This is a genomic window from Hymenobacter aquaticus (assembly GCF_004765605.1).
In the GTDB taxonomy this organism is placed as follows: domain Bacteria; phylum Bacteroidota; class Bacteroidia; order Cytophagales; family Hymenobacteraceae; genus Hymenobacter; species Hymenobacter aquaticus.
Window position 1 is genome coordinate 1606980 of the sequence record NZ_SRLC01000002.1, and the last position, 57671, is coordinate 1664650.

44 protein-coding genes (1 of these 44 only partly in view) are annotated in these 57671 nt (G+C 64.2%); 19 read left to right on the plus strand and 25 right to left on the minus strand.

The features are described from left to right. Positions 1–99 precede the first annotated feature (99 nt). Positions 100–558 (plus strand): hypothetical protein, encoded by a 459-nt coding sequence (locus tag E5K00_RS19465; protein WP_135464936.1) that lies wholly within the window; start codon positions 100–102, stop codon positions 556–558. An 80-nt stretch (positions 559–638) separates the two neighbouring features. Here the strand turns inward: E5K00_RS19465 and E5K00_RS19470 are convergent, their stop codons facing one another. Next, the gene (locus E5K00_RS19470) at positions 639–3632 is read right to left on the minus strand and encodes a TIM-barrel domain-containing protein (protein WP_135464937.1); all 2994 of its coding nucleotides are present in this window, start codon (positions 3630–3632) and stop codon (positions 639–641) included. Between the two features lie 134 nt (positions 3633–3766). Here E5K00_RS19470 and E5K00_RS19475 point away from each other — a divergent pair, with 134 nt between their 5' ends. Further along, positions 3767–4150, plus strand: a complete 384-nt coding sequence (locus E5K00_RS19475) for a hypothetical protein (RefSeq protein WP_135464938.1) — start codon at positions 3767–3769, stop codon at positions 4148–4150. A gap of 406 nt (positions 4151–4556) precedes the next feature. Here the strand turns inward: E5K00_RS19475 and ggt are convergent, their stop codons facing one another. Continuing rightward, positions 4557–6308 (minus strand): gamma-glutamyltransferase, encoded by a 1752-nt coding sequence (gene ggt, locus E5K00_RS19480; protein WP_245328352.1) that lies wholly within the window; start codon positions 6306–6308, stop codon positions 4557–4559. A gap of 326 nt (positions 6309–6634) precedes the next feature. On the opposite strand from ggt, the gene E5K00_RS19485 reads away from it, so the two are divergent. Next, a complete protein-coding gene (locus E5K00_RS19485; protein WP_135464939.1) occupies positions 6635–8677 on the plus strand; it encodes an alpha-amylase family glycosyl hydrolase in 2043 nt (680 codons plus the stop codon). An 83-nt stretch (positions 8678–8760) separates the two neighbouring features. Here E5K00_RS19485 and E5K00_RS19490 read toward each other — a convergent pair whose 3' ends face one another. Genes E5K00_RS19490 through E5K00_RS19500 form a run of 3 tightly spaced genes read right to left on the minus strand, consistent with a single transcriptional unit; the run spans position 8761 to position 10776 of the window. Next, on the minus strand, positions 8761–9222 hold the full coding sequence (locus E5K00_RS19490) for a hypothetical protein (RefSeq protein WP_135464940.1): 462 nt from the start codon (positions 9220–9222) through the stop codon (positions 8761–8763). Between the two features lie 6 nt (positions 9223–9228). Next, positions 9229–9702 carry a YdeI/OmpD-associated family protein gene (locus E5K00_RS19495; protein ID WP_135464941.1) on the minus strand — a complete coding sequence of 158 codons (474 nt, stop codon included), beginning with the start codon at positions 9700–9702 and terminating at the stop codon, positions 9229–9231. A 30-nt stretch (positions 9703–9732) separates the two neighbouring features. Next, complete coding sequence (locus tag E5K00_RS19500; RefSeq protein ID WP_135464942.1) at positions 9733–10776, minus strand: glycosyltransferase; 1044 nt, start codon at positions 10774–10776, stop codon at positions 9733–9735. A gap of 190 nt (positions 10777–10966) precedes the next feature. On the opposite strand from E5K00_RS19500, the gene E5K00_RS19505 reads away from it, so the two are divergent. Both E5K00_RS19505 and E5K00_RS19510 read left to right on the plus strand, forming a co-directional pair. Beyond that, on the plus strand, positions 10967–13417 hold the full coding sequence (locus E5K00_RS19505; protein ID WP_245328353.1) for a glycoside hydrolase family 31 protein: 2451 nt from the start codon (positions 10967–10969) through the stop codon (positions 13415–13417). A 315-nt stretch (positions 13418–13732) separates the two neighbouring features. After that, positions 13733–14713 (plus strand): hypothetical protein, encoded by a 981-nt coding sequence (locus tag E5K00_RS19510; protein WP_135464943.1) that lies wholly within the window; start codon positions 13733–13735, stop codon positions 14711–14713. An 800-nt stretch (positions 14714–15513) separates the two neighbouring features. Here E5K00_RS19510 and E5K00_RS19515 read toward each other — a convergent pair. From E5K00_RS19515 to E5K00_RS19530, 4 genes are all read right to left on the minus strand, one after another. Continuing rightward, positions 15514–16590 carry a lipase family alpha/beta hydrolase gene (locus E5K00_RS19515; RefSeq protein ID WP_135464944.1) on the minus strand — a complete coding sequence of 359 codons (1077 nt, stop codon included), beginning with the start codon at positions 16588–16590 and terminating at the stop codon, positions 15514–15516. Beyond that, positions 16587–17513: a T9SS type A sorting domain-containing protein gene (locus tag E5K00_RS19520; RefSeq protein WP_135464945.1), complete on the minus strand. Its 927-nt coding sequence runs from the start codon at positions 17511–17513 to the stop codon at positions 16587–16589. Before E5K00_RS19520 ends, E5K00_RS19515 begins: the two co-directional genes overlap by 4 nt. A 111-nt stretch (positions 17514–17624) precedes the next feature. After that, positions 17625–18479 carry a rhomboid family intramembrane serine protease gene (locus E5K00_RS19525; RefSeq protein WP_135464946.1) on the minus strand — a complete coding sequence of 285 codons (855 nt, stop codon included), beginning with the start codon at positions 18477–18479 and terminating at the stop codon, positions 17625–17627. Positions 18480–18550: 71 nt separating this feature from the next. Further along, positions 18551–19420 (minus strand): hypothetical protein, encoded by an 870-nt coding sequence (locus E5K00_RS19530; RefSeq protein WP_135464947.1) that lies wholly within the window; start codon positions 19418–19420, stop codon positions 18551–18553. A gap of 161 nt (positions 19421–19581) precedes the next feature. Here E5K00_RS19530 and E5K00_RS19535 point away from each other — a divergent pair, with 161 nt between their 5' ends. The 4 genes from E5K00_RS19535 (at position 19582) to E5K00_RS19550 (ending at position 23164) form a co-directional block, all read left to right on the plus strand. Then, positions 19582–19890: a hypothetical protein gene (locus E5K00_RS19535; RefSeq protein ID WP_135464948.1), complete on the plus strand. Its 309-nt coding sequence runs from the start codon at positions 19582–19584 to the stop codon at positions 19888–19890. 105 nt (positions 19891–19995) lie between these two features. Then, on the plus strand, positions 19996–20274 hold the full coding sequence (locus tag E5K00_RS19540) for a hypothetical protein (RefSeq protein ID WP_135464949.1): 279 nt from the start codon (positions 19996–19998) through the stop codon (positions 20272–20274). Between the two features lie 194 nt (positions 20275–20468). Continuing rightward, positions 20469–21215: an arylamine N-acetyltransferase family protein gene (locus E5K00_RS19545; protein ID WP_135464950.1), complete on the plus strand. Its 747-nt coding sequence runs from the start codon at positions 20469–20471 to the stop codon at positions 21213–21215. Positions 21216–21388: 173 nt separating this feature from the next. Then, on the plus strand, positions 21389–23164 hold the full coding sequence (locus E5K00_RS19550; protein WP_135464951.1) for a glycoside hydrolase family 10 protein: 1776 nt from the start codon (positions 21389–21391) through the stop codon (positions 23162–23164). Between the two features lie 74 nt (positions 23165–23238). On the opposite strand, the gene E5K00_RS19555 is transcribed toward E5K00_RS19550, so the two are convergent. The 3 genes from E5K00_RS19555 to E5K00_RS19565 form a co-directional block, all read right to left on the minus strand. Next, positions 23239–24525 (minus strand): hypothetical protein, encoded by a 1287-nt coding sequence (locus E5K00_RS19555; RefSeq protein ID WP_135464952.1) that lies wholly within the window; start codon positions 24523–24525, stop codon positions 23239–23241. 53 nt (positions 24526–24578) lie between these two features. Further along, positions 24579–26111 carry a SusD/RagB family nutrient-binding outer membrane lipoprotein gene (locus E5K00_RS19560; protein ID WP_135464953.1) on the minus strand — a complete coding sequence of 511 codons (1533 nt, stop codon included), beginning with the start codon at positions 26109–26111 and terminating at the stop codon, positions 24579–24581. Positions 26112–26182: 71 nt separating this feature from the next. After that, positions 26183–29329 carry a SusC/RagA family TonB-linked outer membrane protein gene (locus E5K00_RS19565; RefSeq protein WP_135464954.1) on the minus strand — a complete coding sequence of 1049 codons (3147 nt, stop codon included), beginning with the start codon at positions 29327–29329 and terminating at the stop codon, positions 26183–26185. A 376-nt stretch (positions 29330–29705) separates the two neighbouring features. Here E5K00_RS19565 and nagB point away from each other — a divergent pair, with 376 nt between their 5' ends. From nagB to E5K00_RS19580, 3 genes are all read left to right on the plus strand, one after another. After that, positions 29706–31619 carry a glucosamine-6-phosphate deaminase gene (gene nagB, locus E5K00_RS19570; RefSeq protein WP_135464955.1) on the plus strand — a complete coding sequence of 638 codons (1914 nt, stop codon included), beginning with the start codon at positions 29706–29708 and terminating at the stop codon, positions 31617–31619. A 376-nt stretch (positions 31620–31995) separates the two neighbouring features. Further along, entirely contained in the window at positions 31996–34962 is a 2967-nt protein-coding gene (locus E5K00_RS19575; protein WP_135464956.1) for a SusC/RagA family TonB-linked outer membrane protein, read from the plus strand. A 148-nt stretch (positions 34963–35110) separates the two neighbouring features. Then, positions 35111–36778, plus strand: a complete 1668-nt coding sequence (locus E5K00_RS19580) for a RagB/SusD family nutrient uptake outer membrane protein (RefSeq protein ID WP_135464957.1) — start codon at positions 35111–35113, stop codon at positions 36776–36778. A gap of 259 nt (positions 36779–37037) precedes the next feature. Here the strand turns inward: E5K00_RS19580 and E5K00_RS19585 are convergent, their stop codons facing one another. After that, the gene (locus tag E5K00_RS19585) at positions 37038–37466 is read right to left on the minus strand and encodes a Fur family transcriptional regulator (protein ID WP_135464958.1); all 429 of its coding nucleotides are present in this window, start codon (positions 37464–37466) and stop codon (positions 37038–37040) included. 156 nt (positions 37467–37622) lie between these two features. Between E5K00_RS19585 and E5K00_RS19590 the strand changes: the two genes are divergently transcribed. Beyond that, entirely contained in the window at positions 37623–38789 is a 1167-nt protein-coding gene (locus E5K00_RS19590; protein ID WP_135464959.1) for an acyltransferase family protein, read from the plus strand. A 137-nt stretch (positions 38790–38926) separates the two neighbouring features. Here the strand turns inward: E5K00_RS19590 and msrA are convergent, their stop codons facing one another. From msrA to msrB, 6 genes are all read right to left on the minus strand, one after another. Then, complete coding sequence (gene msrA, locus E5K00_RS19595; RefSeq protein ID WP_135464960.1) at positions 38927–39592, minus strand: peptide-methionine (S)-S-oxide reductase MsrA; 666 nt, start codon at positions 39590–39592, stop codon at positions 38927–38929. 109 nt (positions 39593–39701) lie between these two features. Next, complete coding sequence (locus E5K00_RS22985; RefSeq protein ID WP_210114338.1) at positions 39702–39962, minus strand: anti-sigma factor family protein; 261 nt, start codon at positions 39960–39962, stop codon at positions 39702–39704. A 5-nt stretch (positions 39963–39967) separates the two neighbouring features. Further along, positions 39968–40582 (minus strand): sigma-70 family RNA polymerase sigma factor, encoded by a 615-nt coding sequence (locus tag E5K00_RS19605; protein WP_167856955.1) that lies wholly within the window; start codon positions 40580–40582, stop codon positions 39968–39970. A gap of 308 nt (positions 40583–40890) precedes the next feature. Continuing rightward, positions 40891–41706 carry a molybdopterin-dependent oxidoreductase gene (locus E5K00_RS19610; RefSeq protein ID WP_135464962.1) on the minus strand — a complete coding sequence of 272 codons (816 nt, stop codon included), beginning with the start codon at positions 41704–41706 and terminating at the stop codon, positions 40891–40893. Between the two features lie 11 nt (positions 41707–41717). Next, the gene (locus tag E5K00_RS19615) at positions 41718–42425 is read right to left on the minus strand and encodes a cytochrome b/b6 domain-containing protein (RefSeq protein WP_135464963.1); all 708 of its coding nucleotides are present in this window, start codon (positions 42423–42425) and stop codon (positions 41718–41720) included. A gap of 68 nt (positions 42426–42493) precedes the next feature. After that, entirely contained in the window at positions 42494–43033 is a 540-nt protein-coding gene (gene msrB / locus E5K00_RS19620; RefSeq protein WP_135464964.1) for a peptide-methionine (R)-S-oxide reductase MsrB, read from the minus strand. A gap of 455 nt (positions 43034–43488) precedes the next feature. On the opposite strand from msrB, the gene E5K00_RS19625 reads away from it, so the two are divergent. After that, entirely contained in the window at positions 43489–44049 is a 561-nt protein-coding gene (locus E5K00_RS19625; RefSeq protein WP_135464965.1) for a hypothetical protein, read from the plus strand. 359 nt (positions 44050–44408) lie between these two features. Here the strand turns inward: E5K00_RS19625 and E5K00_RS19630 are convergent, their stop codons facing one another. The 3 genes from E5K00_RS19630 to E5K00_RS19640 form a co-directional block, all read right to left on the minus strand. After that, positions 44409–46043, minus strand: coding sequence for a 3-(methylthio)propionyl-CoA ligase (locus E5K00_RS19630; protein WP_210114339.1), 1635 nt, complete (start codon positions 46041–46043; stop codon positions 44409–44411). Between the two features lie 66 nt (positions 46044–46109). Continuing rightward, the gene (locus tag E5K00_RS19635) at positions 46110–46487 is read right to left on the minus strand and encodes a GxxExxY protein (protein ID WP_135464966.1); all 378 of its coding nucleotides are present in this window, start codon (positions 46485–46487) and stop codon (positions 46110–46112) included. An 84-nt stretch (positions 46488–46571) separates the two neighbouring features. Continuing rightward, positions 46572–49856 carry a glycoside hydrolase family 3 N-terminal domain-containing protein gene (locus E5K00_RS19640; protein ID WP_262710097.1) on the minus strand — a complete coding sequence of 1095 codons (3285 nt, stop codon included), beginning with the start codon at positions 49854–49856 and terminating at the stop codon, positions 46572–46574. A gap of 335 nt (positions 49857–50191) precedes the next feature. Here E5K00_RS19640 and E5K00_RS19645 point away from each other — a divergent pair, with 335 nt between their 5' ends. Further along, a complete protein-coding gene (locus tag E5K00_RS19645) occupies positions 50192–51490 on the plus strand; it encodes a carboxypeptidase-like regulatory domain-containing protein (RefSeq protein ID WP_167856956.1) in 1299 nt (432 codons plus the stop codon). 217 nt (positions 51491–51707) lie between these two features. On the opposite strand, the gene E5K00_RS19650 is transcribed toward E5K00_RS19645, so the two are convergent. Next, the gene (locus E5K00_RS19650; protein ID WP_135464968.1) at positions 51708–52424 is read right to left on the minus strand and encodes a 3-ketoacyl-ACP reductase; all 717 of its coding nucleotides are present in this window, start codon (positions 52422–52424) and stop codon (positions 51708–51710) included. Positions 52425–52717: 293 nt separating this feature from the next. Here E5K00_RS19650 and E5K00_RS19655 point away from each other — a divergent pair, with 293 nt between their 5' ends. From E5K00_RS19655 to E5K00_RS19665, 3 genes are all read left to right on the plus strand, one after another. Then, positions 52718–54598, plus strand: coding sequence for a DUF885 domain-containing protein (locus E5K00_RS19655; protein ID WP_135464969.1), 1881 nt, complete (start codon positions 52718–52720; stop codon positions 54596–54598). Positions 54599–54815: 217 nt separating this feature from the next. Continuing rightward, on the plus strand, positions 54816–55472 hold the full coding sequence (locus E5K00_RS19660; protein ID WP_245328354.1) for a flavin reductase family protein: 657 nt from the start codon (positions 54816–54818) through the stop codon (positions 55470–55472). Between the two features lie 85 nt (positions 55473–55557). Beyond that, the gene (locus tag E5K00_RS19665; protein ID WP_167856957.1) at positions 55558–56121 is read left to right on the plus strand and encodes a DUF4126 family protein; all 564 of its coding nucleotides are present in this window, start codon (positions 55558–55560) and stop codon (positions 56119–56121) included. 97 nt (positions 56122–56218) lie between these two features. On the opposite strand, the gene E5K00_RS19670 is transcribed toward E5K00_RS19665, so the two are convergent. Next, the gene (locus tag E5K00_RS19670) at positions 56219–56551 is read right to left on the minus strand and encodes a hypothetical protein (protein WP_135464972.1); all 333 of its coding nucleotides are present in this window, start codon (positions 56549–56551) and stop codon (positions 56219–56221) included. Positions 56552–56706: 155 nt separating this feature from the next. Here E5K00_RS19670 and E5K00_RS19675 point away from each other — a divergent pair, with 155 nt between their 5' ends. After that, a complete protein-coding gene (locus tag E5K00_RS19675; RefSeq protein ID WP_245328355.1) occupies positions 56707–57405 on the plus strand; it encodes a Dph6-related ATP pyrophosphatase in 699 nt (232 codons plus the stop codon). Positions 57406–57560: 155 nt separating this feature from the next. Here the strand turns inward: E5K00_RS19675 and E5K00_RS19680 are convergent, their stop codons facing one another. Next, a protein-coding gene (locus E5K00_RS19680; RefSeq protein ID WP_135464973.1) for an MBL fold metallo-hydrolase crosses the window boundary here: on the minus strand, positions 57561–57671 show its end. It continues 906 nt past the right edge of the window; the window shows 111 of its 1017 coding nt (coding positions 907–1017); its start codon lies beyond the right edge, outside the window; its stop codon occupies positions 57561–57563.

A 57671-nucleotide genomic window follows, 5' to 3' on the forward strand; every position in this document is an offset into this window, starting at 1 on the left:
CGTCCCGTTGTCCGTACCCGGTACGCGGCCGGGTCAGCCCGGGCTTTGTCGGGTGGCGGGTAGCCTAATCCCGCCCCCGGAATATCAGCTTGCAGGCTAATGAAATGGAACGTCAGGGAATGGCTAAAGCGCTACGGTCCGGCCGAGCTGCTGTCGGTGGGGGCCACGCTGGCGGCGGCTGGGCTGGGCTTTGAACTGACCGGCAGCTACGTGGCGGCGGCGCTAGCCGGTACCTGGGCCGGCAACGTGGCGTACTTCGGCTATATTCTGGCCCTGGATATCCGCCAGACCCGGCGGCGGCGCCGCGCCGCCGGCCAGCCCTACACCGGCCGGGTACTGCTGCGCAACCTGCGGGCCCTGGTCGTGGAATTTGGCCTGGCCGAGCTGTTCGACAGCCTGCTGATCCGGCCGGCCCTGATGTATTACCTGCCCAAAGCCCTGGGCAGCCTGAGCGGGGGCATCCTGTTGGCCAAGCTCCTGGCCGACGTGACCTTCTACGTGCCGGCCATCATCAGCTACGAGCTCAGCAAAAAGCGCCTGCGCCGGTTCGAGGAGTAGTTTTTAGTTGTTAGTTGTCAGTTGTCAGTTGTCAGGTCGCTTTTGCACTAACAACTAACAACTGACAACCGACAACTAACTTATTCACGCAGCAGGACCAGGCGCTGGTGCTGCTCCTGCATTTCAGCTACGTAGACGCCATGCGGCAGCTGGCGGCCCTGGGTATCGGTACCGTCCCAGGTGGTGGAGTAGGAGCCGGCCGGTTGCGCCCGCACCGGAAACGTGCGCACGATTTCCCCCCGCGCGTTGCGAATCAGCAGGGGAAAGCGGCCGGACTGGTGCTGGGTGTAGCGCAGCGTGGTGCTGGTGCTGAACCGTTGCGGACTGGGTGCCTCCAACGTCAAAGCTTCCGGAGCCGCACTACCCACTGGGGCCAGTTGCAGGCCGCGCACCGAGAAGCGGAGGGCTTTATCCTGGAGCAGGGCGTGCAGGTGCAGGGTCTGGCGGGCGGCATCGTACTCCCAATCGGTGGCCGGCACGGCTTGCCCATCAAGCAGCACGGCCGTGGGCGGGCTGATAACGCGCGGCACGTCCAGATTGAGCGTGCGCCACACCGGGCTGCCGGGGTAGCTGCCACTGGTGCGCACCTGAACATCAGCCTGCCCGTTGCGCAGCTTGCCGGTAAAGACTAGCAGGCTGAACTGGTGTTGCGCCTCCGCCTGGGCCGAGTGGCCATCGTCGTCGTAGAGCGTGAAGCTCGATTCGGGCACGGTGGTATCGGCGTAGTAGCGCACGTTCAGCGTGTCGGTGCGGTAGCGGGCGGTGGTGGGCACGTAGGGCGTCATCGGCAGAAAGGCCCCGGCCCGCACCAGCAAGGGCAGCTGGGCCAGGGGCGCGGCCACGCCCACGGTCTGGCTGCCGGCAAAGGCCTGGTGGGAATAGAAATCAATCCAGCGGCCGGGGGGCAGCACCACGTTGCGCCGCCGCTGCCCGGGCTGTAGCACCGGGGCCACGAGCAAGCTGGAGCCCAGCAGAAACTGGTCGTTGACGTTGGCCAGGGCTGGCGCGTTATTCGCCGCCAACTCCCGGGCTCGCCGGGCCGTCAGCCTTGCCGCGCCCCAGGTTGTCGAGGCGGCCGTGCTCCAGTTCCAGGTGGGGGCGGGGCTGGTGGCTTCGGCGGGGGCCTGCGCTTCCTCTTCCGGCGAGAGCAGGGCAAACACGGATTGCGGGTCGAGGCTGGTTTCGCCGTAGTTCAGGGGCCGGGCCAGGGGCGTGCCGGTCCGGGAGTTTTCCCAGGCCAGCGTGTAGAGGTAGGGCAGCAACTCGTAGCGCAGGCGGGCGTAGCGGCGCACGATGCTCTGGTAAGGCTCGGGGTAGTGGTAGGGCTCGGGCGCGACTACGCCGTGGGGCCGCATGATGGGGCCGAAGCTGGCCATCTGCAGCCAACGGGTGTACAGCTCGGCGTCCATGTTGGAGCCGGCAAAGCCCCCGGCGTCGGAGTGCATGTAGCCCACGCCGCCCAGGCCCATGCTGAGCATGATGGCCACCTGCGCCTGTAGCCCCGACCAGGACCGGCTCACGTCGCCCGACCACGGAAACACGCTGTGGCGCTGCATGCCCGCCCAGCCCGAGCGGGCCAGGTTGAACAGCCGCTCCTGCGGGTACTGCCGGGCGTAGCCGGCGCTCAGAATGCTGGTCCAGGCCTGGCCGTAAGCATTGTGGATGCGGCGCGTCGGGCCCGGGTCGTACACCATGTCGGCGGGCTGATTTTCCGGCTCGCCCAGGTCGCTCCACCAGCCGCCCACGCCGTCCTGCTTCAGCCTATCGTACTGCTGCCAAAGCCACTGGCGCGCCGTGGGCCGAAACATGTCCAGCAGCGTGGCCGGCCCGGCCCAGAACGACTCAACGGTGTAAGGCCGGCCCCGCGCGTCGCGCCCCACCAGGTTCTGGCCGCGCACCAGCGCATCGTTTAGGGAGGTGCGCATCACGTAGGGCTCCGAAATCAGGATGGTCTTGACGCCGGCCGAGTCGAGGCGGCGCATCAGGCGCTTCGGGTCGGGAAACTGCTGGGGCTGCCAGTGGAAGTCGCCCTGCCGGGTGGTGCCCCCAAACCAGTAGAGGTCCAGCACCAGGGCATCGAGCGGAAACCCGGCTTGGCGCATGCGGGTAGCCGTTTGCTGCATTTCCAGCTCGGTTTTGTAGCCAAAGCGGCTCTGAATCAGCCCCAGGCCCCAGCGCGGCGGCAGCGGCTGCCGGCCGGTAAGGGCGGTGTAGCGGGCCAGGATTTCGGCGTAGGAGGTGCCCGCAATGAGGAAGTACGCCAGCTGGTTTAGCCCTTCGCCGCGGTAGTCGAGCGTGTTTTTCTCCGTCGCGCCCAGGTCGAGGGTGCCGGGGGCGTGGTTGTCGAAAAACAGCATGTAGCCCCGGCTGCTCAGCACCGTGGGTAGGGTCACGTTCAGGGTTGGTTCCCCGTTCTGGTAGCCGTAGTGGGCCTCGTTGTAGAGCGTGAGCTGGCGGCCGCGCCGGTCGAGGGGCAGGGCCCGGGAGCCGGTGCCGTAGAGGTGCTCGTCGGGAGCCAAACGGAAGGAAACGCCCACGCCCGCCGCCGCGCTGCCGCCCGCGCCCTGCTGAAACGCCCCCGCCGCTTCCGCCGCCAACGGCTCGGCGCCCTGCCGGTAGCTGAGGCGCAGCGGCTTTTTCTGAATGACGATGGTCAGGTTTGAGTCGCGGCGGTAGGGCTGCCATTCGATGCGGTAGCCCAGATCCTGGTACAGATTGGTGGCGGGCCCCGGCCAGTAGGAGCCCCGCTCCAGCCCTGGGTAAGGCGACTCCTGCACTACGCTCACCGACGAATCGGGGCGCACCGGCTGCCCGGCCGGGTAGTACTCCACGCGCACGACACCGGCCGCGTAGGGCCGGACGCGCAGCGTGCCGCCCGTGGTGGTGCGAATGGTCAGGATGCCGGCCAGGTAGCGCAGGCTCTGGAAGTCGCCGAGGCCGGTGGTGGGGGCCGCCGGCCGCGCAAACGGGTCCCGTGGGGGCCGCCCGGGGCCGGCCTGTTGCGCCCAGCCGGGCAAAGAACTCAGGAAAAGGCCCAGCAGGACCCCGGCGCGACGAAAAAAGCAGCAGGACATGGCAGCAAAGCAAATGAGGCCGCCAAGATACGCCGTTGGCTAACGCCCGCCCAACCCGCCGCAGCAACGACCCGCGCACCCCGGCCGTAGAAAGTAGCTCAACCCCAACTCCCAACTCCCAACTCCCTACTGTCATGGCCCTTTCCTCCGACAACCTCAACGACCACCTCTATTCCACCAACCTGGCCCTGGGCGACCTGTTCAACAACCACACCTTCGCCCACGACCCCAGCGGCCTGATTCCGATTCTGGACAGCTGGGGCCCGCAGCTGCAAAACTCCCACAGCGCGGTGCTACAGGCGGCCGCCGACGAGCTGGGCCAGCTGAAAGGCTACCTGCAAAACGGCGACCGGCCCGGGGCCGCGGCCCTGATGCAGCGCTTGGGCGAGCAAGCCTCGCGGGCGGCCAGCAACACGCACGAAGTAGCCGGTGCCCACCTGCACAACGGCCTCGGCGACCAGCTGCGCCACCTGGGTCAGTTGCTGATTATGGCCTCCGGCAACCTGAAGTCAATGTAATTCCGCCACTTTCTTTCCGCCTCCTCTCACCAAAAAACCATCGGATGGCCACGCCAACCGACAACCAAGTGAAGTGGCGAATGAGTGAATGAGTGAATGAGTGAAGTGGGGTCGTTGCGAGGCACGAAGCAATTCGTCCTCTGCTAGCGACAAATGACTTTTCCCCGAAAAGCCCTTTCTCGTTGCGACGGGAAAGGGCTTTTGCTTGCACCGCGACGTTGCACTTCGCGAGTCATTAGAACAAGCTGTACGACCGTCGTTCAATGACTAGCGAAGTGCAACGTCGCGCTACGCAGTTCAGGCATCGGGGCTTTTTACAGTAGAAGGCTCGGCACATTTCAGAGGACGGATTGCTTCGTGCCTCGTAACAACCCCACTTCACTCATTCACTCATTCGCCCATTCACCTAATACCCCAGCGCCGTATCGTCGCCGCGGGGGTCGGCGCCGCCTTCGAGGCGGCCGTTGGGCAGCACCCGGATGGCGTCGACGCGGCCCCAGCGCCCCCGCGGGTTAATGGTGTAGCCGCGCTGCCGTAGCGAGTCGGCCGTGGCCTCGGTCAGGGCTGTCGGCTCGGCGTCAATCTGGTCGGGGAGCCACTGGTGGTGCAGGCGCGGCGCGGCCACAGCCTGCTGCATGCTCATGTCGTAGTCGACGACGTGCAGGATGGTCTGGAGTACGCTAGTAATAATAGTGCTGCCGCCGGGCGTGCCCACCACGAGTTGCAGCTTGCCGTTGCGGGTCAGAATGGCGGGCGTCATCGAGGACAGCATCCGCTTGCCGGGCGCAATGGCATTGGCCGTGCCGCCTACCAGCCCGTAGGAGTTGGGCACGCCGGCCTTGGCGCTGAAGTCGTCCATTTCATTATTGAGCAGAAAGCCCGCCCCGGCCACCACCACCTTGCTGCCGTAGGCCCCGTTGAGCGTGGTGGTGCAGCTCACGGCGTTGCCCTGGGCATCCACGATGCTGTAGTGGGTGGTCTGGTCACTCTCGTACGCGGGCAGGCCCGGGCCCGCCGTGACGCTTTTGCTCGGCGTGGCGCGGTGGGGCTGGGTGGAAGCCATGCGCTGCTGGTTGTAGTTGTGGTCGAGCAGCTGCGTCACGGGCACGCGGCCGAAGTCCGGGTCGCCGAGGTAGGTGGCGCGGTCGGCGTACACGCGCCGCTCGGCCTCCGTTATCAGGTGGACGCCGGTGGGCGAGTGCCAGCCGGTTTTGCGCAGGTCGAAGGGCTCCAGCATTTGCAGCATCTGGAGCAGCGCCACGCCGCCCGAGCTGGGCGGCGGAAACGTCAGCACGTCGTGGCCCCGATACTGGCCGTGGAGCGGAATACGCCACTTAGGCTGGTAGCTTTTCAGATCCTGCTGCGTAATCAGGCCCCGGCCGCGCTGCATTTCGCTGGTGAGCAGCTCGGCGGTGCGGCCCTCGTAAAAGCCGGCCCGGCCCTGGTCCCGGATGCGGGCCAGCGTCTGGGCCAGCTCGGGGTAGCGGATGGTGTCGCCGGCGTGCCAGGTGCCGTTGTCGGCGGCCAGGTAAGCCAGGGTTTTCCCGGGGTTATACTTCCGGAAAATGTCCCGGTAGGAGTTCAGTCCGCTGGCTTCCTTGGCCGTGAGCGGCAGACCGTGGGCCGCCAAATCGACGGCGGGCTGCACCACTTCAACCCAGCTGAGCTGGCCCAGCTTCTGGTGCAGGGCCACCATGCCGGCCACGGTGCCGGGCACGCCCACGGCCAGGTGGCCCGCCGTGCTCAAATCGTTTATCACGTTGCCCTGCTTATCCAGGTACATGTCGCGCGAGGCAGCCGCCGGGGCGGTTTCCCGGAAATCCAGGGCGCCTTCCTGCCCGTCATGGCCCCGGTAGAGCAGAAAACCCCCGCCCCCGATATTTCCCGCCACGGGCAACGCCACGGCCAGGGCAAACTGCACCGCCACGGCCGCGTCGTAGGCGTTGCCACCCTTTTGCAGAATCTCCAACCCGATGCGCGAAGCCGCCGGGTGGGCCGACACGACCATCGCCTTGGCCGCCGTAGCGCCCAGCGCCGGCGCAACGCTGGTAGCAGGGGCTGCGGCCGGCGCGGCCGGCGTAGAAGCGGTAGTGAGTGGGGTGGTGCGGGTGCAGGCCAGCAAGGCCGCCAGGGCCAGCAAGGAAAGGCGAGGGTTCATGCGGTGAAGATAGGCGAAGTAGCCAGGGCCGCGCACCCGCGTAAGTAAAAACGCCTTCGGGCAGCCGGGGCAGCCGGCTGGGTAGTAAACAAATAAAAATAATTTCTTTTACTACCAGAACAGTGGGTGTCGGGTGGTAGTAAAGAATTAAAAATATTTTTTTTTACTACCACCCGGCAGTCCGCCCGCTGGGACAAAAAGCGTCAATCAGGGCGAAGTCTTGGCAAACCCAGGCGTTGAGGTCGGCCGCGCGGCGTGCTACCTTGCGCCGGTCCGGCCGCTGTGCGCCGGGAATCGTAGATTGAGCTTCAACCTCTCCCGTTGCTATGGAAACTTCTTCCCTGACTGCCGCCGCTGAGCCCTCGTTGCCCCTGGTGCAAAACGACCCCTGGCTGGCACCCTACGAACCCGTTCTGCAAGCCCGCCAGCAGCGCCTGGAGCAGCGTCTGGCCGAAATTGTGGCCCAATACGGCTCCCTGGCCAAATTTGCCACCGCCCACCAGCGCCTGGGCCTCACCTACGACGGGCGCCGCCGGGGCTACTGGTTCCGGGAGTGGGCCCCGGCCGCCACCTACCTGTCGCTCACCGGCGACTTCAACGGCTGGGACCGGGGCGCCACGCCCTTGCAAAAAGGCCCGGATGGCGTCTGGGAAGTGTTTCTGGCTGATAAAGACTACGCCGGCCGCCTTACCCACGGCAGCCGCTACAAGGTGCACGTGGGCGCGGCCAACGGCGGCAAGGACCGCCTGCCGGCCACTCTGCGCCGGGCCGTGCAGGACGAAGACACCAAGGACTTCGCCGCTCAGGTGTGGCGCCCGGAGGCCCCGTTTACCTGGACCGACCAGAAGTTCCGCATTCAGAACTACGTCCGGGAGCCGTTCATCTACGAGGCCCACGTGGGCATGGCCACCGAGGAATACCGCCTGGGTACCTACCGCGAGTTTGCCGAAAAAGTCCTGCCCCGAGTGCAGAGCCTGGGCTACAACTGCATTCAGCTGATGGCCGTGATGGAGCACCCGTACTACGGCTCGTTTGGCTACCACGTGGCCAATTTCTTTGCCGCCTCTTCCCGCTTCGGCACCCCTGAAGACCTCAAATTCCTGATTAATGAGGCCCACAGCCGCGGCATTGCGGTATTGCTCGATGTGGTGCACTCCCACGCCGTGAAAAACGAAGCCGAGGGCCTCAGCAACTTCGACGGCTCGGGCGGGCAGTATTTCCACGAGGGCGAGCGAGGCAACCACCCCGGCTGGGACTCCAAGCTCTTCAACTACGCCAAGCCCGAAGTGCAGCAGTTTTTGCTGAGCAATCTGCGCTACTGGCTCGAGGAGTTTCACTTCGACGGTTTCCGCTTCGACGGCGTGACCAGCATGCTTTACCATCACCACGGCGAGGGGGTGGCCTTCGGCAGCTACGACCAGTACTTCGGCCCCGAGGTCGACGAGGACGCGGTGCTCTACCTGCAGCTGGCTACCACGCTGGTCCACGAGCTTAAGAAGGGCGCCCTGCTCATTGCCGAAGACATGAGCGGCATGCCCGGCCTCTGCCGCCCGATTCAGGAAGGCGGCATCGGCTTCGACTACCGCCTGGGCATGGGTATTCCCGACTACTGGATCAAGCTGCTCAAGCACAAGCGCGACGAAGACTGGAGCCTGGGCGAGCTGTGGTACACGCTCACCAACCGCCGCCTGGGCGAAAAAACCGTGGCCTACGCCGAAAGCCACGACCAGGCCCTGGTGGGCGACAAAACCCTGGCCCACTGGCTGATGGATGCGGCCGTGTACCACAACATGCACCGCGACGACCCCAGTGACGTGGTGGCCCGGGGCCTGGCCCTGCACAAGATGATTCGGCTGCTGACTTTGGCCCTGGGTGGCGAAGCGTATCTGAACTTTATCGGCAACGAGTTCGGCCACCCCGAGTGGGTCGACTTCCCGCGCGAGGGCAACCACTGGAGCTACCAGCACGCCCGCCGCCAATGGTCCCTGGCCGACAACCCCGACCTGAAGTACCAGTTCTTCCAGGCCTTCGACCAGGCGATGGTGACGACGGCCCGGCAGCGCCGGCTCTTGTCGGCCCCGCCGGCCAAGGAGCTCAACCAGGACAATACCAACCAGGTGCTCATTTTCGAGCGGGCCGGCCTGATCTTTATCTTCAACTTCCACGTCACGGCCAGCATTCCTGATTACCGCTTCTTCGTGCCCGAGCCCGGCCGCTACCGCATCATCCTGACTTCGGACGCGGCCGAGTTCGGTGGCTTCCAGCGCGTGGACGACTCCTTGATTTATGAGACCTTCGAGGAAGACGAGGTCAACAAGCTGAGTTTGTACGTCACCAACCGCACGGCTTTGGTATTAGCCCGGGTGTAGAATAAGGTGCGACAATACCAACAAAGCCGCCCCGGCCGCAGCCCGCGTTAGGACTGTTGCCGGGGCGGCTTTGTTGGCAAGTACTACTTCCGGGCACTGCTATTCTCAGAGGACTTGCTGGGTGCTATCATTGCCAACGGCAGGTAAAAGGTATTGCCGCGCAGGGTGTACGCCCGAGCCTGGTACTGCATCCCGTAATAGGTAAACAATGCGTCAGCCTCAGCGTACGGCTTAGGGCCTAGCTTCTTGTTCTTGTTCAACTTGCTGTAAAGGACGTGCTCGGTGTTGGTAGGTTCGAAGTAGTCGAGTAGTTTTCTGTACACCAAGAAATTGCGAATCGGCCAGATGATGAGGAAATACGCAATGCCGGGCATAACAATCAGATAGATAGGCAACCGCAGAATACCCCCGACCCCGTCCCGTAGCCGGAGCAGCTCATAGGCAGCTATAGCAGTGAAAACGATACTGCCCAGCAGTAGAATTTTTACGCCTTCCCAGTTTTGCTTGGTAAGCGCCGTGCGCAGCGCCTCGGGTATTTGGGGCATAGCTGATTAGCTCAGCTTTTTGCCGGCGCTAATCAATTCCACCGACTCCTTGATGCGGCGCATGCGGGTTTCGGGCTTTTTGGCGCGCTCGATCCACTGCACGTACTCGCGGCGGTAGGGGTAGGGCAGCTGGTCGAACTTGGTGCGCCAGCCCGACTGCGCCAGGGCCCGCTCCAGGTCTTCGGGCAGCTCGAACGAGGCTTCCTCGGTGTCGAGCTGCAGCACCACGTCGACCGGCAGGCCCCAGGTTTTGTCGATGGCCCGGCGGATTTGCTTGCCCACGGGCAGCATGTACTCGCCGTCCTTGTTCTGCACCAGCGTCAGGCGAAACGGAAACCCGTCGATGGTGCCGCGCACGTGAAACGGGGGCTTTTGCTGGAATGCCTCGCCGGGGGCAAACGGAATCAGAACCTGGACGCCGCCGTCGGTGTCATCCAGTTCCAGGGTGGCTGCAAAGCGTTGTTCGAAAGAATCGGACATGAAAAAGGGAATGCTGTGGGTCGCGCCGGCTCAGGCGCGGGGAGTCACATGGGTCAGTGCGTCGTTGATGGCCGCCGTGTCGTTGGCATCAATCACCCGAATCCGGGTTGCGGGAAGGTTGTAAAAGGACGTCAGGCGCTGGGCCAGCTCGTCGGTATTGGCCAGCACTAGGTCGGCCCGGCGCAAAGCTAAGCGTTCCAGCTCCAGAATCCAGCCCCGGTCGGCCGGCGAGTCCCGGTCGGCGGCCAGGGTCTGCACGTGCAGCACCAGGGGGCGGCCCGTGAGCTGCCGGATTTCCAGGGCCGCCAGCCAGGCGTGCCAGTCGGCGGCGTAGACCACCCCAAACGGCTGACTCACGGCCAGGGGCGTGGCAAACCGGGCGTACTGAATGACCCGGAAATTGAGGTCGGCGGCGTTGTCGGCGTTGTCCAGCGCCTTGAGGGCCTGCACGAACGAAGCCCGCGCGGCCGTCTGCTCGGCGGCGGGCGTGGCAGCCACCGGCTGACTGCTAGCCGCCGTTACGGGCGCCGCAGCCTCCTCCGGCGTCAGCGTCAGGTCGTCGGCGGCCTGGGTGAGGGCGGCGGCTTCTTCGGCCCCCAGCTCGTGGGTAGCCTCGGCAAAGATATCCTCGTTGAGCAGGTCCGGGCGGGAAGCCGGGGCCGCGCTGGCCGCCGGAGACGCGGGGCTCGGCAGCGCCGTACCCTGCACCACGGGCCGGGCGGCGGTGGTAGCCGTACCCTGTAGCGCGGCCACGGCGGCCGGAGTTTCCGGGGTCGGGGCCGAGGTGCTGGCGCCGGCGTAGGGGGCGGCCGGGGCCTGCCAGGAGCCGGGGGCAGCGGGGCGGCGGGCGGTGGCCTGGGCCGCCAGTTGGGCCGCACTCAGCAGGTTGAGCCGGATAACCTGGTCGGCTGAAGTTAGCGCCGCCGCCTCGGGCAGCTGGGGCACGATAACCGATACGGGGGCGTGCTCGGCCAGCTGGCGCGAGAGGCGCAGGGCCGCTACCGAAGCCGCGTCGGCCGCCGGGGCCGCTTCATCCCAGCCCAGCAATAACACGTTGAGAGGATGACTTTCCATAAGAATCAGGCGGTAACGACGAAAGAGAAGCGAAAGAAAAAGGGCTTGGTAGCCCTGTAATACGGTTTCAGCGGTTGCGGCGCTAATGTTAGGCAAAATTCGCGGGAATCATTTTTACCTTGCAGGCTTAATTGTTGCGCTTCCGGCCGGGCCGGAGTTTTTTTGCCCACTTCTTCCAGACGACCCTTCGATGGCCGATTCGATTCAGGAAAACAACTACATGGTCAATGACTTGGCCGCCAAAGGGAAGCAGGAGTTCTTCCCCGGTCAAGTCCTTTCCTGCACCCAGCAGGGCCCCGATTTCCTCTTCACCTGCGACAATGGCGTGCAACTTAGCGTGCAGGTCATTACCGACAAAATTTTACGCTTCCGCTACGCCACCGAAGCCGGCTTCGCCGCCGACTTCAGCTACGCCGTGCCCGCCGATCAGCCCCGGCAGGCCCTGGAGTTCCTGGAGTTTCGCGAGAAGCCCGACCACTACCGCATCACCACCGAGCGGCTGATCTGCACCATCAGCAAGCAGAACGCCGCCTCCCGGGTGCTCGACCGCTCGGGCACGCTTTTGTCGGCCGACGAAAAGGGCTTCCACTGGGAGTACGACTACGAAACCGGCAACGACATCGTCAAGATGAGCAAGCAGGTGCAGAGCGGCGTGCACTACTACGGCCTGGGCGACAAGCCCGACAACATGAACCTGCGCGGCAAGCGCTTCACCAACTGGGGCACCGACACCTACGGCTACACCAAGGGCTCGGACCCGCTCTACAAGAACATTCCGTTCTATCTGGAGCTGCAGCAGAAAATTGCCCACGGTATTTTCTTCGACAACACCTTCAAGGCCTCGTTCGACTTCGCCGCCGAGCGGGCCGATGTGACCAGCTTCTGGGCCATGGGTGGCGAGATGAACTACTACTTCATCTACGGCCCCACGCTCACCGAAGTCACCCAGGAATACACCCGCCTGACCTGCCCGCCCGAGCTGCCGCCCCTGTGGGCCCTGGGCTACCACCAGTGCAAGTGGAGCTACTTCCCCGAAAGCAACTTCCGCGGCATCGCCAAGGGCTTCCGCGACCGGAAAATTCCCTGCGACGCCCTGTACCTGGACATTGACTACATGGATGGCTACCGGTGCTTTACCTGGAGCCCGGCCCACTTCCCCGAGCCTAAGAAAATGGTGCGGGAGCTGGCCGAGGATGGCTTCAAAACCATCGTCATCATCGACCCCGGCATCAAGATTGACCCCAACTACAGCGTCCATAAGGAAGGCCTCGAAAACGACTACTTCTGCCGCCGCGCCGACGGCCCGCTGATGAAGGGCTCGGTGTGGCCCGGCCTGTGCAATTTCCCCGACTACACCCGCCCCGACGTGCGCGAGTGGTGGGCCGGGCTGTTCAAGGGCCTGATTCAGGAAGACGGGGTGCGGGGCGTGTGGAACGACATGAACGAGCCGGCTGTGTTCGAAAAGGGCACCTTCCCCGACGACGTGCGCTTCAGCTACGACGGGCACTCGGCGTCCCACAAAAAGGCCCACAACATCTACGGCATGCAGATGGCCCGGGCCACGGCCGCCGGCGTCAAGCAGTTCAGCTACCCCAACCGGCCCTTCACCATCACCCGCAGCACCTACGCCGGCGGGCAGCGCTACTCCTCGGCCTGGACCGGCGACAACATCGCCAGCTGGGAGCATTTGTGGCTGGCCAACATCCAGTGCCAGCGCCTGAGCATCTCGGGTTTCAGCTTCGTGGGCTCCGACGTGGGCGGCTTTATCGACACGCCCGACGGGGAGCTGTACGTGCGCTGGGTGGCCCTGGCGGCCTTCCACCCGTTCTTCCGCACCCACAGCTCCGGCGACCACGGCGACCAGGAGCCCTGGAGCTTCGGCGAGCAGTACCTCGACCTGGCCCGCGGCTTTATTGAGCTGCGCTACCGCCTGCTGCCCTACATGTACACCACCTTCTGGCAGTACGTGCAGGAAGGCACGCCGGTGCTGCGCCCCCTCACCTTCCTCGACCAGAACGACACGGAAACCTACCTGCGCATGGCCGAGTTCAGCCTCGGCGACCACCTGCTGGTGTGCCCCATCACCCAGGCCGGGGCCGATGGCCGCTGGATGTATCTGCCCCGCGGCGACTGGTTCTACTATTGGACCGACGAAGCCAAGCAGGGCGGTGCCGAAGTGTGGGCCAGCGCCCCGCTCGACCGGATTCCGCTGTTCGTCAAGGCCGGCGCCGTTATTCCGATGTACCCCTTGATGCAGTACGTGGGCGAGAAAACCGTGGACGAGCTGACTCTGCACGTGTACTTCAAGCAGGGCTCGGAAACCAGCGTCGTGTACGACGACGGGGGCGAGGGCTACGGCTACCAGCAGGGCCAGAGCACCACCCGCCGCTTCACCGTGACGGGCACTGCCACCGGCCTCACCCTGGCGCAAGCCATTGAGGGCGACTACCAGCCTAGCTTCACGACCTACCGCATCCTGTTCCACGGCCTGGGCTTCCCGGCCGGCGCTGCCACCGTCGACCAGGCCGCCGCGGCTTTCACCGCCGGCGAGTCGGAGGCCGGGCTGGCTTTGCCGGAGCTGGTGGTAGCCAGCTCCTTTGCCACGATTACCCTCAGCGCGGCCCCGGATACGGCCGGGTAAGGTATTTGTATATTTTAAGCAAAGCCCCGCTGCCTCAGTTCTGGCAGCGGGGCTTTTTTGCGCCCGTTGGGCCGCGGGTCTGCCCGGGGTTTCGGAGGCTGCTAAAAGGCCGTGTTGATCCTGCTAAAAGGGGGATTGGTGTAATAAATTATCGGCTGGCTGGGGCAACAGGTACGTTTGTATCATTCAACGGCCGCCAGACGACAAGCTGTGGTATCAGCTTGACAAGTGCTGCCGCCGATAAGCACCACCATCTTTTTCTCTCTTTTTTAACACACCTTTTACTGTCAGGTATTTATGAAATTTCCAGTACGTTTGAAGCTGTCCGCTCTGTTTCTCGGAGCCAGTGTTTTGGCCCTGTCGAGCTGCAGCAAGGATGAGTTGCATGATGTGAAGCCCAAAGACGCCGCTGCCGACTCCTCGTTGGCTGAAGTGCGGGCCGCCTGGGGCAAGTTTGTGAGCGACGTGCGGGCTGGTAAGCTGCTTGACCCCGAAGGGCAGTACGTGAAAGATGGCACCATCGTGCCCAGCGACGGCAAGAGCGAGCGGGCACACCGTCCGAAGTTCGATGCCCAGCGCCGCGACATGAAGACCTTCGCTACGTTCGGCTTTGGCAACGAGCAGCACCTCATGCTGATCGAGGAGCCCATTGATGGCGGTGGCTACGGCGGTGGCGGCGGTTACGGCGGCGGCGGCGGTACTTCTTCCTACCAGGGCTTTGCCAGCAGCGAAAACCTCGCCGCCTACACCGGCTCCGACAACCCTTCCGGCTTCATCTACGACCTCAAGATTACCAAGGGTGGCGACGCTCCGCTGGATGGCTACACCATGGTCCCCGTCGACCTGAACCGGGGTGCTGGCGGGCAGTATATCTACCTGACGTTCACCCGTAACCCCAACAAAGTACAGAAAGGATCGGAGTGGGATAACTACTGCATGAACGGCACTTTCAACGCTTGCAGCGGCCGCGAAGTAGTTGGTCCGGTACGGGCCATCTGGTCGGAGGCCTACAACACCGGTGGCGCATTTCACGCCTGGCCCGGCTTCACCTTCCCAACCTGGGCTCCCAACGGCCTGGGTGGCTGGAAGCAGCCTGACCTGAACGACGGGGCCGGTGGCGACTACATCTACGGCTACCAGTCGAAAGACACCCGCGACGGTAACCCCATCGAAGTAGGGGTAGTGTACGGTTCGAGCAGCAGCGTAGCCCCGCCCACGGGCTGGGTGCGGCAGGGTGTTGACCTGAACAAAGGCGCCGGTGGTGACTATGTGTATTTCTGCTACAAGCGCCGCTAGTACCTCGCTATTTTATTTTTACTCAGACAATTATTACGCTCTGATAGTTATTTAATCTAAATTAGTTATTTTATAAAAAGGCCAGCTCTCTTGTGAGGGCTGGCCTTTCGTTTGTGAAGCGGCCGGGAAGAATAAACAGCCGGAGCTTTTTCTGATACTTCCGTAATTGATTATTCTACTGGTTTGAAAAACGAAGGCCCGCAACAGTCGAAGTTGCAGCCAACTCGCAGAAGAGTAACGCAGGAAAGAGTAGCTATTCCCCAGAAGCTACCTCGGCCCGCCAGCCACGCGGCTACTGCTTCTCTGGAGGCCCGATAGACCAGCCAGAAGCATTCCTTGCGGCCCGGTATACACCAAGTAAGGTTAGTAATGAATTGAAGATCAACGTACAAGACAGAGGTGGTCCGTGCTGGGCAGCGACTGAGTGCCGGAGAAGGCCGGATGTAGCCGCTGGCCGGGGGTTGGTCCTTCGCAAGCGGGAGTTGGTGTAATTTATTTCAATCGAGGAAATGAAGTGGGTATGTTTATATCATCAGAAGCGCACAACCACATGTCAGGGCACAGCAAATGAGTAAGCCGTTAAGATTGTAAAGGATATTTTGTGAATAATGTTAATGATAAACACCATATGGTATTTTAGATAAAGAAGGGGAAGGTACTATTCTTATTTTATTCGATGGTTATGTTATTTTAAGATTACCTATTTTATTGCTTATTGTTATTTATAAAAAATAGCCTGACCAATTTTTGGTCGGGTTATTTTTTTGCTGGTAATCCAGGCGGGAGAGCGGGCCGTAGTGCTACAGGTGGTCCCGCAGATACTGGTATACCTCCGGGTTGGAAAGCAGGCCCGCGTGGCTTTGCTGGGCGAATATCCGGGTGTGGATCTGGGAGTCGGCGGGCGGGGCGGGGTCGCCGAAGATGCGGCCGACGGCACTGCCGGCTCCCACGAGGCCATCCCCGAAATAATGATGCAGCGCCGAGCCCGCCGTTTTGAGCAGGGAGCCCACCAGCACGTGGTAGGGCACGCCCGGCAGCGGCGGCACCAGCGTGCGGGGCGGCATCAGCACGTCATCGGCGTGGGGGTTCTGCCAGTCCTGGTCGACCAGGAAGGCGTGCCGCAGATCCTTGATGCCGTTGCTGCGCTGATCCATGGCTTTGCTCAGAAAGCGCGTCGGGGCCACGTTTATCTTGCGTAGCATCACGGAGGTCAGGTGGCTGTTTTGCTCCAAAAACGACCCGTCGTTGGGCACGCCCAGCAGAAACACTGAGCGCAGCTCGGCAACCCACGGGGCCGGCGTCGCGGGGCCGTGGGTGCCGTAGTAGCCCGCCGAGCGAATGACCAGGCCGCCCATCGAGTGGCCCACCAGCACCAGCGGCCCGACGGCCCCGGCGTGGCGCGTATAGAGCTCGGAGAGGAGCTGGCTAAGCAATTGGCCATTCTCGGAGATGTGCAGGCCGCTGTTGTAGCGCACATACAGGCAGCGCACCCCGGCTTCGCGCTGTAGCAGGGGGCCATAGCGCGGGGTATCGGGCGAACCGCTTTGCCAGATCATTTCGTCGCCCATCAGGCCGTGCAGAAATACGACGGTCGGCAGCGGCGGACCGGCCAGGGGCAGGTCGGCCACGGCCACGTCGGCCCCGAGCTGCCGGAAGCTCATCTGAATGGCCCGGTAGTCGTGGCGGGCGGCCAGCTGGTCGCCGATGGCCCCGTTGAGAATCGGCAGGGTGAAGTGGCGGTAGGCCTGGCCGGTCTGGTACAGGTAGTCGAGGCCCTGGACCGGAAGCGAAGCCGCCCTTCGCGCGGCGGCCGAAAAGCGGCTCCAGCGCGAAGGGCGGTCAGCAGAGTCACCGGTAGGTGAGGTAGGTTCGGTCACGGAATCAGGAGCTTTTGAACAACCGGGCCATCGGGCGTATCGAGCAGCAAGGTATACATACCCGCTTTCTGGCCCCGCAAATCTACGCGCCGCGGACCAAATGAGTTGGCCGCAGCCTCCGGCTGCCGCAGCACCACGCGGCCCGTGGCATCCGTCACGGTGAAGGCCGCCCGGCTCCAGCTGGCTTGCTTGGTGTGGGTCAGCAGAAACAGGCCATCGGCGCTCGGGTTAGGATACACCGAAACGGCGGCGTTGCGCTCCGCGTCGCGCGTGGGCGTGGCCGTGCCGCTCATCACCACATCGTCGATAAACAGCAACCGGCCGACCGTCGGCTCTTCCGCCGTGCTCGATACAAACAGGATACGGATAGAATCGGGGGCTACGGAGCTGATGTAATCCAGGGGCAGCGTCACGAGGGTATAGCCCGCGGCCGGGGCCAGCTCAATGGCCGCGCCCCCCACGAGCTCCGCCTCTGTGCCGTTCCATTTGGTGAGCACCACCTGGGCCCCGGCCGTTTCGTTGGCCGCGGCGGTGCCGGTGAGCTTATAGTAAAACTGCATGTTGGCCGGCCGGGCCGTAAACGGAATGCCGCCGGGGAAGTCCGCATCCAGATTGGGGTTGGACCCAATGCCCAATACGCCCGGGAAGGTGGCCCCCAGCAGGGCATTGGTTTTGGCTTCGAGCTGGGCCGCGTAGGTTCCGCCGTGCTTATCCGTAGTGCGGGTGGTAGTGCCGGTGGGCAACGGAAAGCCTATCGACGAGAGGATGTCGTCGAAGGTAAACCAGCCGGTCGGGGCCAGGGCGGCACCCCGGTTGGCCCAGGTTTCGAGGTTGCCGTTGGGCAGCGTTTGGGCGGAAGCCGCCGAGGCAGCCGTCAGGCCGCTGAGCACTACCAGGCACAGGCGTACAAGTTTGTTTTTCATAGCAAGCGGGGTTGATGTAGACAAGAGATGCGAAAACCGGCTCTGTGGTTGCCAGCTGCCCCAAAGGTAAGGCCTGGGAGGCGGTAAGTCCAATCACATCTTTGGGCGATGCTACTCTACCGGACGGGCCCGGGGCTTGAAAAGCGCGTAGGCCAGGCCCAGCAGGCTGCCCGTGAGCAGGCCGCCCAGGTGAGCCGCATTGTCGGTGGTGGTGCTGCCCAGCAGGCCGGCTTCCAGCTGGCTGGGCACCAGCAGCAGCACCAGCCAGAGCAGGCCGTAGCGCTGCTGCCGGCTCTGGGGCACGGCCCCCGTCACGGCCAGGGCCAGCAGCAGCCCGTAGAGGCCGAAAATAGCGCCCGAGGCCCCCACCGAGTTGATGCCCCGCGTGTGCCACCACACGCTGGTCAGGCTGCCGCCCACGCCGCTGAGCAGATAAAACAGCAGCAGGCGGCCCGGCCCCACCAACGACTCGGTGATGCGGCCCAGAAACAGCAGGGCCAGGGAGTTGAGCAGCAAGTGCGCCAGGCCGCCGTGCAGAAAGCAGCTGGTGAGCAACCGCCAGGGCTGGCCGTGCAGGGTAAGGGGCGAAAAGTTGGAGCCCCAGGCAATCAGGATGGCGGCCTGGGGCTGGAAAACGTTGGCGCCGCCGGCCACCATCAGGCCAAACACCAGGGCATTGAGCAGCAGCAGCAGCGGAGTAATGACGTTGCCGGCGCTGGGCCACAGCAGGCGCCGAAGCGTGTCGGCGGCCAACGGGTACCACGGCTGCTCTTCAGCCGGTGGGGAAGTGGGCGGGGCTACCGGCTCGGTCGGCTCCGTCGGCGGGACCAGGCCGCGCCGTTGCAGCTCGCGCACGGCGGCTTCGCCCAGGGCGGGCGGGTAGCGCCGGGCATTCTGAGCCATGTACAGCAGCTCGGCATCAGGTTTTTCGGCAAACAGCGCAGCCAGCTTCGAATCGGCAGCCATAGGGAGAGCAGGCAAGGGGAAAGTGGGATAGAAACCCGGCCGCCGCCGAAAAGTAAGCGGCAGCCCCGAATTTATACCTGCGGCGACGCCTGGCGGGCCTCTTCGGCTTCCACGCGCCGACGCAGCTCCTCCATGGGCCGGATGCGCCGCGCCGCCGGCACGCCCAGCAGCGCCTGGCGCAGCACCGTCACCGAATCGTTGAAATACATCAGGCCCTGGTCGAGGGGTGGGCGGCCCGACAGGTAGAGGCCTTTCATAGTAGTCAGGGTTTCGCGCCGCACCAGGGCCGCGTGGTGCATGCTGGCTACCCGCGCGCTCATCGTGGGTTGCAGCTTGTGGTCGTACACCAGCACGCTGGTCAGGCGCCGCCACTTATCAAGCGTCAGATCAACCTGGCCGGGAAAAGTTGAGTCGATGCGGGCGGCCAGGGCCTGCTGGTAGAGGTAGTCCGACTGGTTTTCGGCCTCCCAGAAGCGGCGGGCCAGCAGCAGAAACTTGCGTTGGGCCGTGGTATCCCGGCGCTCCGGGGTGGGCAGGGTGGCGGGCATCTGCCCCAGCTGGGCCGTCGTCAGGGAGTCGAAGGAAGGCAGCACGTGGGTTGGCACGGCCACCAGCTCCCGTTTGGGCACCGGCCCCAGCTTGTTTTTCCAGTTTTTGTTGCCCACCGGCCACCAATACAGCGCGGCGGCCAGCCCGAGTAGCCCCAGTAGCAGCGCCGGTAGCTGCCAGCGGCGGGGCGGGACATCGTCCGGCTCATCAGTCGCCTGCGCCGTTTCAGGAGCCGGAGCTACCGGCAGCGCTACTCCGCGCCGGGCCAGCTCCTGGCGGGCGGCCCGCACCAGGTCAGGGTGATAAAAGGACGGGTTCTGGGCCAGGAAAAGCAGCTCCGCATCCGTCTTGGACTGGAGAGAATCGGGACCGGGAGAAAGAGGGGCAGACATGGCGCAAGCTCAACGATAGGGGTAACGGGCCGCCTGTAAGTTGGGAAAAAGCCCGGGAAAAGCGGCCGGCTTTTGTCAACCAGCCCGCCCGCCCGGCGTATAGCCTGGTAAACGCCGGCCGCCCCCGGGCGCCGGCTTTCCTTCACCAGCCACCTCCTCGTATGCAAGATCCCCAGGAAATTCCCACCGACGGCCGCGACATTCAGCAGGCTACCACCTCCCAGTCGGAGCAGCGCCAGCCCGAGGGCCGGCAGGCGCCCGGCACCGAGGCTTTGCGCGGCCTCAACGCCGATGACAACTCCGGCAGCGGCGGCACCGAAGGCGGCCACGAAATCAAGGGTAAGCGCGTGAGCACCGGCCCCAACTACGACCAGCCCGGCAACGCGGCCGACGGCGACGTGGGCGGCAGCTCCACCTCAGCCGGCACCGGCGTATCGGGCGGCGAAACCGGGCAGGTTCCCCAGCTTTAATTGTTCGTTGTTCGTTGTCAGTTGTTATGCCGTTCAAACACAATAACGAACCACTGACAAGGAACCACTAACAACCAACAACTGACAACCAACAACCAAAAAATCATGTCCAATCATTCCAGCAATACTTCCGCCGACAGCGACGCCAAGCGCGTGAGCACCACCAGCCAGGGCCAGGACGAAACCTCGAAAAACGAGGCCGCCGCCACCGCCCAGAAAGCTCAGCCCGAAGGCCAGGAGCCGCAAAACGATGCCACCACCAGCACCCAGAGCAACATGGGCAACGGCGACGGTATCCGCGGCGAATACGGCGACGCCAGCCAGACCAACGGCATGGAAGGCGGCACCAAAGACGACGCCGACACCCGCAAAAACAACAACTAAGGCTTTCCACCCCAAACCTTAGCCGAGAAGCCGCCCCGGTTGCGCACAGCAGCGGGGCGGCTTTTTCGTGCGGTTGTGGACCGGAAAGCTGCGCTAACCCGGGCTGCTAGGGCATCTTTGGGGCTCATTGTTAGCTTTACGGCCCCGCGCGGCCCGCTGCCGGCGCGGTTTATCTTTGGACTAACTGACTTTCGATGAATTCCCTTGCGTATCTGGCGCACCTGCAGTACACCGGCCCGCTCACCGTAAATCTGCCCACGCTACGGGAACTGCAGGCGGCGCATCTGCTGCGGGTGCCTTTCGAAAACCTGGACATTCACCTGGGTCGCCCCATCGAGCTGGCTGGCAGCTACGCCAAGATTGTGGAGCAGGGGCGGGGCGGCTTTTGCTACGAGCTCAACGGCGCGTTTGCCGAACTGCTGCGCGCCCTGGGCTTTACGGTCCGGCTGATTTCGGCCCGGGTGCACACCGCCGGCAAGGAGTTTGGGCCCGAATTCGACCACATGGCCTGCCTCGTTACCCTGGGTGGCACCGAGTATCTGGTCGACGTGGGCTTCGGCGAGTTTAGCCTCGGTCCGCTGGCCCTGACGCTCGACGTTGAGCAGGCAGACCCGCGCGGCCGGTTCCGGATAGTCCGCCACGACGCGCAGTATTTGCTGGTGCAGAAGTTCGACGGCAGCAGCTTTCAGCCCGAATATCTGTTCAGCGAAACTCCACGGGAGCTGACCGACTTTGCCGGCATGTGCCACTTTCACCAAACCAGCCCCGACTCCCACTTTACCCGCAAGCGGCTCTGCACCCGGGCTACGCCCACGGGCCGCGTCACGGTCACCGGCAACACGCTCAAAATCAAGAACGGCGAGAGCCTGACCGAAACCGAGCTGGCCGGTCCGGCCGAGTTTGCCCAGGCCCTGCGCCAGTATTTTGGCATGCAGCTGTAAACGCCCGCGAAGAGCCGCGGCGGCTTTCTGGCCGGCTCAGGCGGGCGGGAGAGAGGTTTTCGGGTGAGTATGCGGCCCGGCAACCCGGCAATAGCGCCGGATTTTAAGCGGGCGGCGGTGGCGGGCGGCGCGGGGGTGCGTAATTTGCGGACGATTTTTCCGTTTCCGTGCTGATGTTCCGATTGATTGCCGCTGCCCGCCCCGTTGCTCTTTGCTTTGCTTTTTTCCTGCTGCTGCTCGGTTTCGGCCGGCCGCTCCGGGCCCAGGACGGGCCGCCCAAGCGGGAGCTGCGCGGGGTCTGGATTGCCACCGTCGAGAATATTGACTGGCCCAGCAGCCGCACGCTCACGCCCGAGCAGCAGCGCCGCGAGTACCGCCGCATCCTGGACGTGCAGCAGCGCAACGGCATCAACGCGGTGTTTGTGCAGGTGCGCCCCGCCGCCGATGCCTTTTACCAGAGCGAGCTGGAGCCCTGGAGTAAGTGGCTGACTGGCCAGCAGGGCAAAGTCCCCAGCCCAGCCTACGACCCGCTGCCCTTCCTGATTGAGGAAGCCCACGCCCGGGGCATGGAGTTTCACGCCTGGTTTAACCCCTACCGGGCCAGCATGGACTCCGTGACGCGCCGCCTGGCCCCCAACCACCCCTTTAAGCAGCACCCCGAGTGGTTTCTGCGCTTCGGCGGCAAGCTGCTCTTCAACCCCGGCCTGCCCGAAGTGCGCAACTACATTACCCGGGTGATTCTGGACGTGGTGCGCCGCTACGACATCGACGGGGTGCACTTCGACGACTATTTCTACCCTTACCCCGAACCCGGCCTCAAGATTCAGGACGACGCGGCTTTTCAGCTCTACAATGCCGATAAGCTGAGCCTGGCCGACTGGCGCCGGCAGAACGTGAACAAGCTCATTGAGCACCTCCACGACACGATTCAGGGCACCAAGCGCTGGGTGAAATTCGGCATTTCGCCCTTCGGTGTCTGGATGAACAAGTCGGCCCACCCCGACGGCTCCGACACCCGCGCCGGCCAGCCCAGCTACGCCAACCTCTACGCCGACTCGCGCCTGTGGCTGCAGGAAGGCTGGATTGACTACATCGTGCCCCAGCTCTACTGGAGCACCAACTTCAAGCTGGTGCCCTACGCCACGCTGCTGGAGTGGTGGACGCGCAACCACTTCGACCGGCACCTCTACATCGGGCAGGGCGCCTACCGCATGCTGGAAAATACCCGCTCCGACACGACCTGGCGCAACCCGCGCGAACTGCCGCGGCAGGTGCGCCTCAACCGCTCGTACCCCACCGAAGTCAGCGGCAGCGTGTTTTTCAGTGCCCGCTCCCTGATGGCCAACCCGCTGCACACCCGCGACTCGCTGCGGCAGAATCTGTTCCGCTACCCGGCCCTGGTGCCCACCATGCCCTGGCTGGATGCCGTGCCGCCCCGCCCGGCCCAGAACCTGGTGCTCACCCGCGCCGCGCCCGCCATTACCCTCACCTGGCAGCCCGGCCCCGTGGCCGCCGACGGCGACGTGGCCCGCTACTTCGTGGTGTACCGCTTCACCAAAGACCAGCAGCCCACCCCCGACGACCCGCGCAACATCCTGGCCCTGGTGCCCAGCCGCCCCGGCATGTCGTCGGTGCTGGTAGACACCAGCGCCGTGCCCGGCACCGACTACGCCTACTACATAACGGCCGTCGACCGGCTGCACAACGAAAGCTCGCCGGTGCGGGTAACCACCCAGGGCAAAGCCGCCGAGGTAATCGTGGCCCAGGCCCCGGTCAGCCAGCCCGCGGCTCCGGCCCCGGCCCCGGCTCCGGCAGCCCCCGTTACCCGGCCCGCGCCCACGCCCGCGCCGCGCCCGGCCGTCGTGAAGCCCGAAACGGCGGCGGTTACCAAGGTGAAAGTCAAGACCAGGAAGCGCGGCTTTTTCGCCCGGCTGTTTGGCAAGAAGTAACCGGCCCGATTCACTTCGCCCCACAAAAAAAACCCAGCCAGACGGCCGGGCTTTTTTTATGCGCAGGTCAAAACTTACAGGGCTTTAATGTCCAGGGTGAGCGTGACGCCGGCCGCCGTGCGGCTGATGTTGGTGACGGTGAAAATAGCGTACTGGTCGGTGTCGCGCAGTCGGGCAATGACCACGTCGCCGACTACTACGTTGTCGAGCTGGATAACCTGGGCCGTGGCCGCGGCCGTCTGGTACGCCTGCCGGATGCTGTTGAGCGTAGCGGCCGAGTAGATGGCGGCCGTAGAGCGCACGAACTTGGTCGGATTCTCGGCCTTCAGCTGCACGGTATTAGAAGCAATGCTGCTGATGGTCAGGTCCTTCGTGGTCGGTGGGCTGGCGGCCGGCACGCTGGTAAACGTTGTCAGGTCGTAAGCCGCCTGGTCGCCGCCGCCGGTGCCGGTGTAAATCAGCGTCGCCGGGCGAGTGGCCGCCAGCGGTGTGGCCGGGGTGGGCGTGATGGGCGGGGCCGTAGCCGTGGCCGTCCGGATGCTGGGCGCGGCGGCCGGGGCGGGTAGCGTGGGCTTGTCCTGGAAGCGCGACTTCACCTCGAAGCGGTACACGACGGGCTGGCCGCTGGAGCCGCTGGGCAGCGTCACGTCCACGTTCACGGTCGTGGCTGCCCCCGACTGTGCCCCGGTCCCGACCGGCACCCGCTGGCGGGCGGCGCGGCGCTCGGCCCCGGTGCCCACCTTCACGTAGGTTATCAGGCTGTCGATATCCTTGTAAAGCGTGCCGGTGGTGGTAATGGCGGTAGCCGAATTAATGCCGCCGTTGTTGAGCCGCACCGGGAAGCGCACCACGTCGCCGGGGGCCCGTGCCGCATCCGACGGCGCCGTCACGTTGGTGGCGGCTCCCACGGAAATGGTGGGCGTGGCCTCGGCCAAACGGAAGTTGAAGCTACGCACTTTGGTCTGCCCGTTGCCGGCTACCACCACGGCGTCCACGCGCACGTTGGCCTTGTTGGCCCCGGCCGGCACCGTGTAGTTCACAATCAGCGTATCGGCCCGGTTGAGGCGCGAATAGGCTGGCTTGTACGGAATGGTTTGCACCAGCACCGAGTCGCGGCCGGGCTCGACTTTCTGCAGAATCCGGATTTCGGTGATGGGCGCGGTTTGCTGGGCAAAGCGCAGCTCGAAGCTGACGTTTTCGCCCGTAGCGTACTTGGTGGTCGTGTTCAGGCTGTTGGCCAGGAAAGTCGGAATCTGGCCGCCTACTTCCTGGTAGGGCTCTTCCAGCTCTTTGTCGCAGGCGGCCAGCGCCGGCCCGAGCAGTGCCAGCAGCAGGGTGCGGCGGAGAAAAGTATAAGGCATAGGGGAGAAGTCTAGGAGGTGAATATCGAACCGAAACGCAGCGCGGGGCCGCCTTACGGCATATCCCACCACAGGGGCTTGGTGATGTAGTCGGGGGCGCTGGCGCCGAGGGCGGCCACGGCCTGCGGGTTGTACATCACCTCGGTAGCGCCCGGCAGCATCCGGCGCGGCCACTGATTCCCCAGCGCGGCCGGGGCCCCCACGGGGTACTTCAGGTTGGGGTAAATGGCGGGGTCGAAGTCGTAGCGGCGCAGGTCCGTCCACGACTCCGGGTTCAGAAACATGGCAATGTACTTCTGCTCCATAATGTTCTTGATGGTCAGCTGGGCCTCGGTCTGGGCCACGGCGCTGCTGGCCAGGTAGGCGTCAATCTGGGCCGGCGTGATGGTGGGAAAGGTCACGTTGGGGTTAGCAAAAGTGCCGCCCACCCCGATTTTGGTCATGTGGGCCCGGATGCCGGCTTTGTAGGCGGTCAGGGCCCGGGTTTTGTCGCCGGCCTTAAACGCGGCTTCCGCCTCGATGAACTTCAGCTCGTGAAACGTAATGACCTCAAAAATGCCCAGGTCGCGGGCGTACCAGCCGTTGTAGAAATCGGCCACGCCGTTGAGCAGGTTGCTGGTGGGCGGAATGCCGATGCCGGGGTCGGAGCCGCTGCTGCTGCCCGCCAGCATAATGGGCAGGCGCGGGTCCGTGACGCCCGGAAATGCCGCCCCGGCCACGGTGCCGTTCAGGTACTTGATGATGTTGTTGGAGAAGGTGGCCGTGCCGAAGTTGGCCCGCGTCACGCCGAAGATGTTGGTGGTGCCGGCCAGCGGGGCCACGGCCACCTGGTACTGAATCTGCGCGTCGTCGGCCGCGTTGCGGAAGCTGGCGCTAATCAATTGCAGAATCTGCTGCGGGTCGTAGCGGCTGGTTTTCTTGCTGAGGTGGTTGAGCTGCCGGGCCTTCAGGGCGTTGGCAAAGCGAATCCACTTGTCGGTGTCGCCGCGGTAGAGAATGTCGCCGCTGGGGCTGGGCACGCTGATGTAGAGGGGCCGGGTGTTTTCGGTGGCCGGCGTCTTCATCAGGGCAATTCCCTCGTCGAGCAACGACTGCACGGTGGCGTAAATCTGCTCCTGCGGGTCGTATTTGGGCGTGTAGTTTTCGGCCCCTTTAAAGGCTTCGGAGTAAGGCAGGTCGCCCAGCATGTCGGTGGCGTGGGCCAGGTCCATGGCCAGGATGATTTTGCCCGCCCCGATGTAGTACGGCGACTTTTCCTGCTCGGCGGCAGCTACCATCGTGGGCACGTTGCCGCCGGAGTAGAAAAAGGCGTAATTAAAGGTGTTGGTGCTGTTGCCGTTGGTCAGAATGAACTGGTCGGTGCTGCTGGCCAGGGTTTTGCGCACCGCGTACTGGGAAATGTAGGTGGTGGTCAGGGCCGTAAACATCTGCTGCTGAAAGCCCTGGGAGATGATGCCGGGCAGCAGAAAGTTCGGCGCCGAGGTAATCGGGTTGTTGGGGTCGGTGTTCACGTCGAGAAACTTCTCGCACGAAGTCAGGGCCGCGCCACTCAGCGCCAGCCCCAGAAACAGGATATATTTTTTCATCTGGTTGATTATCGGATTGTTGATTGGTTGATGAGTAACGCGTTAAACTCACCATCTCACCATTTCACCACTTAAAAATTGACCCGTAGGCCCATGTCGACGCCGCGGGTGGCGGGCACGCTGCCGTAGTCGAAGCCCGAGGAGCCGCCGCCGCGCACGCCGGCCCCGGCCGCCGCCGTTTCGGGGTCCACGCCCGAGTAGTTGGTGAGCAGCAGCAGGTTGCGGCCCGTCACGCTCAGCTCCACGCCCCGGATGAAGAAGTCGCCGAGCAGCGAGGCGGGCAGCGCGTAGCTCAGCGTCACGTAGCGCAGGCGGGTCCAGGAGGCGTCTTCCACGAACGAGGCCGCCGTGCCGGTCAGCACGCTCTGGTAGTAGTTCTGGGTTAGCTCGGCGGGGCGGGTGTTGCGCACGTAGCCCCCGTCCGAGGTCAGCAGCGGGCCCGTGCCCGCCGCGTTGGCCAGCACCCCATCAAACACGACCTGCTTGTAGCGGTCCAGGGTGCGGGGACTCATGCCGGTTTTGGTGGCAAACCAGTCGTTGCCGTTCACCACGTCGCCGCCCTGGCGGAAGTCGAGCAGGAAGCTCAACGACAAGCCTTTGTAGGCAAGCGAGTTGGTGAGCTGCACGGTGTAGTCGGGGGCGCGGTTGCCGGCGTACTCAAACACGCCGGTATTCACGATGGGGTAGCCCGCCGCGTCGATGAGTACCTGCCCGTCGGGGGCGCGCTTGTAGCTGACGGCGCTGATGGAGGAAATCGGCTTGCCGGGAAACGCCCCACCCCGGGCCCAGTCAATGACGAAGGCGTCGGACTGGTAGACCTCGGTCAGGAAGCTGGGCAACGACACGGCGCGGTTGCGGTTCAGGGTGAAGTTGGCAATTACGTCCCAGGTCAGGCCCTTCGCCGACTTGATGGGCGAGCCGGTCAGGGCCAGCTCGAAGCCCTTGTTTTCCACCGTGCCCCCGTTGATGTACTGGAAAATATAGGCCGTCGCCTGGCTTACGCGGGGCGCAATCAGCTGGTCGCGCGTTTCCTGGTAGTACACGGCCGCGTCCAGGGTCAGGCGGTTCTGCAGAAACTGCAAATCCAGGCCGGCTTCCACCGAGCGGGTTTGCTCGGGCTTGAGCAGGCGGTTCGAGCCGAAAAAGCCGTTGCGGAAGCCGCCCCCGATGTAGGTGCTCTGGGCCAGGGGCGAATCGACGCGGTAGGGGCCCGTGTCTTTGCCCACCACGGCCACCGAGCCGCGCACCTTGCCGTAGTTCAGAATCGGGTTCTGATCCATACCCAGGGTGCGGGTAAACTCCCAGCCCACGGCCGCCGACCCGTAGCCGAAGGCCCGGCCGAAGTTCTTGTTTTTCTCGGGCCGGGGCAGCGTCGACGACATGTCCACCCGCCCGTTCACTTCCAGCGTCACCTGCTGAAACAAATCCAGATTCAGGCGGGCAAAGTTGCCGATAAGCCGCCGCTCCTTATTCGTTACTAGGGTGTTGCGGTTCACCGTATTGTTAATGCTGACGAAATCCGGGTTCTGGAAAATCAGGCCGATGTTGTCGGTGGTTTCGTTGCGGCTGGCTTCCACGGTGTTGCCCAGCGTGAGCGAGGTGCCGATGTTGTCGGTAAACTTGTGGTTGAGGCTGACCAGGAAGTTGGACGTGACTAGGCGGTTGAAGATGGTGGTTTCCGAGATGCCGCCGTCCTGGTTGCTGGGCTGGGAGGTGCCCACGGCCCGCACCGACCGGTCTTTCTGGGCGTAGAAGTCGGTGCCGATGTTGTAGCTGATGGCCGCCCACTCGGCCGCCTGAAACGTGACCTGCGCGTTGCCGATCATGCGGTTGCTGCGCGTGGTCTGGGGGTTGCGGTAAATGGTGAAGTAGGGGTTGTCCGGGTCGCCGGCCGAGGTGGCCGCGCCCAGCAGGCGGCGGCGGGTGCCGTCGGGGTTGAGGTAGTTGCGGGCGTCGTCGTTGCGGGGCCAGTTTAGCAGGCTGGTAAAGAAGCCGCTGGGGTTCAGGCCCGTGCCAAACAACCCGCCGCCCTGAAACGGCGACTGGCCGCCGCTGTTCAGGTACTGGGCCGAGGCCGAGCCGCTGAACTTGGGCGAAAACTGCACCGTGCCCGAGGCCCGCACCGTCGACTTGTCATACAAGGTGTTGGGCACCACGCCCTTCTGGTCGAGGCGCGACGCCGACACCAGGAACGTGGCCTTGTCGCCGCCGCCCGACATGGTCAGGTAGTGCTGCCAGGCGGTACCCTTCTCGAAGAGGTTGCCCAGGTTGTCGTACACCGTTTCGCCCGCGCCGAAGCGCGGCCCCCACGAGCCCCGGGTGCTGGCGTCGAATACGCCGTTGCTGCCCTGCTTGTACTGATCCTGGAGCTTGGGCAGGCGGTTCACCTCGTCCACCGAAAACTGCGTGCGGTAGTTGATGTTGGTGCGGCCCGCTGTGCCTTTTTTGGTGGTGATAATCACGGCCCCGTTGGCGGCGCGCAGGCCGTAGAGGGCCGCGGCGGCCGGGCCTTTCAGCACCGTCATCGAGGCAATGTCCTCCGGGTTCAGGTCGCCGGCCCGGTTCTGGCTGACGGAGCTGCGGCCCAGCTGCCCGTTGAAGGCCGAGCCGCCCCCGGGCGAAGTCGACTCCACGAACGAGGAGTTGTCCATGATGATGCCGTCGATAACGAACAGGGGCTGGTTGTCGCCGTCGAGCGAGTTGCCGCCCCGAATCACGATGGACGAGCCTTCGCCGGGCGCCCCGCCGGCGCTGGTAATCTGCACGCCGGCCACCTTGCCCTGCAAGGCATTCACGATGTTGGTTTGCCGCGACTCAATGATGTCCTTGGATTTCACTTCCTGGGCCGCGTAGTTGATTTGCCGCCGCTCCTGCTTGATGCCGTAGGCCGTCACCACCACGTCGTTCAGGTTGGTCGTGTTTTCGGCCAGCCGGATGTCCACCGCGCCGTCGGGGCCCACGGTGCGCTCCTGGGTGGTGAAGCCGATAAAGCTGAAGGCCAGGGTGCTGCCCGGGGCGGCCTGCACCGAGAAGCGGCCGTCGGCGCCGGTGCTGGCCCCGTTGCTGGTGCCCTTCACCAGCACCGTCACGCCGGGCAGCGGGTTGCCCTTGGTGTCGGTCACCACGCCCGTTACGGGGCGGGGCTGGCCGGTCTGGGCGTAGCTGCCGGGCCCCAGCAATATTCCAAGGGCCAGCAGTAACCATAGAAGTTTGTTCATAGGAAAGGAGTGGAAAGAGGGTGAGTGGATGGAAGCGGAAAAAGCAAAACCGGAGCCCCACTGGGGTTTAGCCAGCCGAGCTCCGGTAGGAGGAAAGTCAGTTAGGAAAGCCCGTTCGGACACCGGAGAAAAACGGTTTTCATTGCGAAATTCGAATCTGAGAGTGGAAAGGAGCCGCTGTTCGGGTAGAAGTTATTCTTTTTATCGGTAAAAATTTGCTGAAAGTTGAATAAACGGAGAATCGTCGGGCAAGATTTGCATATAGGATATTTTGAGTATTTTCAACGAAAGTAGGATGAAGCCAAGGTCAGCCTTCAGCGGCCGGGGCTTTGTGCCGCGCCCGTTCTGCTGCCCCTGCCACCAACCCCCGCGCCCCATGCTTGCTCTCAGCTCTCCGCCCGTCCTGGCCGTCACCATCCACCCCGATTCGGAAGTTGCCTCCGCCGCCGTGGCCCGCACCATCGCCGAGCTGATCCGGCAGCGGCAGGCCGAGGGCCGCCCGGCCGTACTGGGGCTGGCCACGGGCTCCTCACCGACGCGGGTGTACGAGGAGCTGGTGCGCCTGCACCGGGAGGAGGGACTGAGCTTCCGCAACGTCGTCAGCTTCAACCTCGACGAGTATTACCCCATGCCGCCCGACTCGCTGCAGAGCTACGTGCGCTTCATGCGCGAGTACCTGTTCGACCACGTCGACATCCAACCCGAAAACGTGCACATCCCCGACGGAACCCTGCCCCAGGAGCAGGTCGCCGAGTTTTGCCGCCAGTACGAAGCCCGGATTCAGGCCGTCGGCGGCATCGACTTGCAGCTGCTGGGCATCGGGCGCACCGGCCACATCGGCTTCAACGAGCCCGGCTCGGGGCCCCAGTCGCGCACCCGCCTCATCACGCTCGACCACATCACCCGCACCGACGCGGCCGCCGACTTCTACGGGGAGGAAAACGTGCCCCGCCGGGCCCTGACGATGGGCGTGGGCACCATTCTCGAAGCCCGCCGCATTGTACTGCTGGCCTGGGGCGAAGGCAAGGCCGCCGTGATAAAGCGCATGGTGGAAGGGGAGCCCAGCGACTCGGTGCCGGCCACCTACCTGCAGCAGCACCCCCGCGTGGACGTGGTGCTCGACGAAGCCGCCGGGGCCGAGCTGACGGAGCGCAAAACGCCCTGGCTGGCCGGCGTGCCCTGCCACTGGCCCGATGAGGCCCTGGTGCGCAAGGCCGTGACCTGGCTGGCCCGCCGCCTCGAAAAGCCCATCCTCAAGCTCACCGACGAAGACTACAACGAAAACGGCCTCTCGGAGCTGCTGGCCGAGTCGGGGCGGGCTTACAGCATCAACATTCGGGTGTTCAACCAGCTCCAGCACACCATCACGGGCTGGCCCGGCGGCAAGCCCGACGCCGACGACACCCACCGCCCCGAGCGGGCCGCGCCGTTTCCCAAGCGCGTGCTCATCTTCTCACCCCACCCCGACGACGACGTTATCAGCATGGGCGGCACGTTGCTGCGCCTGGTTGAGCAGGGCCACGAGGTGCACGTGGCCTACCAGACCTCGGGCAACATTGCCGTGTTCGACGACGAGACTTTGCGCTTCGCCGAGTTCGTGGCCGACTATGACGCGGCCTTCCGCCTGGACGAGCAGCCGGCCGAAAACCTCTACCACCGCGTGGCCGATTTCCTCAAGAACAAAGCTCCCGGCCAGGTCGACTCGCCCGAGGTGCAGCAGATCAAGGGCCTGATCCGGCGGGGCGAGGCCAAGGCCGCCTGCCGCTACGCCGGCATCCCCGACGACCGCGCCCACTTCATGGACCTGCCGTTTTACGAAACCGGCCGGGTGCGCAAAAAGCCCATTGGCGAGGAAGACATTCGCCTCACGATGGAATTGCTCCACCAGATCCGGCCCCAGCAGATTTACGCGGCCGGCGACCTGAGCGACCCGCACGGCACCCACCGCGTGTGCCTGGCCGCCATCTTCGAGGCCGTGCGGCGGCTGAAGGCCGCGGGCACCGACTGGCTGCCCGACTGCTGGGTGTGGCTCTACCGCGGGGCCTGGCAGGAGTGGGACATCGACCAGATTGAAATGGCCGTGCCCCTGAGCCCCGACGAGCTGACGCGCAAGCGCCGGGCCATCTTCAAGCACCAGTCGCAGAAGGACCGGCCGCTGTTTCCCGGCGCCGACCAGCGCGAGTTCTGGCAGCGCAGCGAGGCCCGCAACCGCACCACGGCCAAAATCTACGACCAGCTGGGCCTGGCCGAGTACGAGGGCATCGAAGCTTTCGTGCGCTGGGTATTCTGAAGCGGCGGCCAGCGGCCGGAAGAGAAGCGGAACCAGCAGGAATTGCCAGGCCAGGCTAAGCCGTGGCCGGAGTGAGCGTGCCCGTAGGGTGGGCGGTGACGAGGTGGTGGTTATTAATATAGTACAATTATTATATACTATCTAATCAGGTTTTTGTAGCCGATTATCCGGGTGTGGGCGGGTAGGAGAGTGAGTGATTACTCAGTGGGGAAGCTGGGCGGGGCTATTTGGCATCGTTCCCGATAACGATTGCATAAAATTATCCGGGCAGATTCTGCCGTTTCTTCCTGAATACCGCAACCTTATGAAAAGGCAATCCACCGGTATCGGGTTGGCGGTAAATCGGCAATCAACCTTCCATCATAATTCCCACCTCATGAAAAACTGGTTACTACTACTTGTGCTGCTACTCGGGCTGGCCGCGCACGCCAGCGCCCAGCAGGCCCGCCAGCTGACGGGCCAGGTGCTCGACGACGCCACCGGGCAGGGGCTGCCGGGCGTGACGGTCGTGGTCCGGAACACCACCATCGGGGCCAGCACCGACGCCGACGGCAACTTTACGCTGAGTTTGCCGGCCGGCACCGAGCCCACGCTCGTGTTCAGCTACGTGGGCTACCTGGCCAGCACCGTCGCGGCGGCCGACAACGGTGGCGCGGTGAAGGTGCGCCTCAAAACCGACCAGAAGGCCCTGGATGAAGTCGTAGTCATCGGTTACGGCGAAGTGAAGAAGAGCGACGTGACCGGCTCCATCGTGTCGGTGAAGGAGGAGGATTTGAAGAAGATTCCGGCCGCTAACGTGATGGAAACTTTGCAGGGCCGCCTGCCCGGCGTGGATATTACCAGCGCCGGGGGCTCGGCCGGGGCCGCCGTCAACATTACCGTGCGCGGCAACCGCTCGATTCTGGCCAGCAACGGCCCGCTCTTTATCGTGGATGGGGTGCAGTACAACTCTATTCAGGACATCAACCCCAACGATATTCAGAACATGGAAGTGCTGAAAGACGCGGCTTCCACGGCTATTTACGGGGCCCGGGGCGCCAACGGCGTTATTATCGTGACCACCAAGAAAGGCGCGGCCGGCAAAACCCGCGTGACGCTGAACTCCTACTACGGCCGCACCGACGTGGCCTTTTACCCCAAGGTGAACAACGGAGCCGAGTACGTGGCCCAGAAGCGCGAGGCCAACCGCACCACGGGCAACTGGACCAGCCCCACCGACGACTCGAAGATCTTTACCCCGCTGGAGCTGCAGGCCATTGCCAACGGCACGTCTACCAACTGGGCCGACCTGCTGCTGCGCAACGGCGTGCAGCAGGAGCACCAGATCGGCATTGCGGGCGGCTCGGAGAAAACCAAGTTCTACCTCTCGGCCGACTATTACAACGAGCAGGGCCTGTTCCGCAACGACCAGCTGAACCGCTACTCGTTCCGGGCCAACATCGACCAGGCCATCAACGACAAGGTGCGGGTGGGCTTGCAAAACCAGCTGACCTATTATAACCTCGACGCCCGCCGCGACCCGACCAACCTGGCCAACAAAATCAACCCGCTGTTCACGCCCTACGACGCCAACGGGGGCTTCGTGAACTACCCCAACAACGCGGCGTTTCTGAACCCGCTGGCCGACGAGCAGGCGAATGCCTACGCCAACAACACGCGCCGCACCCGCACCTTCTCGACGGCTTACGTGAGCTACCAGATTCTGCCCAGTCTGAACCTGCGCTCCAACCTGGGCCTTACGCTCTCGAATGAGCGCAGCGGCATCTACCAGGGCCAGTACTCCATCGACCGGAACGGGCAGGTCAACCAGGCTTCCTACGGCACGGGCTTCGAAACCAACTGGAGCTGGGAAAACATCCTGAACTACAACAAAACCCTCGGCGACCATTCCCTCAACGTCACCGGCGTCACGTCGCTGCTCACCTTCAACCTGGAAAACTCGGTGGCCCAGGGCCGCGGCATTCCGGTGCCCTACCAGCAATACTACGCCCTGGCCAACTCTGCCCAGCCCGTGCAGCCCTACACCAACCTGACGCGCAGCAAGCTGCTCTCCCTGACAGGGCGCGTGCAGTACGGTTACAAGAGCCGCTACCTGCTCACGCTGACGGCCCGCGAAGACGCCTCCTCCAAGCTCTACACCGGCAACAAGGCCGCGTTTTTCCCCTCGGCCGCCGTGGCCTGGCGCATCGTGGATGAGAACTTCATGAAAGGCGTAACGCCCGTGACCGACCTGAAGCTGCGCGTGAGCTACGGCCGGGCCGGCAACTACGACGTGGCCCCGTACTCGTCGCAGAGCCTGCTCACCCGCATTCCCTTCAGCTTCGGCGAAGTCAGCGCCGCCGGCTACGGCTTCGACAAACGCGTGGGCAACACCAACCTGGACTGGGAAATATCCTGGACTAAGAACGTTGGCCTCGATTTCGGCCTGATCCGCAACCGCCTCACCGGCTCCATCGACGTGTACGAAACCCTGACCAGCGACCTGCTGCTCGACAATAATCTGCCTTCTACCACGGGCCGCGGCAACATCATCGAGAACATTGGGGGCACCCGCAACCGTGGCGTGGAAGTGGGCGTGAATGCGCTGGCCGTCGAAACCCCGGATTTCCGCTGGAACGTGGGGGCTACCTGGTTCAAAAACCAGGAGCGCATCCTGGAACTGGGCGGGGCCGATGACTTGCTCAACAACCGTTTCGTGGGCTACCCCGTGCGCGTGTTCTACGACTACGAGAAAATCGGCATCTGGCAGGCTAATGAGGTCGATGCGGCCAAGGCCTTCGGCCAGAAGCCGGGGCAGATCAAGGTGAAGGACCAGAACGGGGACGGCAAGATTACGGCCGCCGCCGACCGGGTGGTGCTGGGCACGGCCGTGCCCAAGTGGAGCGGCAGCTTCAACAGCGACTTTGCCTACAAGGGCATCGACCTCTCGTTCCAGGTCTTCGCCCGCATCGGCCAGATGATCAACTACGAGTACGCCCAGATCTTCGACCCCCAGGGCATCGAAAACAGCGGCGTGCACAACTACTGGACCCCCGAAAACCCCAGCAACGACTACCCCCGGCCCGACGCGTCGCTGTCGAAGTCGACGATGCAGAACAGCCTCTACGGCACCACGCTGCAATACCGGGACGGCTCGTTTGCCAAGCTGCGCGGCGTGACGCTGGGCTACAACCTGCCCAAGGGCCTGCTGGAGAAAATCGGCGTGGGCACGGCCCGCATCTACGTGCAGGGCAAAAACCTGGTCACCGTCAGCAAGATTGACAACTACGACCCCGAGCGGGGCGGCCCCATCACCACGCCCATCCCACGGGTGGTGCTGGCCGGTATCAACCTGGGCTTTTAGTTGATTGATGATTGATGATAGTTGATTGTTAATGACTTATTGCAGCAGCTTGGGCTTACGGGTACCAGGACGTCGCCAAGTCAATAATTATCAATCAACAATCACCCCAACCAATCAACAATTAACAATCAACACCCAATCAACTCCCATGAAATTCTCGAAGAAGATATATAGCCTGCTGGTCGCCAGTGCCTTGGTTGGCCTGACGAGCTCCTGCGAAAAGCAGCTGGAAGAGTACAACCCCTCGGGCCTCACGCCCGACGCCGTCTACACCACCCCGGCCGGGTTCGACAACCTGGTGAATGCCGCCTACTCCTACACCCGCTGGTGGTACGGCAAGGAAGACGGCTACAGCATGTCGGAAATGGGCACCGACCTGTGGCTGCGCGGGGCCGGCGACGTGAACCCCGACCTGACCGACTACACCACCCTGCAGTCCAGCTCCCGGGCCGTGGAGTCGCTGTGGAGCAAGCTCTACATCGGCATCAACGTCTGCAACGCCGGCATTGCGCGGGTGGGGCAGTCGGGCATGAGCGACGCGCTGAAGAAAACCCGGGAAGGCGAGCTGCGCTTCCTGCGGGCCTTTTATTACTGGCACATCGTGGAAAGCTGGGGCAGCGTGCACTTCACCACCGAGGAAACCCTGGGCGCCGTGAAAACGGCCAACCGCACGCCGGTCGATGTGTTCTACAAGCAGATCTTCGATGATCTGGCCGTGGCCGTGGCCAACCTGCCCAACGCGCCCCTGGTAGCCACCGAGTACGGCCGCGTGACCAAGCCGGCCGCCGAGGCCTTTCTGGCCAAGATGTACCTGACCCGCGGCGACAACCAGAAGGCCGCCGAGCTGGCCCAGAAAGTAATTTCGAGCTACGGCTTCAGTCTGCAGCCCAGCTACGCCAGCCTGTGGAACATGAGCAACCTGGAAAACAAGGAAATCGTGTGGGCCGTGAACTACTCCCGCGACCTGACCCTGAACGACCGGGTGGATACCAACCTGTATCCCGACGGCCACTCGCGCGGCGGCAACAACGGCCACCTGATGTGGATGATGAAGTACGACGACCAGCCCGGCATGACCCGCGACATTGCCAACGGCCGGCCGTTCAACCGCTTCATGCCCACCAAGTTTCTGCTCAGCCTGTTCGACGAAACCAAGGACTCGCGCTACGCTGCCTCCTTCCGCACGGTGTGGCTGGCCAACACGGCCGTGACGACCGGCACCAAGCCCCTGGCCGTGGGCGACACGGCTATTCTGGCCACCAAGAAAGTGGTGTCGACGGCGGTGCGGAATACCAAAAAGTACCGCGTCTACGACGTCAACGACATTTATAACACCAACGGCACCGGCAAAAACCGCCTGCAGTACGTGTGCCTGCGCAAGTTCGACGACCCGACCCGGCCTACCATTCAGGAAGAGCAAAGCAGCCGCGACGCCTACGTTATCCGCCTGGCCGACGTGTATTTGATGGCCGCCGAAGCCAACTTCAACCTGGGCAAGACCGACGACGCCGTCAAGCAGATCAACGCGGTGCGGGAGCGGGCCGCCCTGCCCGGCAAAGTGGCCGACATGCGCATCACGGCCGCCGACCTGAGCCTGGACTTTATCCTGGACGAGCGGGCCCGGGAGCTGGCCGGCGAGCAGCTGCGCTGGTTTGACCTGAAACGCACCAACAAGCTCGTCGAGCGGGTCAGAAAGAACAACCCCGAAGCCGGCGCCAGCATTCAGGACTACCACAAGGTGCGGCCCATTCCGCAGCGCCAGCTCGACGCCGTCACCAACAAAACCGAGTTCATCCAGAACCCGACTTACCGGTAAGAGAAGTAGTACGCCTAGTTAAAAAAGGCCCGCCCGGATTACCGGGCGGGCCTTTGCTGTTTAAATTATTGCCCGTCATGCAGAGCGAAGTCGAGGAATCTCGCGGGCCGACGTTACGCCTCACCCCAACCCCTCTCCGGAAGAGAGAGGCTTAGAGTAGTTTGGCGGGAGAGCTACTTGGATAGTAGGGTCAGATAAAGCATGACGTTCCTGTTATGCTGGCTACTTCACTCATTCACTCATTCACTCATTCACCACTTCACCGCTCGTGGCACTGCTCGCACACGCCCGACATGAGGTAGTCGCGGTGGGTGGCCTGGAAGCCGCCGGGGAGCTGCACGGCCGGAATAGCCACCTGGTTGAGGCAGTAGGTATGCTGGCACACCGAGCATTTGAAGTGTACGTGGTCGTCGGCGTGGGCCTGCTCGGTGCAGGTGGCCGCGCAGGCCGCAAACCGGATAACGTCGGAGCTGTCGAGCACGCGGTGAATGACGCCTTTCTGCTCGAAGGTGCGCAGGGTGCGGTAGAGTGTAATCCGGTCGGTGTCGGCGTCCAGGGCCTGCTCGATATCGTGGCTGGACAAGGCAAACGACTTGCTGAACAGCACGGCCAGCACGGCCCGCCGCATGGGCGTTTGGCGCAGGCCGTGGCGGGCAAGAGTCAGCGAAATGTGGTCGGGAGTGGCCATGAGAATACCAAAAGTACGAGGTTGACACCGAAGCCCGGCCGGGTTGCCGGCAAATGCCTGCCCTGGGGCTAACAAGTCAGCCGCCAAAAAGTGCGGGCCGCGCGCGACGCGGCAAATTTTGCCATCTTGAGCGGTGCTTATCTGACCCGCCTGCCCATGCCTGCCTCTTCGCCCGCCGCTGCTTCCGTGAATAGCTCTGCCGCCCCGCCGCCGGCCGCGCGCCTGGTATCCCTGGACGTGTTCCGGGGCCTGACCGTCATGGCCATGCTGCTGGTGAATAACCCCGGCGACTGGGGCCACATCTACGCCCCGCTGGAGCACGCCGAGTGGAACGGCTGCACCCTGGCCGACCTGATTTTTCCCTTCTTCCTGTTCATCGTGGGCGTTTCCATCGTGTATGCCCTCGATTCGGCCCGCTGCACCCAGCCGCACGGGCCGCTGCTGGGGCGCATTGCGCGGCGGGCGGCGGTGCTGTTTGGGCTGGGGTTGTTCGGCGCCCTGTTTCTGCAGTGGGACCTGGCCACGGTGCGGATTCCGGGCGTGCTGGCCCGCATCAGCCTGGTGTTTCTGGCCTGCGGGGTGCTGTTTCTCAAAACCACCTGGCGGCAGCAGCTCGGGGTGCTGGCCGCGTTGCTGATTGGCTACAACGTGCTGCTGCAGCTGGTGCCCGTGCCCGGCCTGGGGGCTGCCAGCCTGGAGCCCGAAACCAACCTGGGCGCCTGGCTCGACCGGCTGCTGCTGGGCGAGGCTCACCTCTGGAAAATCAGCAAAACCTGGGACCCGGAAGGGCTGCTGAGCACGTTGCCCGCCGTGGGCACCGGCGTGCTGGGCCTGCTGGCCGGGCAGCTGCTGCGCCTCAAAACCCTGGAGGCGGCTCCCAAGGTGGCCTGGCTGTTCGTGGCCTCGGGCGCGGCGCTGCTGCTGGGCCTGGTCTGGAGCAGCTGGCTGCCGCTCAACAAAAGCCTCTGGACCAGCTCCTACGTGCTGTATACCGGCGGGCTGGCGGGCATGGGCCTGGCCACGCTCTACTGGCTCTGCGACGTGCAGGGCTTCCGGCGCGGCCTCACGCCCTTCCTCGTCTACGGCGTGAATGCCATTACCGTGTTCTTCTTGTCCGGCCTCATTGCCCGCGGGCTGAACAAGTGGCAGGTAGCCGGCCCCGGCGGCCCGGTCAGCATGAAGCAGTGGCTCTACGACGCGCTGTTCGTGTCCTGGCTGCCCGACCCGTACCTGGCCTCCCTGGCCGGGGGCGTGGCCTGCGTGCTGATCTGGCTGGGGGTGCTGTGGGCCATGTACCGGCGGCACATCATCATCAAAGTGTAGCGCCGCCCGGGCTGGGTACAACGTCTCGGGACAAGCGTGTGCGGCAGTAGCCGGCTGGCGCGAGAAACGAATCCGCCCCCGACTGCGGGTGTAGTCGGGGGCGGATTTCGGGAGTGTGCCGTCAGTAGCCAACGCCATTACATTGGCAGCTTTTCGTCTTTCAGCAGCTGGGGAAACAGCTGGCGGAAGTGCTCCACTTTGGGCCTCGACACGTGGTCGATGTAGCCCTGGGTGGGGTGGAGGCGGTAGTAGCCCTGGTGGTATTTCTCGGCCGGCCAGAAGCCGGTGAAGGCCGTTACCTGGGTCACGATGGGGGCGGAGTAACGCTTGGAGGCATTGACGCGCCGGATGGCCGCCTCGATCAGCTGCTTTTCCTGGGGCGTGCGGTAGAAGGCTACCGAGCGGTATTCGGGGCCGGTGTCGGGGCCCTGGCGGTTGAGCTCGGTGGGGTTGTGCGCCCCCAGCAGAAACACGTCGAGCAGCTGGGCGTAGGTGACCACCTTGGGGTCGTAGTACACCTGCACCGATTCGGCGTGGCCGGTCTGCCCGCTGCCGACCTCTTCGTAGCTGGGGTTCTTGGTGGTGCCGCCCGCGTAGCCCGACACCGCCTCGCGCACGCCGCGTACTTCCTCAAAGGTTTCCTCGTGGCTCCAGAAGCAGCCCCCGGCGAAGGTGGCCACTGCCAGGCCGGTAAGGTCTTTGGGCGCGGCCCCGGCCGTGGAGCGGGCGGGCGCCTGAGCCTGGGCCGAGCCGGCCACGCCCACGGTAAGCAGAACGGATAAACAACGGGTGAGCAGGTTCATACGGCAGCAGGAAATAGGTGAAATGCGGAATGAAGCGCCGGTTGCGTCCGGCTTTCGGGTGGGTAGACGCGCCGCCGGGCCGTTCCTTACTGGGCCAGCAGGAAAAAACTTACGAGCGGCCCAGACCGGCCTGGCGCAGGCGCTCCTGTAGACGCTGCCGGGCCTCGGCCGACAAGCCGGCTTGCTCGGGAGCTGCCGTGGCCGCGCGGGCCAGCTCGGCAATCAGCACGGTTTGGCGGGCGTAGCGGCGGCAGTAAGGGCAGTAGCGCAGGTGCAGCCACAGGCTGTTGCGCTCCGTCGGCGGCAGGGCCGCCTCGGCGCGCTGCTCCAGCAGCAGGGTGGCTCGTTGGCAGGAAATGATTCGTAGCATAGACATTACGCGGTAGCAGCCCGACCCAGGCCGTTTTTTTCCAGGCAGCGCCGCAGCTGCAGCTTGGCCCGGTGCACGAGTACCCAGTAGTTGGCCGCACTCAGCCCCAGCTCCCGACAGATTTCCTCGGCGGAAAGTTCTTCGACAAAGCGCAGGGCAAACACGGCTTCCTGCTGGGGCGGCAGCTTTTGCTGGCACCGCCGCAGCACCTCGCGCAGCTCCTGTAACTCCATCGGCCCATCGGCCGGGTCCCAGCTGATGGGGTGCTGCTCGCCCCGCCAGTGGCCGTTGTGGAGCTCGAAGAAAGTAGCTTCCGTAGGGCCGGTAGCGTCCAGGGCCTCCAGGCCAATTTCGGGGTGGCGGGCCCGGCGGCGGTAGTAGTCGATGAGCTTGCGCTTGAGAATCACGAACAGCCAGGTGCGCTCCGAGGCCTCGGCCCGAAACGAAGCCAGTCCGTCCAGGGCGCTGAGCAAGGTATCCTGCACCAGCTCCTCGGCGCTGGCCGCGTCGGGCACGCGGGCCCGGGCGTAGCGGTAGAGCTCGTCGCCGTAGCGGGCCAGCCAGAGCTGGGGTTCGGGAGGTGCCGGGGCGGCGGCGGGCAGGTGCGAGGGTAAGGACACAGCAAGCAGCAAGTGAAACAAGAAGAAGCGGGGCGCCGGCAGCCGGCCCCGCTCCGCACAACCTAACGAAAAATCACCTGCCTGTGGTTTAGGTGGTGGATGCTGATTACTAGCACTGTCATCCTGAGCTTTGCGAAGGAGCTTCCTCCATGTCCTGATAAGTCAATTCAACGTGCTAAAGCCTTCAACTGCGAATGAAGAGGGGTTGCGCGTTGGGATAACCCGTTGTGGGGTAGAGGAGGAAGGTCCTTCGCAAAGCTCAGGATGACAACCCTAACAACGGACAATAAACAGTCAACAACTGCCACCTACAGACTCGAATGCCAGTCGTAGCCTCGCTCGGCCCAGTAGTCGGGGGGGCGCTGGTCGGTGAAGGCCAGGGTGCCGATGCGCTTGAGCTGCTTGATGCCGTACTTGAGCGGGGTCACCAGGCGCAGGGGCGCGCCGTGGTCGGGCGTGAGGGGCTGCCCGTTCATCTCGTAGCACAGCAGCGTCTGAGGGTGCAGGGCGCTGGCCAGGTCCAGGCCCACGTAGTACTTGCCGTCGGGGGTAGCCAGGCTAGCGTAGCGGGCCTGGTCGGCGGGCTGCCCGGTGCCGGGCGCGGGACGCGGGTCGGTAGCCAGCGGGTAGCGGGCCAGCAGGTCGGAAAGCCGGGCCCCGGCCCAGGTCACCACGGTGCTCCAGCCCTCAATGCACCTAAGCTCGGTGGTCATTTCGACCCGGGGCAGGGCCTGGATGTCGGCCAGGGTAAACTCCTGGTTGCGGGCTGCGCCGCCCGGGGCGTAGCCTTGCACGCGCAGCCGCCAGGCCGTCAGGTCCAGGTCGTCTTTCAACCCCACGTGCCCATTCACGCGCGGCATTCGGGCCCGGCTTTTTGGAAACACCGGGGCCAGCTGGGCGTTGCTCAGGTACTCGCCGGCCAGCTGGCCGTTGGCTTCGAGCACCCGGCGCAGGGGCTGGGGCACGCCCTGCTCGGCGGGCCGGGTCACGAGCCAGCCCCAGCCGCCCAGGCCCGCCAGGCCGGCCAAGCCCAGCGTGATAAACGAGCGGCGGGAGCGGCGGGCCGCTTCCTGCTGCGCCTCGGCGTCGGTCAGGAGCCGGCCGGGTTGTGGTTGGTCAGTCATAAGACGCAAGCTTAGGCGGGAAGAGTAGGAGAGGAAGCCGGGGGCGTGGGGGCCGGAGCCGGGTCGGGTACGTCCACCACCTCGAAGCCCGCTACCATCGCCCGGAAGTTGTTCCAGCCGGCCCGCACCACCTGGGCAATGTGGACCACGAAAAACAGGACGTACCCGATAGTCAGGGCGAAATGCTCGAGCCGGGCCCACTCGTAGCCGCCCAGCAGGGTCGTCAGCCAGGCCAGCTGGGTGGGCTTGTAAATCGCCAGGCCGGTGAGCAAGGAGCCCGCGCCCATCAGCACCACGGCGGTGTAGGCAATCTGCTGGGCCCCGTTGAACTTCTGGGCCGGCAGCGGCTCCTTGCGGATTCCCAGGTCGTGGAGCACGGTCTGCCAGGCGCTGGCCAGGGAACGGCGGTTGGGCACCAGCTCCCGCCACTCGCCCGACACCAGCGTGTAGGTCACGTAGGCCAGGCCGTTGAGGGCAAACACCCACATCAGCACGAAGTGCCAGGCCATGCCCTGGGCCAGCTTGTGGTCCATATGAAAGGCCTGGTAAAACGACTGCGGGAAAAACTTGAGCAGCGTCGTATGGCCCCAGCCGAGGCGGTACACGTCGTTGGCCCAGTAAATCCAGAGGCCGCTCCAGATCATCAGGGCCAGCACCGGGAAGTTGAGCCAGTGGAACCAGCGGATGGCCAGCGGGTGCTTTGCAACGAGGCGTTTCATCGGCAGCGGGGCGAAAGGGTGAGGCAAAAGCGCCGCCGGCCGGCGGCGCGGATAAAGTACTGGGAAAGTTACTTGGCGGCCTCAAACAGCATGGCGTCCGAGTCCAGGCAGTAGCGCAGGCCGGTGGGCTTGGGACCATCCTCGAAGACGTGGCCCAGGTGGCCGCCGCACTGGGCGCACACGATTTCGTCGCGACTCATGCCCAGGGTGTTGTCGGCCGCGACCTTGAGGCTGCCCTCCGCGGCCGGGGCCCAGAAGCTGGGCCAGCCCGTGCCGCTCTCAAACTTGGTGTCGGAGGTAAAAAGCAGGTTGTGGTCGGCGGCGCAGTAGTAGCGGCCCTTCGCGTGGTTGTTGAAGTACTTGTTGCGGAAGGCCGGCTCGGTGCCCTGCTGGCGCAGAATAAAGTACTGGGCCGGGGTGAGCTGCTTACGCCACTCGGCATCGGTCTTGCGGACCGGAAACTCGTTGGGCTTGCCCGTGACGGGCCGGGGCCGGGGGTAAGTGCCAGCCACGGCCTTTTCGGCCCCGGAAAGGCGGGTAGCGCCGGGGCGCAGCGTGGTGAAGGCCAACAACGCCGTAGCCGCGAGCAGGCAAAGCAGAGTACGCATAGCAAAGGTAAAGTACAGGTAGCCAGACCCGTTTGAGTCTTATAGCCCGGTAGACGCCCGCCCGGCTCTTTCCTTACAGCCCACCCGAAAAATAGTTTGCCCGCCCCGCCGCCGTGGGGCGGGAACTGCGCCGCCTGGGCCTTGGCGCTGGGTTCTCAGTGGCAGCCGGGGAGCTAGCGAGGTGGCGCCTCACCCCCCGGCCCCCTCTCCGAAAAGGAGAGGGGGAGCCAGACGATTATCGGGGGGCGTTTCCGAACGTTGGATAAGGACCGGTTGCAAGCAAGCAAGCAAGCAAGCAAGCAAGCAAGCAAGCAAGCAAGCAAGCAAGCGCCGTGGCTCCCCCTCTCCTTTTTCGGAGAGGGGGCCGGGGGGTGAGGCGCCACCCCCGCGCCGCAAGCTTCCAAAATACCGGCCCTTTGCCTACCTTATCCGACTCCTAATATCTTCTCTATCCTATGGCCCGAGTAACCGGAAACAGCCTGCTGCGTGGCCTCAGCGGCACCCTGGGCAACATCACCATCCGCCAGGTCGGCAAGGAAACCATCGTCTCGGCCGCCGAGGGGCCCAAGAAGGCACCGCCCTCCGAGAAGCAGCTGATCCAGCGCCAGCGCATGCATTTAGCCCGGTGCTACTCGGAAATCCTGAAGCAAGACCCGGCCCTCAAGGCGCTTTACGCCACCGGAATTACCGACCGCCTCAAAAACGCCCGCCTGGTTGCTATCAGCGACTTTATGAACTCGCCTGAAGTCCTGGGAGCCGACCTAAGCGCCTACCGAGGCCGCCCCGGCGACGGTATCCGCCTCTACGCTACTGATGATTTCGCCGTCGTGGGCGTAGAGGCTCGTCTGTACTCGGCCGCTGACCAGCTCCTGACCCAAGGGCCGGCGGTGCTCCAACCCGACGGCTGCTGGCTGTTCCGCCTGCCTCCGGCTGGTCTACCGCAGTCCGCCACCCGCCTCGACGTAGTGGCCTCCGACCGGCCCGGCAACCATACGCTCCGGCAGTTTCCGCTGTAGCCTGCGTTCCTGCGTTTTGTCCTATCCGGCCAGCTTCCGGGTATGGCGCTTCCTGCCACTTAGTCTAGAAGCAGTCTAGAGCCAGTCTAGAAGCAGTCAAGAAGCACTATAGCGGAAATATCCACTTTCCCCGGACCTGCCCCGGGACTTCCCGCGTGCCATTGCGAGGCGCACCCGAAGGACAGCGTAGCTAATCCGTCCTCTGCGCGGGTAGCCCCGGCCTGTTACCAGAAAGCCCTTTCCTACGCGCTGGTGGGAAAGGGCTTTGGTGCGTTGGTATTGCCCGCGGTGGGGTAGGGGAGGAAGGTCCTTCGGCTGCGCCTCAGGATGACAGACGGAAATTGACAAACGGGGTAGAGTTACTTACCGGCCGGGAACTCGTAGCCGTGGAAGTCCTGGCGGAGCTGGGTTTTGAGCAGCTTGCCGGTGGCGGTGTGGGGTAATTGGTCGACGAACTCTACCGCGTCGGGTGTCCACCAGTGGGCTACTTTGCCCTCGAAGAAGGCCAGCAGCTCCTCTTTACTGACCTCGGCTTCGAGCTTGCGCACGACCACCAGCAGGGGCCTTTCGCTCCACTTGGGGTGGGGCAGGCCGATGACGGCGGCCTCGGCCACGGCGGGGTGGGCCACGGCCAGGTTTTCCAGGTCGATGGAGCTGATCCACTCGCCCCCCGACTTGATGACGTCCTTGGACCGGTCGGTGATGTTCATGAAGCCGCTGGGGTCGATGGTGGCTACGTCGCCGGTGCGGAACCAGCCATCCGGGGTAAACTGGGCCCGGTTATCGGACTGGTAGTAGCCGCCGGCCACGAAGGGGCCGCGCACGAGCAGGTCGCCGAAGGCCCGGCCGTCGTGGGGCAGCTCGTGGCCCTCGTCGTCCACGATTTTCAGGTCGATGCCGAAGATGGCGCGGCCCTGCTTGGTGCTAATGGCAAACTGCTCATCGGGGCTGAGGCTGAGCTGCTGGCTCTTGGGCGTGTTGACGGTGCCCAGGGGCGAGGTTTCGCTCATGCCCCAGGCGTGGCGGATGGTCACGCCCAGCTCCTCGTCGAAAGCCCGGAGCAGGGCCGGCGGGCAGGAAGCTCCGCCCACTATCATCTTGGAAAGCGTGCTGAAGCGGGCCTTTTTCTCCCGCATGAAGGTGAGCAGGCCAAACCAGATGGTGGGCACCCCGGCCGAGAAGGTCACGCCCTCGTTCTCGAACAGCTCGTACAGGCTGGCCGCGTCGAGGCCGGGGCCGGGCAGCACCAGCTTGCAGCCGATCATGGGGGCCAGGTACGGTATGCCCCAGGCGTTGACGTGGAACATGGGCACCACGGGCAGAATCACGTCCCGGGCCGAGCAGTTGAAGCAGTCGGGCAGGGCCGCGGCGTAGCTGTGCAGCAGCGTGGAGCGGTGGGAGTAGAGCACGCCCTTGGGCTGGTCGGTGGTGCCGGAGGTGTAGCAGAGCGAGGAGGCGGTGTTCTCGTCGAAATAGGGCCACTCAAACTCGGGCTTGTGGGCGGCCAGCAGGTCTTCGTAGCAGCGGATGTCGGGTAGGGTGCTGGCCTCGGGCATGTGGGCGCGGTCGGTCATCAGCACCCAGCCTTCCACCTTGGGGCAGTGCGGGGCCAGCTTCTCGACCAGGGGCAGAAAGGTCAGGTCGAAGAAGATGAACCGGTCGGCGGCGTGGTTGATGATGTAGACGAGCTGCTCGGCAAAGAGGCGGGGGTTGATGGTATGGCACACCGCCCCGATACCCGAGACACCATAGTACAGCTCGAAGTGGCGGTGGTTGTTCCAGGCCAGCGTCCCGATTCGGTCCCCGTTTTGCACGCCCAGCTCGGTCAGGGCATTGGCCAGCTGCTGGGCCCGCAGGTGGGCGGCGTGGTAGGTGTAGCGGTGGATGCCGCCCTCGGTCAGGCGGGTCACGATTTCGGTGTCGGCGTGCCACTTGGCGGCGTGCTGCAGGAGCCCGGCGATGCGCAGGGGCTCGTTCATCATTAATCCTTGCATACGGTTTGGATGGGGTTTCACGCAGTGTTTCGCAGTGGAAGGCGCAGGGTCTCGCAGTGGTCGTTCTTACAGACCGTTGACGAGGCGGTGCATGTGGTCTTTGAGGTGGGCTACGTTGAAGTTGATGAGCTGGCCCAGCTTGAGGTTGGAAAGCTTGAGGTAGGTGAGGAGCTGCTTGAAATGTACTTCCTGCAGGGCCTCTACGGATTTGATTTCTACGATTACTTTTCCGGCTACCAGTAGGTCGAGGCGGAAGCCGGCTTCCAGCTGCACCCCGGCATAAACCATCGGCAGGGCCACCTGCGTCTGCACCAGCAGGCCCAGCTGCCGCAGCTCATGGGCCAGGGCTACCTCGTATACCGATTCGAGCAGCCCTGGCCCGAGAGCAGTATGCACCTTAAAAGCCGCCCGACGAATCTCAAACGAAATATCATTCTCAGTCATAATTCCTATATCTAGTTTCCGCTGAATATAAGAACAACACTGCGAAACCCTGCGGTTTACCACCGCGAGACACTGCGTGAAACCCTACTCCTCCACCGTCGTCTCCACCTGCTGCTTCTGCGCCCTGCGGATACTTTCCAAAGCCACCTGCAGAATGTCGGTCCGCACGTTCAGCTCGCCGATCTTGTTGTTGCGCCGGGTCGGGTTCACGCGGTTGGACAGGAACACGTAGACCAGCTCCTGCTCGGGGTCGACCCAGAAGAAGGTGCCGGTGAAGCCCGAGTGGCCGAAGCTGCTGGCCGAGGCGTCGGGGGCGGTGTTGCCGGCGGGCGGGGTGGCCGGCCGGTCGAAGCCCAGGCCGCGGCGGTTGCCCTGGTCGCAGAACTGGCAGCGGGTGTAGTCGGCCAGGATTTCGGGCTTGAGAAGCTGCTGCCCGCCGTACTTGCCCTGCCAGGCGTAGGTCTGCACCAGCTTGGCCAGGTCGTTGGCGTTGCCAAAGAGGCCCGCGTGGCTGGAAAGGCCGCCGAGCAGGGCCGCGCCCTCGTCGTGTACGGTGCCGTGCAGCTGCTGGCGGCGGAACAGCGAGTCGTACTCGGTGGGGGCAATGCGGCGGCGCGGGAAGCGGCGGGTGGGGTTGAAGCCCAGGGTGGTGGCGCCCAGGGGCCGGTACACCTGCTGCTGCAAAAACTGGTCGAACGGCAGGCCGGTGATGCGCTTGACCAGCAGCGGGTAGAGGTAGAAGGATAAGTCGGAGTACACGTAGCCCGGCTTCTCGTTCAGCGGCGACTCGCCGATCTGCCGCACCAGCTGCGCGGGCAGATCCTGGCGGCCCCAGAGCTTGGTAGCCACTTGCAGCGGGAAGCGGGCCGAGGAATCGGGGCGGAAGAAGCGGCGGCTGAGCTGGGCGTCGGGAGCGGGCTTCTTATTAGGATCGGGTTTGCTAAAGCCTGAGAACAGGCCCGCGAAAAATCCTTTGGGCCGGGTGTAGCCCTGCCAGAACGGAATCCAGGCTTTCAGGCGGGCCTGGTGGGCCAGCACGTCGCGCAGCTTCAGGTCCTGCTTGTTGGTGCCCTTGAGCTCGGGGAAATAGTCGCCCAGGGTTTTGTCGGGGCTGAACTGGCCCTGTTCCTGGAGCTTCAGCAGGGCCGGCACGGCCGCCGATACTTTCGTGAGCGAAGCCAGGTCGTAGAGGTCGGTGTTGCGCACCGGGCGACTGGGCTTACCGGCCTGGGCCGGGGTGTCGGCGAAGCTGTGGGTGCCGTAGCTTTTGCGCAGTACCACCGTGCCCTGGCGGGCAATAAGCACTTCGCAGCCCGGCATGGCGCGGGCGGCCAGCGCCTGGGCCACGATGGAGTCGACGCGGGCTTCGAGGTTGTTGTTCATGCCCACGTCTTCGGGGAAGCCGTAGCGCAGGCGCTGCCCGCCGGTGGTGTTCAGACCAAAGCCCTGGCTGTACTTGTCGGTCACCGTTACGGGTAGCTGGCCGGTGGCGCCGATACCGCCGAAAATCACCTGGGCCGTTGTTTCCTGGGCGTTTTTGCTTTCCTGGTAAGCCAGCAGCACAGCGTCGGCCCGGTCCAGGTCCCGGATTTTGGCCACGGCGTAGGCATTGCCAAACACGCTGACGACGACGCGCTGCCGGGCGCTGGTCAGCTCGCGCAGCAGCAGGTTGGTTTCGGGCGTCACGCCGAAGCTGGTGGCCGGCTGCCGGCCCAGGTTATTGACGCCCACCAGCACCATATTGTAGCGGGCTAGCTGGTTGCGCATCTGCGTCAGCTCGTCGAGCGTGGCGGTGGCGCTCAGCCAGTAGTGGTCTGCGGGGGCGTAGTCGGCGGCGAGGCGCTGGAAGTCGGTGGTGTCCTTGGTGCCGATGGTGAGTGTGGCCAGGCGCAGGGTGTCGAGGCGCTGGAGGGGCAGCACGTTTTTCTGGTTGCGCAGCACCGTCACGCTCAGGCTGGAAAGCTTCTGGCTCAGGGCCTGGGCGTGCACCGAGTTCAGGTCGGGGTAGAGGTTGCGCAGCTCGATGGGGCGGTATTTGTTCAGGCCGGCCCACTGCTTCAGAGCCAGTACCTTGCGGCAGCGGGCGTCGATGTCTTCCTGCCGGAGCTGGCCCGCGTTGATGGCGGCGCGCACCATCTGCAGGGCCAGGGGAATGTTTTTGGAGAACTCCAGAATGTCGTTGCCGGCCAGCAGGGCGCGCAGGTCGGCCTCGCCGGGCGGGTACTTGCTGATAACGCCCTTCATGTTCATGGCGTCGGTGAAAATTACGCCCTGGAAGCCCATTTGCTGCTTGACCATGCCCGTGATAATCGGCTTGGAAAGCGTGCTGGGCATGCCGGTGCTGTCGAGGGCCGGCACGTTGAGGTGGGCAATCATGATGCCGCCCAGGCCGCGCCGCATCAAGTCCCGGAATGGAAACAGCTCCAGCGTATCGAGCCGCCGCCGATCCACGCGCACCAGGGGCAGGGCCAGGTGGGAGTCGGTGTCGGTGTCGCCGTGGCCGGGAAAGTGCTTGGCTACGGCCAGCACGCCCGCGTCCTGCATGCCGCGCATGTAGAGGTAGCTTTTCTCGGTCACGTTTTCGCGCTGCTCGCCCCAGCTGCGGAAGCCGATGACGGGGTTGGCCGCGTTGTTGTTCACGTCGACCACCGGCGCGAAGTTGACGTGCATGCCCAGGCGCTTAAACTGCGCGGCCACTTCCTGGCCCATGTCGTAGAGCAGCTGGTTCTGGCGGATGCCGCCCATGCTCATCTGGAACGGGAACTTCACCACGCTGTCGAGGCGCATACCCGCGCCCCACTCGCCGTCCATAGCCACCAGCAGGGGCACTTTGCTCTGGCTCTGGTAGCGGTTCAGCAGCTTGCTTTGCCGCACGGGGCCGCCCTGGAAGAAAATCAGCCCCCCGATGCCGTACTGCTGGATCAGGGTCGAAATGGAGTCTTCGTCGATCCGCTTGCGGTTGGAGTAGGCCGCCACCATAAACAGCTGGGCCACGCGCTGGTCGGGCGTGAGGGTCTTCATCACCGAATCGACCCAGCGCGAGGAAGCCAGCTGGCTGGCAAACGGCACCGGCTGGGCGCCGCGCGGCCGGGCGGCCGGGGCTTTGGCGGTGGCCGGCGCCGTCGTCGGTTTCGCCGCGGCAGCGGCTGCGGCGGCCCTGCGGGCCCGGGCTTTGGCGGCGGCCGCCTGGGCTTCCCGGTAGTCCAGGATTTCCTGGCGACGGCGGGCGGCGGCGCTTTGCCGGCCGGGCCGGGCGGTGGTGGTTTTCTTTTTGGCGGAAGACTTCTTGCGGCGCTGGGCGTTGGCGTCGGCCGGGCTGAGCACAACCAACAGCAGCCACAAAAACGAGAGGAGGCGGGCGAAAGACAAAATCGGAATAGCGGTTAGCCAGGGGTGAGGCTGCTAATTTAGCGGAATGTGGGGTGTTGGTGGCGTCGGCCGCGCCGCACGGCCGCTACCGCACTGCCAACGGGGCCGCGCTGCCGACCAAGCCGACCCGGTAAGGCAAAGAAAAAGCGTTGCCAGGCAACCGCGGGCTTCGAGTGGTGACGTTGTGCTGTAGCCCGGGTTTTTGCGCGGACCGGAAAACTTTCCCTGTGCAAAGCCAGAGCGGTCCTACTTTTGCAAGGCCGCATACCCTTCCGGGCTCCGGGGCCGTTTACCGGGTCAGGAGCCTTTCCTCACTTATCCTATCTGCCGTTTTGATGACTTTCGCTGCTTCCGTCTCTTCTGCTGCCGCCACCCGGCGGCGGTTCCGGCCCGCCGCCCTGCTGCTGGTGCTCGGCCTGTTGTTTGCCCAATTTGCCCAGGCCCAGCAGCTGCGCGGCGTCGTGCTCGACAAGGATTCCAACCAGCCGCTGCCCTTCGCCAGCGTGTCGGTGCCGGGCACCACGTTGGGCACCACCACTAATACCGAGGGCGAGTTCTCGCTGAAAGTAAACAAGCTGCCCATCACGCTGCTGATTTCGGAGCTGGGCCACGTGCGCGACACCCTGCGCGTGACCTCCAACGCCGAGCTGCTGCGTGTATCCCTGGCGTCGGCCACCATCACGCTGCCCGAGGTGAAAGTGGGCAGCTACGCCTTCCGCCTCGTCGATAGGGCCTTCCGCCAGTTGCAGCGCAGCTACAGCCGCAAGTTCTACGGCAAGGCCTTCTACCGCCAGACCACCCGCATCGGCGGCGAGCCGACCGAGCTGCAGGAAGTAGTCTGGAACGTGAAGTCGACCACGGCCCGCATCGAGGGGACGGCCATTGCCCAGGGCCGCTACGCCGCCAAGCAAAGCCTGACCAGCTTCAGCAACTTCTCGCTCTACACCAAATCCTACGGCCTCTACGACGCCAACGCCGATACGCTCAAGTCATTGGCCCTGCTGAGCCCCAACGCGGTGAAAAACTACCTGCTGGACCTGAAAGGCGTAGTGGCCGGCCCCGACAGCACCAAGGGCGGCATTGCCGAAATCGACTTCGAAACCCGGCCCGAGCTTACCCGCTACAAGGCCCAGGGCACCATCTGGATTGACGTGGACAGCTACAAAGTGGTGCGCTACCGCATGACGACGCCCAACTTCACGGCCTCCACGTCCAACGTCAACCAGAAATTCCGCAACACCAAGCTCGACATCGAAATGTCGTTCCAGAACACCGAGGAACCCATTGCGCCGCTCGAATACATGAAGGTGAACCTCTCCGCCGAGCTGACCACGCCCGGCAAGCCCGCCACCCCGCTCACCGTCTCGTCGTTCACCTTCTTCTACGACACCAGCACCACGCCCACCAGCATCCCGTATGCCCGCGTCAGCGTGCAGGACCGCGACCTGGAGGCCATCAAGAGCATCAAGTACGACCCCGAGTTCTGGGCCAACAACCCCGTGGTGAAGCGCACCCCGGTCGAGGACGAGGTCATTCAGTCGTTCGAGAAGCGCGGCGCATTCGGCACGATGGTGCCCAAGGCCGAAGCCAAGCCCGACGTGCGCATCGATAAAAACGGCCGCGTTATCAAGTAGGTAGCGCTGCTTAGCGCATAACGAAAAAGGCCCCGGAAGCTACTTCCGGGGCCTTTTTTAGTTATAGCAGCTTGTGCTCTAACGCAGGGCGTCATGCAGAGCGCAGCGAAGCATCTCGCGTGCTGACGTTGTAGGAGTAATCATATAGCATTGCACGCGAGATGCTTCGCTGCGCTCTGCATGACCTTTCTAACGGCCTCTCAACGTGCTGAGCCAACTACGGGTTGGTGCTCCACATGCCGGCTTCCTTGATGAAGATGCGGCGGCTGAGTTTGAGCTGGGCGATGATGAACTCGGCCAGATCCTCGGGCTGCATTACCTTGTCGGGGTTGCCGTCGGTGAGCTTGTTGCCGATGGCCAGCTCGGTGGCCACGGTGCTGGGCGTGAGGGCCGACACCCGGATGTTCTGCTTGCGCACTTCCTGCATCAAGGACTCGGTGAGGCCCAGGATGGCGAACTTGGAGGCGCTGTAGGCGCTGGTAGTGGCCGCGCCGCGCTGTCCGGCGGTGGAGGCAACGTTGATAATGTCGCCGGTTTCGCGGGCTATCATCTGGGGCAGCACGGCCCGGGTGACGTAGTAGGTGCCCAGCAGGTTTACCTGGATGATCTTTTCCCACTCGGCCGGGTCCATGTCCACCAGCTTGGCGAAGGTGCCGATGCCGGCGTTGTTGATCAGGATGTCGAGGGTGCCGAGCTCGTCGAGGGCCTGGGCTACGGCGGCTTCCACGGCGCCGCGGTCGGCCACGTCGGCCGTTACTACCACGGCTTTCACGCCCAGGGCTTCGATTTCCCGGGCTACTTCCCGGAGCTGGCTTTCGGTGCGGGCCAGCAGGGCCACGTTGACGCCTTGCTGGGCCAGGGCCAGGGCCACGGCCCGCCCGATTCCTTTGCCTGCGCCCGTTACCAGGGCATTTTTTCCGGCTATTTCCTGCATTGTATGTGAGTTGTCGTGAGTGATTGGGTTGTATAACCGCCCGGAGGCTTCCGGGGTTTTTCGGGGCGGCTGTTTCTGCTGTCTGCCGTTGGGCTTTCCTGTCATCCTGAACGCAGTGAAGGACCTTATCACGCTGGCACGAGTCGTTGTGGCGCTTGTCGTTCAACTGTTATAAGGTCCTTCGCTTTGCTCAGGATGACAAACGCCTGGTCCGGCAGCTTTCCGGTGGCGCTGGTGTCTTTTCCGGCCAAACGCTTTACCTTCCCACCTCAACCACTACACATTCTTCCGGAATGAAAAAACTTGCTCTGGGCGGCCTGCTGGCCTGTGCGCTGCTGGCGGCCTGCAACCAGCAAAAAACCGCCGACAACGCCTCTTCTACCACCGAAACCGGCTCCGCTGACGTGAAAGACCTCGCCACGCTGTTTACCAACTACTGGGAAGAGCAGGCCAAGCTGTTTCCGCTGGCGGCCACGGCCCAGGGCGACAACCGCTACAACGACCAGCTGCCCAACGACCAGACCAAGGCTTTCCGCGCCGGCTTGCAGGAGTTTTACCAGCGCTACCTCAGCCAGCTCCAGAAATTCGACCGCGCCACGCTGTCGGAAAACGACCGGATCAGCTACGACATCTTTCAGTACGACCTGCAAGCGCGCCTCGCCGGGCTCAAGCTGGGCATCGTAGTGGGCAGCGACTACCCCAACAGCTGGATGATTCCGTTCAGCCAGTTCGGGGGCCTGCCGATTTCGCTGGGGCAGTTTGGCTCGGGCTCGGGCGCGCAGCCCTTCAAAACGCCCCAGGACTACGACCAGTGGCTGGGCCGGGTGCACGGCTTTCCGGCCTGGGCCGATTCGGCCATCAGCAACTTCCGCCAGGGCATGAAGGCCGGCGTGATGCTGCCCAAAGCATTGGTAGAGAAGATGATTCCGCAGATGCGCGACCTGGTGGTGACGGACGCGGCCAAGTCCCTGTTCTACGGGCCCATCAATGCCTTCCCAAAGGACTTCTCGACCACCGACCGAAAGCGGATTTCCTCGGCCTACCAGGAAGCTATTCTCCAGGAATTGTCGCCGACGTATAAGAAGCTGGCCGACTTCCTGGAAACCGAATACCTGCCCAAGGCCCGGCCCAGCACCGGCATTTCGGCCCTGCCCAACGGGGCGGCGCAGTACGCTTTCCTGGCTAAATACTGGACCACGACCGACAAGACGCCGGAGGAAATCTACCAGACCGGCCTCGCGGAGGTCAAGCGCATCCGCCAGGAAATGGAGCGGGTCAAGGCGCAGGTGGGCTTCAAGGGCGACCTGCCGGCTTTCTTCGCCTACCTGAAGACCGACAAGCGGTTCATGCCCTACAAAACGCCCGAAGAGGTGCTGGGTGCCTTCCGGAAAATTCAGGCCACCATCGACCCCAACCTGAAAAAGATGTTCGGGCGCACGCCCAAAACCGGCTTCCAAATCCGGCAGACGGAGGCTTTCCGCGCCGAGTCAGCCTCGGCCGAGTACAACCAGGGCACGCCCGACGGCTCCCGCCCCGGCATTTTCTACATCCCGATTCTGGACGCCACCACCTTCAACACGACCTCGGGCATGGAGTCGCTGTTTCTGCACGAAGCCATTCCGGGCCACCACTACCAGGTGTCGTTGCAGCAGGAAAACGAGAGCCTGCCCAAGTTCCGCCGCTTTGCCTGGTACGGGGCAATGGGCGAAGGCTGGGCGCTCTACACCGAAAGCCTGGGCAAGGAGCTGGGCCTCTATACCGACCCGTATCAGTACATGGGCGCGCTGGGCGACGAAATTCACCGCGCCATTCGCCTGGTAGTCGACGTGGGCATGCACACCAAGAACATGACCCGGGAGCAGGCCATTAAGTACATGATGGACAACGAGGCCATCGGGGAGCAGGGCGCTACCGCCGAAATCGAGCGGTACATGGCCATTCCAGGCCAGGCCCTGAGCTACAAGATCGGGCAGCTCAAGATTCGGGAGCTGCGCGACAAGTACCACACCCAGCTGGCGGCCGGTGCTTCGGGCAAGTTGCGCGAGAAGTATCCGCGCCAGAACGCCGAGCACTTCAGCCTCAGCGCCTTCCACGACGAGCTGCTGAAGGACGGCGTGATGCCGCTCTCGGTGCTGGAGCGCAAAATGGACGACTGGGCCGCCGACCAGAAGTAGCTTCCGCAGACTCACTACCGTACAACAGCCTCATTTCCGGTCCGCGTGGCGACTGGAAATGAGGCTGTTTGGGTTAGAAAACCAGCCAAAGTAGCCGCGCGGCCGACGAGCCCCCGCCGCCGAATCGGGTGGTAGAGCTGGCAGCAGGGGCCTGCTGCCGGCGGGGCCGCCGGGCTTTTCTGGCGCGGGCCTGAACATTTGGCTGCGTTGCCGGTCCTTGATCCGCACCCAGCCCCAGCCCATGCGCCACCTGACTACCGCCGACCTTGCCGCCTTCGAGAAGGTATACCGCCTGAACCTGATTAACTCCATCACCGGCTACAAGCCCGCCAACCTGATTGGGACAGCCTCGGCCGCCGGCGCGACCAACGTGGCTATTTTCAGCTCCGTCATTCACCTGGGCTCGGCCCCGGCCGTGCTCGGCATCGTGACGCGGCCGGCCACGGTGCCGCGCCACACTTACGAGAACATCAAGGCCACCGGCTGCTACACCATCAACCACGTGGCCGCCGACTTCGTGGCCGCCGCCCACTACACCTCCGCCGATTTTCCGCGGGAAGAATCCGAGTTTGCCCAGTGCGGCCTCACGCCCGTCTACCGCGACGATTTTCCGGCGCCCTACGTCGGCGAGAGCCGTATTGGGCTGGGTCTGCGCCTGCGCGAAGAGCTGCCCATTCACAACGGCACGGTGCTGCTGGTGGGCACCGTCGAGCACATCTACCTGCCCGAGGAAGTGCTGCGCCCCGATGGCACCCTGGATTTGCAGCAGGCTGGGGCCGTCTGCATCTCCGGCCTCGATGGCTACCACCAGGTGGCGCCGCTGGCTTCTTTTGCCTACGCCCGGCTCGGGCAGGGGCCCCAGCCAAAGGCGTGAGAAGCCCGACGAGGCCAACGCCCCGCCCCGGCGTGCGTTAGAGGAGGCAATCAACCCTTTCTTTCGCACGTACTCTTTCCCTGATATGGCAACTCCCTTTTGGCAAACCCTGAGCCTGGGCACCCTGGCTGGCCTGCGCAGCATGACGCCGCTGGCTTTTCTGAGCCGTTCCTTTTCCAAACAGCACTCCGCCGCCATTGCCGCCTCACCGTTTCGGCTGCTGCAGTCGGGTGCGGCGGCTACGGGCCTGAAGGTGCTGGCCGCCGGCGAAATGGTAGCCGACAAGCTGCCCGGCATGCCCGACCGGATTTCGCCTACCGCCCTGTTGGGCCGCAGCCTGTCGGGCGCCCTGATGGGGGCCATGCTCTACAAGTCGGGCCGGCGCTCCTGGCTCGGGGGCGGGCTGCTGGGCGGCTTGGCAGCGGTAGCCGGTACCTTCGGTAGCTTTTATCTGCGCAAGGAGTTGGGCCGGCAAACCCAGCTGCCCGATGCCGTGTGGGCCTTGCTGGAAGACGCCACCGTCGTGGCCAGCAGCCAAGCCGCCAGCCGCCACGCGGCCCAGCCCGCCCGCAGCCGCCGCGACGCCTACGTGCCCCGGCACCGGGCCGCGGCACCTTCCCGCCACGCCAACTACGAGTCGCTGTTTTAGCCGCCGCCACGGAACCGCTTACCCAAAGAAAATCCCGCGCAGCACACGCTACGCGGGATTTTTCTTTGAAGTAAGCAAGTAGATAGCGCCCAGAGGGCTACTGATTGCCGGTGGCTTTGTCGATGGGAGTGGGCTGAGCGGGGGCGGTGGGAGTGGCCGTGCCGGTAGTGCCGCCGGGGGCAGATTCCAGCCCGCTATCCACCGATTGCATCTGGTCGGGGGCCGAGCCCTTACCGGTAGCGGGCTGCACGTTCTGCTCGCCGTTCACGCTGTCCATGTTGGTTTCGATGGTGCGGGCCGGGGGCGCGGTCGAGAAGTCGTTGACGTTCTGCCGGTCTTCGCCGGGCGTGCGCGACCGGTCGCAGGCCGTGGTCAGGGCCGCCGCGGTGCCCAGCAGGGCCGCCAGCACAAAGCGCTGAGTGAGTTTCATAAAGAAGGTGTTTGGAGTTCAGATAAGAGTTGGTGATGCCCTATACGGCAAACCGGGCCCGCGTAGCTGAAGTGTCAGGTGCCCAATATTGCCGGCTTCGGCCCCAAACCCTGCCCCGCTGCCGCCCTCGATTGCCAAAGCTTTAGCTTTGCCCCATGCCTATTCCAGCCCTGATGAACTGGAGCGGGGGCAAAGACTCGGCCCTGGCGCTCTACCATGCCCTCCGCGACCCGCGCTACGCGGTGCGCCACCTGCTCACGAGCGTGAGCCAGCCCTACCAGCGCGTGTCGATGCACGGCGTGCGGGTGGCCCTGCTCGAAGCCCAGGCCCAACAGATTGGCCTGCCGCTCACCAAGCTAGAGCTGCCCGAAGCGCCGGACATGACCCAGTACGAAGAGCTGATGCGCGCCACGTTGGCCCCGCTGCAAGCCCAGGGCCTGCACCACGCCATCTTCGGCGACATTTTCCTGGAAGACCTGCGCGCCTACCGCGAGCAGCAACTGGCCCGGGTGCAAATGCAGGCCGTATTTCCGCTGTGGCAGCGCAGCAGCGCCGATATTCTGCGTGAGTACCTGGCCTTGGGCTTCCGGGCGGTGGTGGTGTGCGTAAACGAGGCCCACCTCGACCAGAGCTTCTGCGGCCGCCTGCTCGACGAGGATTTTCTGCGCGACCTGCCGCCCGGCGTCGACCCCTGCGGCGAAAACGGCGAGTACCACAGCTTCGTGTTTGAGGCGCCCTACTTTCGCCAGCCCATTGCCTTCACCCGGGGTGAAATCGTGCGCCGCACCTACCCGGCCCCCGACGGGGCCGCGCCGGCGGGCTTCTGGTACTGCGACCTGCTGCCCGCCGACTGAGCGCCTCGCCGCTCGGGCGGGTGGTGGCCGAGGCCCTTAGCCTCTGGCTGAAGAAATGGGAAGCTCCCGGCCGAGCAATAGGGCGGAAGCAAACAGGCCACCAGGCTGAACTATATTCAGCCTGGTGGCCTGCGTACCGTTTCATTCTGAGTTGCTTAGAACTCGTAGGAGTCGCGGTGCCGGCGGGCGTACCGCTCGGCGTATTCGTGGTGGCCGCGCCGGGCTTTGGGTTTGTCGCGCAGCAGCAGGTAGCCCAGGCCCCCGAC

Excerpts from the sequence above, each read along its gene's own strand:
- E5K00_RS19490 (WP_135464940.1), bottom strand. The coding sequence starts at position 9,222 with ATGCCCCAAATACCCGAGGCGCTGCGCACGGCGCTTACCAAGCAAAAC.
- E5K00_RS19540 (WP_135464949.1), top strand. The coding sequence starts at position 19,996 with ATGTCCAATCATTCCAGCAATACTTCCGCCGACAGCGACGCCAAGCGC.
- E5K00_RS19565 (WP_135464954.1), bottom strand. The coding sequence starts at position 29,329 with ATGAACAAACTTCTATGGTTACTGCTGGCCCTTGGAATATTGCTGGGG.
- E5K00_RS19550 (WP_135464951.1), top strand. The coding sequence starts at position 21,389 with ATGTTCCGATTGATTGCCGCTGCCCGCCCCGTTGCTCTTTGCTTTGCT.
- E5K00_RS19625 (WP_135464965.1), top strand. The coding sequence starts at position 43,489 with ATGGCCCGAGTAACCGGAAACAGCCTGCTGCGTGGCCTCAGCGGCACC.
- E5K00_RS22985 (WP_210114338.1), bottom strand. The coding sequence starts at position 39,962 with ATGCTACGAATCATTTCCTGCCAACGAGCCACCCTGCTGCTGGAGCAG.
- E5K00_RS19650 (WP_135464968.1), bottom strand. The coding sequence starts at position 52,424 with ATGCAGGAAATAGCCGGAAAAAATGCCCTGGTAACGGGCGCAGGCAAA.
- E5K00_RS19560 (WP_135464953.1), bottom strand. The coding sequence starts at position 26,111 with ATGAAAAAATATATCCTGTTTCTGGGGCTGGCGCTGAGTGGCGCGGCC.
- E5K00_RS19465 (WP_135464936.1), top strand. The coding sequence starts at position 100 with ATGAAATGGAACGTCAGGGAATGGCTAAAGCGCTACGGTCCGGCCGAG.
- E5K00_RS19475 (WP_135464938.1), top strand. The coding sequence starts at position 3,767 with ATGGCCCTTTCCTCCGACAACCTCAACGACCACCTCTATTCCACCAAC.
- E5K00_RS19585 (WP_135464958.1), bottom strand. The coding sequence starts at position 37,466 with ATGGCCACTCCCGACCACATTTCGCTGACTCTTGCCCGCCACGGCCTG.
- E5K00_RS19615 (WP_135464963.1), bottom strand. The coding sequence starts at position 42,425 with ATGAAACGCCTCGTTGCAAAGCACCCGCTGGCCATCCGCTGGTTCCAC.
- E5K00_RS19645 (WP_167856956.1), top strand. The coding sequence starts at position 50,192 with ATGACTTTCGCTGCTTCCGTCTCTTCTGCTGCCGCCACCCGGCGGCGG.
- E5K00_RS19485 (WP_135464939.1), top strand. The coding sequence starts at position 6,635 with ATGGAAACTTCTTCCCTGACTGCCGCCGCTGAGCCCTCGTTGCCCCTG.
- E5K00_RS19580 (WP_135464957.1), top strand. The coding sequence starts at position 35,111 with ATGAAATTCTCGAAGAAGATATATAGCCTGCTGGTCGCCAGTGCCTTG.
- E5K00_RS19555 (WP_135464952.1), bottom strand. The coding sequence starts at position 24,525 with ATGCCTTATACTTTTCTCCGCCGCACCCTGCTGCTGGCACTGCTCGGG.
- msrB (WP_135464964.1), bottom strand. The coding sequence starts at position 43,033 with ATGCGTACTCTGCTTTGCCTGCTCGCGGCTACGGCGTTGTTGGCCTTC.
- E5K00_RS19530 (WP_135464947.1), bottom strand. The coding sequence starts at position 19,420 with ATGTCTGCCCCTCTTTCTCCCGGTCCCGATTCTCTCCAGTCCAAGACG.
- E5K00_RS19500 (WP_135464942.1), bottom strand. The coding sequence starts at position 10,776 with ATGGAAAGTCATCCTCTCAACGTGTTATTGCTGGGCTGGGATGAAGCG.
- E5K00_RS19545 (WP_135464950.1), top strand. The coding sequence starts at position 20,469 with ATGAATTCCCTTGCGTATCTGGCGCACCTGCAGTACACCGGCCCGCTC.
- E5K00_RS19470 (WP_135464937.1), bottom strand. The coding sequence starts at position 3,632 with ATGTCCTGCTGCTTTTTTCGTCGCGCCGGGGTCCTGCTGGGCCTTTTC.
- E5K00_RS19655 (WP_135464969.1), top strand. The coding sequence starts at position 52,718 with ATGAAAAAACTTGCTCTGGGCGGCCTGCTGGCCTGTGCGCTGCTGGCG.
- E5K00_RS19670 (WP_135464972.1), bottom strand. The coding sequence starts at position 56,551 with ATGAAACTCACTCAGCGCTTTGTGCTGGCGGCCCTGCTGGGCACCGCG.
- ggt (WP_245328352.1), bottom strand. The coding sequence starts at position 6,308 with ATGAACCCTCGCCTTTCCTTGCTGGCCCTGGCGGCCTTGCTGGCCTGC.
- E5K00_RS19495 (WP_135464941.1), bottom strand. The coding sequence starts at position 9,702 with ATGTCCGATTCTTTCGAACAACGCTTTGCAGCCACCCTGGAACTGGAT.
- E5K00_RS19635 (WP_135464966.1), bottom strand. The coding sequence starts at position 46,487 with ATGACTGAGAATGATATTTCGTTTGAGATTCGTCGGGCGGCTTTTAAG.
- E5K00_RS19525 (WP_135464946.1), bottom strand. The coding sequence starts at position 18,479 with ATGGCTGCCGATTCGAAGCTGGCTGCGCTGTTTGCCGAAAAACCTGAT.
- E5K00_RS19665 (WP_167856957.1), top strand. The coding sequence starts at position 55,558 with ATGGCAACTCCCTTTTGGCAAACCCTGAGCCTGGGCACCCTGGCTGGC.
- msrA (WP_135464960.1), bottom strand. The coding sequence starts at position 39,592 with ATGAACCTGCTCACCCGTTGTTTATCCGTTCTGCTTACCGTGGGCGTG.
- E5K00_RS19675 (WP_245328355.1), top strand. The coding sequence starts at position 56,707 with ATGCCTATTCCAGCCCTGATGAACTGGAGCGGGGGCAAAGACTCGGCC.
- E5K00_RS19505 (WP_245328353.1), top strand. The coding sequence starts at position 10,967 with ATGGCCGATTCGATTCAGGAAAACAACTACATGGTCAATGACTTGGCC.
- nagB (WP_135464955.1), top strand. The coding sequence starts at position 29,706 with ATGCTTGCTCTCAGCTCTCCGCCCGTCCTGGCCGTCACCATCCACCCC.
- E5K00_RS19575 (WP_135464956.1), top strand. The coding sequence starts at position 31,996 with ATGAAAAACTGGTTACTACTACTTGTGCTGCTACTCGGGCTGGCCGCG.
- E5K00_RS19630 (WP_210114339.1), bottom strand. The coding sequence starts at position 46,043 with ATGCAAGGATTAATGATGAACGAGCCCCTGCGCATCGCCGGGCTCCTG.
- E5K00_RS19535 (WP_135464948.1), top strand. The coding sequence starts at position 19,582 with ATGCAAGATCCCCAGGAAATTCCCACCGACGGCCGCGACATTCAGCAG.
- E5K00_RS19610 (WP_135464962.1), bottom strand. The coding sequence starts at position 41,706 with ATGACTGACCAACCACAACCCGGCCGGCTCCTGACCGACGCCGAGGCG.
- E5K00_RS19590 (WP_135464959.1), top strand. The coding sequence starts at position 37,623 with ATGCCTGCCTCTTCGCCCGCCGCTGCTTCCGTGAATAGCTCTGCCGCC.
- E5K00_RS19520 (WP_135464945.1), bottom strand. The coding sequence starts at position 17,513 with ATGAAAAACAAACTTGTACGCCTGTGCCTGGTAGTGCTCAGCGGCCTG.